We start from the raw sequence: 52,260 nt of genomic DNA, 5'->3' as shown, positions 1-52,260 counted from the left end.
GCGTTTTCCCCGTATGCGCGGGGATGAGCCCTACGCCCTCTGCACCTATCGGAAAGTGCCCTGGTTTTCCCCGTATGCGCGGGGATGAGCCGCCGGGCGCGTACCTCGTCTTCATGCTCTTTAAGTTTTCCCCGTATGCGCGGGGATGAGCCAGCGTGTCAGGTGCCTTGCCATTCGGCAGTAGGCGTTTTCCCCGTATGCGCGGGGATGAGCCCCGAAATTGGGTGCTAAGGGCAGGGAGTTCGACGTTTTCCCCGTATGCGCGGGGATGAGCCCAACTCAGAATAAAACCCTGATTGACTCGGTGCGTTTTCCCCGTATGCGCGGGGATGAGCCCAGGCGCGCGCCTTCGCTGAGCGTGAGGCTCAGGTTTTCCCCGTATGCGCGGGGATGAGCCCATTTCACGCAGCTGGTCCCAGCTCACCGGCCCGTTTTCCCCGCATGCGCGGGGATAAATAGAGAGGTACCGGGCTGTGTACTTGCAGAAGTAGCTGGCGTGCGCCTAACCATTCATCCTCCGGTAGCTTTTGGCACCTCACCAATCCCGCGCCTCCTGCCCCTCGATGTCACCCCTAGTAAAAACCCCCGTTAAAAACACAGCCGGGGCCGTCTCGCACGCAGGCTCGAAAAGTGCGAGAATGGAGCAGAAAAGAAAACTACGAAAGAAGATACTTTCATGCTTATTCTCGTTGTGAACGCCGGTTCTTCCTCCCTGAAGTACCAGGTGCGTGACACCTCCCTGCCCGAGGCAGAGCAGATGCTGACCTCCGGCCTCGTCGAAAACATCGGCACCGACGTGCCCAACCACGAAGTCGCATTCGACATCATGTCTGAGAAGCTTGAGCCCGTCCTGGCAGGCCGTGAGCTGCAGGCAGTCGGCCACCGCGTGGTGCAGGGTGCAGAGAAGTTCACCCACCCCGCCCTGCTCACCGAGGAAGTTGTCCAGCAGATCGACGACCTCTCCCCGCTGGCACCGCTGCACAACCCCGCACACGCTCAGGGCATGCGCGCAGCAATGCACAAGTGGCCCTCCCTGCCGCAGGTTGCTATCTTCGACACCGCGTTCCACTCCACCATGCCTGAAGAAGCATGGCGCTACGCGATCCCCTACGACCTGGCTAACAAGTACAGCATCCGCCGCTACGGCTTCCACGGCACCAGCCACGAGTACGTCTCCCACGTTGCAGCTGACATGCTCGGCATTGCACGCGACGAGTTCAACGGCATCGTTGCTCACCTCGGTAACGGCGCGTCCGTAACCGCTGTGAAGGGCGGCAAGTCCGTCGACACCTCCATGGGCTACACCCCGCTGGCTGGCCTGATCATGGGTACCCGCTCCGGCGACATCGACCCCTCGGCACTGACCACCATCCTGATTCGTGAGGGCATTGACGGTGCACGCCTGGACACCATCCTGAACAAGGAGTCCGGTCTGCTCGCACTGGCTGGCTCCAACGACATGCGTAAGGTCGTTGAGGCCGCACAGTCCGGCGACGAGCGTGCACAGCTCGCACTGGACATGACCTCCTACCGCCTGATGAAGTACATTGGCGGCTACAACCTGGTTGTTGGCGGCGCGCAGGCACTGATCTTCACCGCTGGTATCGGTGAGAACTCCGGCGACTTCCGCAAGCTGGTCCTGGACCGCCTCGGCGCTCTCGGTATCAAGTACAACGAGGAAGAGAACGCTAAGCGTTCCCCCGAGCCGCGCGTGATTTCCACCGAGGATTCCGCTATCAAGGTGCTGGTCATCCCCACCAACGAGGAGAAGGCTATCGCTGAGGCTACCGAGGAACTCGTCAAGAGCCTCTAAGCCCCACGCACCCCGCCGTATAGGCGGTTGAATATAGGCAGTCCGCTGCAGTTCCCGTTCCGTACGGGTGTTGCAGCGGACTTGTTTTTGAACATCCGTTAGAGTAAATGCATATGATTCAACTCACTTTACAATGCAACATTACGCCAATGTAGTACGTATTACATATGTGTCATTCATCACATTGGAAACAAGAATGAAAGTTGATTAAAAATGTGGGCTTGGGTGTTGCATAAAGTGTAAATTTTTTGCTTGCTTGGGAAAGTTATGCAGGGGGGGGGTTGAGTGCATTGATTCGCAACATTCCAACATTGATGGAAGTTGAGGTTGAAGGTGAAAAAAGATTGATAATCCTAGATTAATTCTGTTAGGAATTTTTTATCGATCCAAGTTGTTGCACAATATGAAACAATAAATACAAATTTTTGTGATTCCATATAAAGCGTGTTCATATAACGAGTGTTCATCGAAAAGAACTGAAGCGGACTTATAGCCGCAAAAGAATTCTGAGAGCACACTCTGAACTGTACGTTAAACACATACTGCGATAACTTTTATATCTGTATATTTTATGCAGAAATAAAGTGGATCAATGTGCAAAACTCATTCCAATTGAGAGAGACTTGGTAATGGATATTCACTCGACTAAGAGCCACTCCGAACAAAGTGGAAAGCTGATGGGCCGTCGTACCCTGGTCAAGGGTGCAGCATGGGCAACGCCCGTTGTGGCAGCAACCGCCGTAGTGCCCGCCTACGCCGCATCCAAGAACCCTTGCGAATACGGCACCATCGTATCCGTGCCCTGGGGTGAACGTGCCAACCGTCGCCGCTACAAGGGTACCGTGAATGAAGAATACGAATGGGCAGTAATGCCCACCTCCAACTGCAGCCCCCAGCCGCAGACCTACTTCATCGACAACACCACCCCCGAAAATAAGCTTGCTTACCCCTGGGGTCGTTACGAGGGTGTGAGCGACTTCCCGCCGATTTACCCCCCGAACGGCAAGGACACCCCTGACTACACCTCCAAGGACGGCGTTGGTGGCGTTGGTGGCGGCGTTATCATCAACGTTCGTGTTGAGAACGTTGCAGGTGACGTCTCCTATGCACCGACCCCCACCGGTGCGGACCGTTTCGCATTCGGTGAGTCTGACGCAAACCGCAAGAACAACATGTACTACGCCGAAGGCTACAAGGGCAAGGGCGCAAACCCCCCGGTTGTTCGCCTCAACGACAACTACAAGGGCAGCCGCTCTACCTACATCGCTCACGGTAAGTACAACTACCTGCACTTCCCGGATGGTCCCCGTCCTCCCAAGGAAAACAGCCCCCTGTGGACTTACGCATACGGTAAGCACTACACGACTGCTGAAGGCCGCGACGGCTGGTCCTGGGACATTCAGGTGATGGCTAACATTACCCACCCCAATGCTGGTCAAGACGTTGTGTCGTACATGACCTACCTGCGTAAGCACACCTACGGTGACCCCGCGCATCAGTCGGCAAAGGTCATTCCGGTGCAGTACCGCGTTATTGTGACTTCCCCCTGGGGTACTGTCACTTATCTTTCGGCAGCTGTTTAATATCAGCTTCCATTAGGTCTGAATGGAGTAGTGACCCATTCGACCTACTTCAATCTTGGATTGAGATTTATATATTGTGATGTTTATTTGAGTATAAAGTTGATGGATTTTTAGTGTATTAGGGAGTGGTGTCCCTAATAAGTAGACGCTATTCTTCTGTCAACTTTTGGAGGGGCCGGGCCGCACCACGTGTGCGGAACCGGCCCCTCTGCATGCATCAATAGGGAGAAAAGCTAAGCATTGTATCTCTTGGCGGGCTATTGCAGGGAAGATGAGAAGTGGTGAGCGTTCCGTGAGAAAAAGCGCATTCACATTCACTAGTAAGTGCCCAAAAACGATAGAGTGGAATCAGATAACACTCGATACGAAGCGGACGAGACATGACTCAACCTCCTGAAAACCACCAGCAGCCCGGCGGGCAGTTCAACGCCCAGCCCGGCCAGCAGGCATTCCGTGCCCCCGGTGAGCCCCTCCCGCAGGACCTCTCCGCCGGCTGGCTCCCCGAAGACGAGCGCCAGAAGCCGGTCAGCCCCCTGCCCCAGCCGAAGCTCTTCGCCTACCAGTCGATGCTGCCGCCGAAGGTGCTGCACGCGCTGCGTCACCCCTCCGAAATTCCGTGGCTGGTCGCCGCCTACGCCGTCACCGCGGTCGGCTACATTGTGCTGTTCATGGCGCTGGCTGACCTGTTCAGCTCGATGATGCGTTACGTCTTCAGCTCAACCGGTGAAGGCTCGGTTCGCGTACCTTCCGGTAGCACCTCCGCAAGCCTGGAAGACCTGATTTTCCAGACGGTTGGTCTGCTCATCCTGGGCCCGATTGCCATCTTCATTGTTCGTGCAATCTACTACGCGCAGCAGCGTGTTCGCGGTGTGCGCATCACCCCGACCCAGTTCCCTGAGGCGTACCAGATGCTCGCCGAAGCAGCGGAGGCGGCAGGCCTGCGCCGCGTGCCGGATGCCTACGTTGTTCTCGGTAACGGCACCATGAACGCTTTCGCGGCAGGTCACGGCTTCCGCCGCTACATCTGCCTGTACTCTGACCTGTTCGAGATCGGTGGTAAGTCCCGTGACCCGCAGGCGTTGCGCTTCATTATTGGCCACGAGGTTGGCCACATCGCCGCAGGTCACGTCGGTTACTTCCGTCTGATTTTCACTACGCTGTTCAACCAGATTCCGGTGCTGTCGAGTGCACTGTCCCGCTCGCAGGAGTACACCGCCGACAACTTCGGCTACCGCTTCTGCCCCGAGGGTGCTGAGGGTGCTGTCAAGGTGCTTGCGGCAGGTAAGTACCTGAACAAGCAGGTTAACTTCGATGAGCTTGCCGACCGTGCCGTCACCGACCGCGGTCTTGCCGTCTGGTACGTGAATCTGCTGGCAAGCCACCCGATTCTCACCTGGCGTGCGCACGCGCTGCGTGACCGCACCCAGCCGGGCCGCCTGTTCTGGCGCCCGACGGAGAACCCGGTCAAGGACGCCGCACCGCGCGTTCCTGTCCTGATTCCGGCGTCTGAGCCGGTGCACATGTGGCCTGACCCGATTCAGTCCACCGAGTTCATGCGTGAACACCAGGACACCTGGGCAGACCACACCCTGGAAACCGTGGACGTGTACTCCAAGCCCGAGAACGCCCCCGCGTTCGATGCGAACTCTACGCTGTTCGCTGGCTGGCTCACCGAGCAGGCTCGTGCCTTCCACGGCCAGCGTTGGGATGCGTACGCTGCCGCCGGTGGCGTGCCGGCGCCGGGTGCTCCCGGTGGTCCGCAGATGCCCGCACCGGGTCAGCCTGCAACCAATCAGCCTGCCTACGGTCAGCAGCCCGGCTTCGGTCAGCCTCCCGCAGGCCAGAACAGTGCAACCCAGAACGGTGCAGGCCAGCCCGCACCTGAGCAGCCCTCTAATGGCCAGCCTTCCAGCGGTCAGTCTTCTAATGGTCAGTCTGCTCCCGAGCAGTACGGTTACGGCCAGTACGGTAGCGGCTCCTCTGAGGGTGGCTCGTACGGTTACGGCTTCGACGGCGATAAGAAGTAGCCAGTAGCCACCCGGGTGCGCTCTGAACGCCTCATCTGAGCCGCACAGCTCAATAACCTTCACGAACCCGTCGGGGTGCCTAGGCGCTCCGGCGGGTTCGGTTGTTAACCGCCTCCTGCACACTCCTAAGCTCTCCCTGCGTGACCCCCAGGTGAGAAGGGGCGCCCGCCACTGCATCCGCCGCATGCCGCAGGCATAGAATGGACAGCATGCTTTCATCACTTCGCTCTATCAAGCTCGACCCGCTGCTGACCATGCTCATTAGCGCGGTTATCCTCGCAATTATTGTGCCGGCGCGCGGCGACTTCGCCGACTGGTTCAGCACCGGAACGAAGTTCGCGGTCGCCCTGCTGTTCTACCTGTACGGCGCTCGCCTCTCCACCGCGGAGGCTATTCGCGGCCTGACCCACTGGCGTCTGCACCTGATGATTCTGAGCTGCACGTTCGTGCTGTTCCCCCTGGTCGGTTTGGCGCTTTCACCGCTACGTCTTGTGCTCGGTGATGGGTTGTACATGGGCATTCTGTTCTTGACCTTTGTGCCCTCGACCGTGCAGGCGTCGATTGCGTTCACCTCGATTGCCGGCGGTAACGTGGCGGCGGCGATTGTGAGCGCCTCGCTCTCTTCGATTGTGGGTGTGGTGGCGACCCCGCTGCTCGCCATGATGCTGATGAACACGGGCCATATTGAGTTCTCCGGAACGGTCTTCCTGGACATTGCCATTCAGCTGTTCCTGCCGTTTGTGCTCGGTCAGCTGACGCGCCGCTGGGTGGGGGAGTTCGCCAAGAAGCCGACCACCAAGTGGTTGGATAAGTTCTCGGTCATGATGATTGTGTATTCGGCGTTCTCTGCCTCGGTGGTGCAGGGTGTGTGGACGCGCGTGGCGTGGTGGCAGATTGTGCTGCTGGTCGTGCTCATGGCGATTATTGTGGTGTTCATGCTGTGGCTGACCGACCAGCTGGCTAAGCGCCTGGGGTTCAACCGTGCCGACCGCATTACGATTCAGTTCTGCGGTTCGAAGAAGTCGCTGGCGGCTGGCCTGCCGATGGCGATCATTATTTTTGGTGCGGGCTCGCTGGGTCTGATGATGCTGCCAATCATGATTTTCCATCAGGTTCAGTTGATGATTTGTACCTGGCTTGCGGGCCGCTATGCGCGCTTGGATGTGGTGGGTGCCGCCTCCGCGAAGGAAGTTCAGTAGGGGCTTGAACCCTATCTGCCGGGGTGCTCGGCGGGTGCTATTGGGGGCCTCTGAGCCTGTGAGATAAGCCTCTGATGAGGGGTTTTAATGGGGGACTTTGGGCCGTATCAATCGGTTTATGAAGTGATATGGCGCGCACTGCCAAAAATTCCCTGACTAGTGCATTTATGTGCAAAATGTGGTATTTGTACTGGTCAGTTGGGTTTTTGTGGGGTATGTGCACTCTATTGCATAAAAGTGACCGAGGAGACAATCAACACTATCGGGCGTTGAGCGGCGAAAAAGCCCCAAATTTGCCCTAGAATGTTTTGTCGTGGGTTAGACAGATTCGCATCCTGTATGCAAGAATTTATGACTCACATGGGAACGGTTGAGATTCACTCCCTCACACCGCCCACGAGCGTTGATGCAGCGGATTCACTCCCCGCCCGCATCCCACACCGGAAGAGACTCACTCACTCAACCGGAAGGAAGCTCAAAACCATTTATTCACTCAAACACAACTGGATACACTCAGCTTAATGACGCGCTTAGATTCTATCTATGCGCTAATCGCTGTTTGTATCCGCCAAGAAAGAGGACACTCCATGGCTACCATCATGAGCGTGAACGTATGCGATTCCAAGTACAACGCTGACCCCACCGGCGTACGAGATTCCACTAGTGCTATCCAGAAGGCTATCGATGATGTTGCTGCGCAGGGCGGCGGCTCTGTGGAGATTCCCGGCGGCATGTACCGCGTCTCCTACCCCTTCATCGAAATGAAGCACCGCGTCGAGATCTTCGGCCACGGTCAGGCAACCCGAATCGTCGCTTTCACCGACAAGAGCATCCCGTCGTCTAAGAACGGTAGCTACGAATGCACCGGCGTTTTCCACACCGGTAGCTACACCACCCCCATGAGCGGTGGCACCAACCAGAACAAGCCCATGCGTATGGGCGTGCGTGACCTGTTCATCCGCACCAACAAGTACAACCTGCCGCTGGATTCTAAGAGCAACCAGATTTTCCTGGAGAAGCACACCCAGCCCGTCGACAACGTTGCAGGCGTCATCTTCCACACCCGCATTGCGGACGCTAACCCCGGCGAGCCGGACGCAGTGCCCACCCTGTCCAACATCGAAATCTGGGACACCGCTATCGGCGTTGCAATCCTGGGCCTGGACGACCAGGGCATGAAGATTGACAAGATCCGCATCCGCCAGACCCTGCGCCAGGGCCTGCTGGTCGGCAAGCCTGTCGGCCACCCGCTGCGCCGCCGTGAGGGTGACACCCCCGGCGCGGCAGATAACAAGTTCTCCATGATTGACGTCTCTGATGCAAACATGAGCTTCGGCACCTACGCGGGTATCGAGATTTACACTTCTCAGTCCAAGTTCGAGGCGTCCACCAGCTGGTTCAACAAGCGCAACCAGGGTAAGAACGCCCTGTACGAGGTGAAGACCCGCCACGTGGGTGCAGGCTGGTTCATTCAGGGCACCCGTAACATGTTCATTGGCTGCACCGCCCAGGAGAACGCCGGTCACGGCTGGCTCGTGGAGTGGGGTAACAACCAGTTCATTGGTTGCCTGGGTGAGTCTTCGAGCTTCCAGGACGCTGTTACCGGCGCTGCTCGAGGTGACGAGGCGGCGAACTGGTACATTGGCCGTAACGCACGCGGTAGCCGTTTTGTGGCTCCTCGTTCGCACAACCCTTACAGCTGGGCGAAGGCTTCCCTGTACGGTTTCTACATTGAGAACAACATTCGCGATATGCACATTACGACTGCGTCCGCGAAGGATGACCGTATTGGTGAGAACAACATGATTGGCCGCCGTGTTCACGTGACCGGTGCTATGGGCGATAACGTGCTCATCGAGGTGGACCACATCCGCCACGCGACTTTCGCGCCGAAGCAGCTGGAGAAGCGCGGCAACGGCGTGTTCATGGGCTAACCCTCGCGGGTTAGGCTCTACGAGCTGAGGCTCGTGACCACAAAATCTTAAAACGCATACGCCTGAGGGGCGGGGAGTAATCCCCGCCCCTCAAGCGTTTAAATATTTTGTAAATTAGTAGACCCAGGTACCACCAGGGAGTTCTGTAAGGCTGTCAGGAGTAAATTTTTGGTATCGTAGCTTATCAATCTGCAAGATGACTTGGCTGCCAGGGCGCCCAGTCACACAGACCCTACGATTCTTCAGGTTGCTCTCGCTCATTCGCTCGTCAATGACTGAGCCACCAATAATTTGCAGGTCGTTCGTTCCACCCTCAATATAAAACCCATACAGTGAAGCATTGCGATCGTCTTTAGGGTTATGTGAGCGTGGAGCCACAAGCCGTAAACCCGTTGCTCCGTTCATAATGTACCAATTCGCGGCCTCCATCGGTTGTGCTTGACCTCCTACCGAAGCTCCCTGAAAGCTGGAGGACTCACCTAGACAGCCGATGAACTGGCTTTTACCGAGACGCAGAACCCAGCCGTGGCCCCCATTTTCCTGGGCGGTGCAACCAATGTACATGTTTCGTTCACCACGGTTGAGCCACCCAGCACCAGCATGAGCATTCTCAGGAGAGTAGATAGTGCTTTTAGGGAGGGTGCGGTGGTTATACCAGCTGCTGGAGAGTTCAAATTTCGTTTGGGAAGCGTACACCTCAATGCCAGCGTATACACCACCGGACTGATTTGTCCCAGAGACGTCAATCATGGAGAACTTATTGTCCGCACCATCAGCGTTCTGGTCTTTAGACTTTCGCAACGGATGACCAACAGGCTTGCCGACTAGTAAACCTTGACGGAGAGCCTTTCGGATACGGAGATCGTGCACCTTCATACCTTGGTCGTCTTTTCCGAGAATAGCTACTCCAATATCAGTACCCCAGATTTCAACGTTAGAAAGTAAAGGAACAGCATCAGGTTCATTTGAGGATTTATCTGGCATCTCAGTATGAAACAGGACTCCTACGACCTTGGGCATAAGAGGAGTCGTATGAAGCTCCTTCCAAAATGATCCATTAGGGTCTGAGAGAGACAGATTAGACGGGTTTGTACGGATAAATAAGTCTCGAACGCCCATACGCATAGGTTTGTTTTCACCCTTATTTGGGTTTGTCATAGGTACGCTATATGTTCCCGTGTGGAAAACCCCAGTTGTAAATTCAACGGTTTTCTCACCCGTGGCAATAATGCGGGTTGCCTGACCGTGCCCAAACACCTCTACACGATGCTTCAACTCAATGAAGGGGTAGGTGACACGATAAATACCACCAGGAATCTCCACTGAGCCACCGCCTCGTGCCGCTACATCATTAATAGCTTTTTGAATAGCGGCGGTGGAATCTTTAGCCCCCGTAGGGTCAGCGTCATAGTTAAGAACATTGACCGCCATAGGGCTTGTTTTCTCAGAGGCCATGAATCCTCAATTCAAGAAGTAGTGAGTGAATATATCTGCTAGTCAGCAGCTTATATGGGTAGTTTACTGCAATATCCGAGAAATCAATGGAGTATTTATGCACTTAGATATAAATTCATGTCATCCTCTACATGAGGGTTATTTTTTATAAATCCTAAAGGTGAGGATTATACTTTCACCTTTTAATCTCTGACAGGCAAAGATGCAAGTGACACATTGCCTACATACAACGGGGTTCAGATTCCTTAATGTGGTGCTAGTATTTAGCTGATTCACTCAACATGTCGTTCTCACATCACCGATTTCTGGAGAGTAACATGACCCCCCTCCCTCGCCCCCTCAAAGCATTGGGGGTAGCAGGCATTGCCGCATCCTTGATGCTGGCACCCCTCCCCGCACATGCGGAAGGGAACAACCTCTACCGCAACCCCAGTAAATTTTATACTGGCGCAGTTAGTGACTGTCTCCTGGATAAGCAATACGGACGCGGCCAGATAGCAGATATCTGGGCATATTGTAATGGCTTGATTTCTACAGGCGTTTACGAAATTCCCAATAGTTCTGCCAGCAGAATGGACGTTATCGCTGCTTTATACCGTCTAGCAGGATACCCTGAAGTCAAAAACCTACCTGAAGTATCCCCATACGCAGACGTGGAGACCTATGACCCAACCTACCCTCTTGCTATTTGGGCATCACGTGAGGGAATTACAAGTGGCTGGTCTGATGGCAAGTTCCATCCCAATGATTATGCAACTACCAGCACCGTCATCGCTTTCCTCTACCGTGCTGCCGGTAGCCCACAAAAGCTGTGGTACCGCACATGGGAACATTACAACTACGCAGCTAAAGATATTACCCCCATCGGAAAACCTTTCTGGAAAGAAACTTCCTGGTACACCGTAGCTATCGCTCCGTACCCCAAGGTACCCGTTAACGAAAACGAACCGGATAATCTCAAGACCGCTAAACCCACCACCATCCTTGACAGGAGGACGGTATATTCAATGATTCGAGATTTTCATACTTCCGGGTACCAGGTTGTCGGAACCCACAAATAAAATATGATGCATACGCCTGAGGGGCGGGGAGTAATCCCCGCCCCTCGGCGTTTAACCCGCACCCAAAACAGCCGAAAAACCGTAGAAAAACAGGGTAGGGGAGCAGGCATCACAGCGCCCGGTCATCGCCTCCACACGCCCAATGCGGTACCCTTGAGCAGGAGGCAGGTCTGCCGGTGCACAGACCCGCACACGTCAAAACACCCGCAGAAATGCGCCCAACACACCGCACCACACAAACTCAACACTGCACCCACGCAGCGCCGTACTCACTCAACACCGTATTCACCGCATACAGCCGTATTCACTCAATTCACTCACCCGCGCCGCCTTCAGCACCGAACGCGGTACCCATCGAAAGAATTGAGCCCCTCATGCCCGATACGCCCATGAGCATCAACGCCATCAACTACGGCGCAGACCCCACCGGTGCCAAAGACTCCACCGCAGCCATCCAGCGAGCCGTCGACGCTGTCGCCGCACGCGGCGGCGGATCCGTAGAACTCCCCCGCGGCATCTACCGCGTCTCCTACCCCTTCATCGACATCAAGCACCGTGTCGAAATCTTCGGCTACGGCTCCTCAACCGTCGTCATCGCGCACTCCGACCGCGCCATCCCCACCACCGCCAACGGCCACACCGAATACACCGGCGTGTTCCACGTCGGCAGCTACACCACCCCCGTCTACGGCAACTACAACGCCAACAAGCCCATGCGTATGGGCGTACGCAACCTGCACATCCGCACTAACGCCGCCAACACCCCCATCAGCAGCTACCCGCTCGATGCGCACACCACCCCGCTGAATAACGTCGCCGGCGTCATCTTCCACACCCACCTGACCGGCGACATGCTCAACGAACCGGACATCGTGCCCGTTATCGCCGGCGTGGAAGTCTGGGACACCGCCATCGGCGTTGCCGTGCTCGGCCTGGATGACCAGGGCATGAAAATTGACGACGTGACCATCCGCCGCACCCTCAACCAGGGCCTGCTGCTCGGCAAACCCGCCGGCCACCCCCGCCGCCCCAACGAAGGCCAGAACTCCGGCGCGGCAGACAACAAGCTGCGCGGTATCGACGTTGCCGAGGCGAATCTCAGCGGCGGCTCCTACGCCGGTATTGAGGTGTACGCGGCGCAGGCTAAGTTCGAGAACTGCTCCAGCAACAGCAACCACCGCACCAGCAACAAGAACGCCCTCTACGAGCCCGCCACCCGCCACGCTGGCGCAGGCTGGATCGTGCAGGGTGAACGCAACATGTTCATCGGCTGCACCGCACGCTCCAACGCGGGCCACGGCTGGCTCGTTGAGTGGGCGCACAACATCTTCATCGGATGCGAAGCGGAAGGCTCCAGCTGGGCTGGCACCGTCAGCGGCGCCGCCCGCGCCGACGAGGCCGCCAACTGGTACATCAGCCGTAACGCGCGCGGTACCCGCATGGTCGCGCCTGTCTCCTACAACCCCCCGGAGAAGCCCGCCTCCCTGTACGGCTTCTACATTGAAAACAAGATTTACGACCTGCGCATCACCGAAGGCACCGCCAAGGACGACCGCATCGGTGAGGGTAATATGCTCGGCCGCCGCGTGTACATTACTGGCGCAATTGGCGCAAACGTGGTCATTGAGGTTGAGGAACTGCGCCACTCCACCTCGCCCGCCGGTCAGCTCACCAAGGAAGCTTATAACGTGATGCGCGGCTAGTAGAGGCTAGTAGACACGCCCGAACCGGTCCAGGACTTTCCTGTGAATCGTGAGGGAGGCGCGTGTGCCCTAGTGGGCGCGTTATACCGCCACATGTCGGCTAAGAATCAGGGCAGCTGCGAATGGAATACATACCATTCGCAGCTGCTTTGTCGTTTAGAACAATGTTTAATTTTTAGTTGATAAAAGTCTCAATTAAATATTGAATAAAATATTAATATGTACTTTAAACTTTCTATGGCGGTGTAAAACAGTCCATTCACTGTGCACCACCATAGCCGTGCGACAGCATGCGCAACACGCACATCATTGGTACACATCAAAACCGCGTATCGCCGCACGTCAGCTCCTATTCATTGCCGCTTCTCACTATTCCTCAACGACCACTACCCTTCCCCTTTTCTTATTCGCTCCATTGGCGACCCCGCGGTCGACCCAAAAATCGGTTCCTTCCGGCCGGTTCCCAACCACAATTACATAAGGACAGCCCATGCTTCCGGTTATCTCCCGAGTCCTCACACCCACCACTCGCGCACGCCGCATCTTTGCACTCACTCTCGCGCTCGCCCTCGGTGCCCTGCCCGTAGGCACCTCCGCCATCGCCTCCCACCAGGCTGTAGCTCACGCCGCCGAACCTGCCGCAGCCAACGGCCTCATCAAACTTCACCAGCCCAAGGACGACCCCAGCTACGTCGAATGCGTCGCCAACTTCCTTGGCACCATGAGCGCCACCCCCGGCGTGTGGGCGGTCTGCCACGGCTACCTCGACAGCGAAGAATACACCGTCACCCGCCGCCACAGCAGCGCAACCGTCACCCGCGGCCAGCTCGTACGCATGCTCTACCGCATGGCGGGATTGCCGACCGTCAAGGACCTCCCGAAAACCTCGCCCTACAAGGACGTGCCCACCACCGACCCCAACTATGCTGCGTACATTTGGGCAGCGGATGCGGGCATCACCTCCGGCTGGGATGACGGGCTCTTCCACCCGGACGATTACGCCACCCGCCACACCCTCGCCGCGTTCCTGTATCGTGCCGCAGGTAGCCCCGATGGTGCCGCACGCCTGCGCCAGATTCGCCGTCCGCTACGTGCCGAAGTCAAGAAGACTGAGCAGTTCAAGGCTGAAAACCGCTGGGCAGCCCGCACGCTCGGCGCCTACCCCGAAGTGGACCGCGACAGTGACGGCGTGGCAGACGTGGTGAACCCTGCCAGCCCCCTGTACTTCTCCGATGCCCTGTACATGCTCAAGGCGTACGGTGATAAGGGCCTGAAGGTTGTGGGCACTCCCGCCGTTGACTAGGAAGCCGTTGACTAGGAAGCCGTTGACTAGGGGTAATACCGACTAGATGCAGTGCTGACTAGATGCAGTGCTGACTAGCGCATATATTCACCGCCCGCCGGTGCGACCCGAAGGTTGCGCAGGCGGGCGGTGCTCTGTTCCGGGTGCTGTGCTGTTCTGGCAGGTTGCGAGCGCCCGTGCCGCCGCGCAATCGCTTCCGTGCAATGAAAGGTGCATGCTCTGCACCCGCTAAGCTAGAAGGCATGAAGATTGCCACCTGGAACATCAACTCAATCCGCGCCCGTGAGAACCGCGTCGAAGACTGGCTCGACGAACACGACGTTGACGTGCTCGCCCTGCAAGAAACCAAAACCAAGGACGAAACCTTCCCCTTCGACCTCTTCGAATTCATGGGCTACGAGGTTGCGCACTTCGGCCTGAATCAGTGGAATGGCGTGGCAATCGCCTCCCGAGTTGGCCTCGAAGACGTGCAGCGCGGCTTCGATAATCAGCCGCACTTCGGTAAGACCGGCGAGCCCGAGGTGCTGGAGGCGCGCGCGATCGGTGCGACCTGCGGCGGCGTGCGCGTCTGGAGCCTCTACGTGCCCAACGGCCGCGGCCTGACCGACCCGCATATGGACTATAAGCTCCACTGGATGGAGGCGCTGTGCCAGAACGTGCACAACGAACTGGCTGCTAACCCGCAGTCGCAGCTTGCCCTGGTCGGTGACTGGAACGTCGCCCCCGAGGATGCCGACGTGTGGGATATAGACTACTTCCTGCGCAACGAAATGACCCACGTTTCCGAACCCGAACGCCGCGCTTTCGCCGCCCTACTCGAAGAGGGCATGGTGGACGTAGTACGCCCGCACACTCCGGGCGAGTACACCTACTGGGACTACCAGGCGGGCCGCTTCACCAAGGATGAGGGCATGCGCATTGACTTTCAGCTGTTCTCGCCCGCGCTCGCCGCACGCGTGGAACGTGCCTGGATCGATAAGGTGGAACGCGCCGGTGAAGGCGCAAGCGACCACACGCCGGTCGTGGTTGAGATTGCCGACTAATCCGAGCGTATAGCTTGCCGTAGAACCGCGTGCAGTAAGGAGGCGGGGGAGGGGTCCCCGCCTCCTTGCTGTATATGCCGGTGCTTCTGTCCTGTGTTTCTGCGCGCCTGCTCCTGGGTTTCTGCCAATATTTCGGGGTTTTCTGTGTGGCTTAGTTGAAAAGTTCGGCTAGCCGAACTATTGTTAAATTCCGCCCGGGACGACAGGCAAAAGCGCATTATGATGCCTGCGCAGACACAACCGTGTCCCTAGCGTCCCGGCGCGGCAAACTCCACACATCAACCACATACTCAAACCCGTGACTTCCAATGAAGGATACCTCATGAACGCTTTCACCCCCGCAGGCAGCAACGCACGCCGCCTCGTCCAGGCGCTCTGCGCCGCCCTCGCACTCACCCTGCTACTCGTGCTCACCGGCTGCGGTAGCACCTCCAGCACCACCGAAGGCGCTAAGAGCAGCAGCGGTAAGAAGACCGTGCTCACCACCTTCACCGTGCTCGCAGACATCGCCCGCAACGTGGCAGGCGACGACCTGAACGTTGAATCCCTCACCAAGCCCGGTGCAGAGATCCACGAGTACGAGCCCACCCCCTCCGACCTGAAGAAGGCGCACGCCGCCGACCTGGTGCTCGACAACGGCCTGAACCTCGAATCCTGGTTCGCGAAGTTCGTTGAAGAATCCCACGCTAAGCACGTGACCGTCTCCGAGGGGGTCACGCCCATCTCCATTACCGAGGACGCCTACGCGGGCAAGCCCAACCCCCACGCCTGGATGAGCCCCAGCAACGTACAGAAGTACGTGGACGTGATGATTCGCGAATTTAGTGCTCTCGACCCGAGCCACGCCGCCGACTACAAGACCCGCGGCGAAGCCTACAAGAAGCAGCTGCAGGGCGTGCGTGACGAGCTCGTCAAGGAAATCTCCACCCTGCCCGAGAACCAGCGCGCACTGGTCACCTGCGAAGGCGCCTTCTCCTACCTGGCGGCAGACGCGGGCCTGAAGGAAAAGTACATTTGGGCGGTCAACTCCGAACAGCAGGCGACCCCCTCGCAGATTTCCTCCGCGATCGACTACGTGCGCGAGAACCAGGTGCCCGCCGTGTTCTGCGAATCCACCGTCTCTGACAACCCGATGCGCCAGGTCGCAGACGCCACCGGCGCACGATTCGGCGGCGTGCTCTACGTGGACTCGCTCTCCGAGGCGAACGGCCCCGTGCCCACCTACCTGGACATGATCCGCTACGACGCACGCACCATCGTTGCGGGCCTCAAGGGCAACTCCTAAACCCGGCATAAACCCGGGCTAAACCAGGGTCAAATCCGACCTCGAAAACCCCGGGTAAACCCCAAACCCCCGATAGGATAGGAGGGGCGGTCGCCTTCTTGGCTTCGCTCCTCCCACGCCGTTAACACTCACTCACACAGCACCCGCCCACACGGCACCCACTCAGCAACACGCAAGCAAGTACACCCGCCCCACGCATACGGTGACCACCAGAAAGAACACAAGGAATGAGCACTCTTCTCAGCTGCGAAAATGTGCACGTGAACTACGGGCCAGTCCGCGCCCTCACCGGCGCATCCTTCACCCTGGACACCGGGCGTATCTGCGGCCTGATCGGCATGAACGGCTCCGGCAAATCCACCCTCTTCAAAGCCATCATGGGGGTCGTGCCCATGCACGCCGGTAGCATCACTCTCGACGGGCAGCCCGTCGGCGGTAACCGTGGCAGCCGCGGCAAGAACGCGCACCACCACCGCGCCGGACTCGTCAGCTACGTGCCGCAGAGCGAAGAAATCGACTGGACCTTCCCCATCTCCGTGCGCGAGGTCGTCAGCATGGGACGCTACCGCAACCTCGGCATCACCCGCCGCCTGCGTGCCGCAGACCGTGCCGCCGTGGATGAGGCACTCGCCCGCGTGGAACTGACCGACCTTGCCGACCGTCAGATTGGGGCGCTCTCGGGCGGTCAGCGTAAGCGCGCCTTCGTGGCACGCGCTATCGCCCAGGGCGCCCAGCTGCTGCTGCTGGATGAGCCTTTCGCCGGCGTGGACAAGCGCAGCGAGGCGATGCTCATTCAGGTCATCGAACAGCTGCGTGACGAGGGCGCGACCGTGCTGGTTTCCACGCACGACTTGGCGAGCCTGCGCCAGTTCGCCGACGAGGCGCTACTGCTACGCGGCGATATTCTGATGCACGACACCCCCGAGAAGGTGCTCGCCCCCGAGAACCTGGTGCGTGCCTTCGGCATGGAAGTGGACGCCGGCGCGTCGGTCGCTACCGGCGCTGCTACCTCCGGCACTACTACGATCAGCTCTGTGGAAGGGAAGAACTAAATGGACATCCTCAACTTTCTGGTGGAGCCGCTGACCCTGCCCTTCATGCTCCGCGCATTCGTGGTCACCGTGCTTGCCGCCGCCGTCTGCGCTCTGCTCTCCTGCTGGCTCGTGCTGCTCGGCTGGTCACTTATGGGGGATGCCATTTCGCACGCGGTGCTACCCGGTGTGGTGCTCGCCTATATTTTTGGTGCGCCCTTCGCAGTGGGTGCGGTGGTTGCCGCCCTCGTGGCGGTAACTCTTATCGGCGGGGTGCGGCGCAGCGGCCGCGTGCGCGAGGACGCCGCGATCGGCATCGTGTTCACGACCATGTTTGCGTTCGGTCTGGTGCTGATTTCGGTTACGCCGTCGAATACCGACCTGAACCATATTCTCTTCGGTAACGTGCTGGGCGTGTCCTGGTCGGACGTCTGGCAGGTCGCCATCCTCGCGGTGATTGTTGCCGCCGTGCTGCTGGTCAAGCGCCGCGACTTCGTGCTGTACGCCTTCGACCCGGGCTTTGCGCAGGCGGTGGGGTTGCGTCCGCGTCTGCTCGGCGCGCTGCTGCTCATTATGCTGGCGCTAACCTCCGTGGTGGCACTGCAGATCGTGGGTGTGGTGCTGGTCGTGGCGATGCTCGTCATCCCCGGCTCCACCGCGCGCCTCATCACGGACCGGTTCGTGCCGATGCTCGCGGTGAGCGTGGGAGTCTCCCTGGTGGGCACGCTGACCGGCTTGTACGCCAGCTACTACGCGGACGTATCCCCCGGTGGTGCCGTGGTCGTCACGCAGGGCATACTGTTCGCCCTGGCGTACGTATTCGCCCCGCGCTACGGTCTGCTGGGCAGGATGCGTGCCCGCCGACTCAGCACTGCTGCAACGAAAACTGAGCCCTCAGCTTCCTAAAACTAACTCAATACAGCGCTAGGCGGAGGCCCTTTACGGGACCTCCGCCTAGCGCTATTTTCTGAAATTCTAGGGTGCCTCTACCGCCCTGCGCCTAGCGCACCGTGCGGGACACGAACAGGGAGGCGGTCGCCTCCGCACCCAACGGAATAATGGTGCCGCCGGGCTTCACCGCGCCAGCCGCGTCCGTCTCGTGCAGGTTGCCGGAACCGGCACCGACCACGCTCACGTTCACCGCCTCCGAGAAGGGCGCACCCTCCTCAATGTGTAGGCGCACGCCGGGCACAAAACCGTGGCCCTGCAGGTAACGCAGCAGGCGCGGGTCATCATCGTTAATGCGTTCGAGCACGACTGTTTCGCCGGGTTCGCACTGGCTCAGCGGCACGGTCTGCGGAAAACTAATATGCCCCGAAGAGTCCGGGATCGGGTCGCCGTGCGGGTCGCGGGTCGGGTGCCCCAGCAGGGTGTCGATGCGGTCCACCATGAAGTCGGATACCGCGTGCTCCAGAACCTCCGCCTCGTCGTGCACACGGTCCCAGGTGTAGCCGAGCGTCTCCACGAGGAACGTCTCAATGAGGCGGTGGCGGCGAATCATCGCCAGCGCGTAGGAGCGGCCGGTTTCAGTGAGCCCAATAGCGCCGTAGGGCTGATGCTCGATCAGGTCGGCGGCGGCGAGGCGCTTGAGGCCGTCAGATACCGAAGAAATGCGCAGGCCCATGCGTTCTGCCAGGGCGGATGCGGTGGCAGGGGTTTTGGTCCATTCTTCGAGGCTCCAGATTTCCTTGAGGTAGTTCTGGGTGCTGACGGAAAGTTCTGAAAGAGGCATAAAGATAAGTCTACCTTTTCTCTGGTTTTGCCCGTCGAGCTACAGGGTATTCAGCGCGGGCTTAAAAAGCGTCCCGCCCGGACGGTTCACCCCTGGCAGGGGGTGACTATCACGGGCGGGATCAGGTGTTCGGTTCCGCGCTGGCAGCTACGAAAGGCTGGCAGGTACCAGGTACCAGGTACGAAAAGGCTGGCAGGCGCGAAAGAATGAGGGATGCGCGGCGGCGGTTAGGTGGCGCGGCGGCGCGAACGGTCAATACGGGTCAGCAGCTCGATGAGCGCACCGCGTGCCGCCTGCTCCTCATGCCAGAGGGAGCGGACGAGGGTGCGGCTGACCGCCTGGGTGGTGATGCCGAGTGCGGTTGCGGCGGCCTTCTGCTGGCCGCGTACGCCGGGTACGAGCAGGTTTACTACGCGCCATTCGGCGTCGGTGCGGTCGGCGCATACGCGGTAGAGCAGGCGTGCGGAGCCTGCGGCGAGGTCGGCGAGGTGGCGGTTGTCGGCGCTGACGCTGATGCAGCGTACGGGTGCGCCTCCTTGTGCTTCTTCGACGGCGAGGCGTGAGAATTCGAGGGCGTCGCCGGTGCAGTCGGTGGTGCTGACGGCGCCGAGTGCGCCTGCGAATCGGGGGATGTTGAGCTCGCCGATTCCGATGCCGACCCAGAAGCCGTTATCGCGCGCGGCAATGAGCGCCGCGTGGAGTGCGTCGCTGGCGCGGTCGAAGGCGCCCTGAATTTCATCAGGGTATGTCTGGGCGAAGGCAACACGCGGGTTGAGCTTTGCGAGTTCGTCCGACAGTGCAGTGAGTGAGTGCTGTGCGGAACGTTGAATAAAGGTTAGAACGAACACCTTCCTATTATGCCGTAAAACCTTCAACAAGCGGCGTAAGGTTCGCCGTAATACCGGCAACATTTAAACCCCTAAAAATGCGCATTGATAAGGGGAATTATCGTGAGCATGCACTGTGTGCAGAAATCCTCGAAAGGACGTAGAACACCCCCGAAAGGAAAATAATTTTCATGCAAGTGCACGTTGAATTATTCGCTTTCGGGGGCGTTGAGTGGAGTTGATAGACGGGGCTACCGCGGAACTACTGTGCGTTCGTTACCTGCGAGATATGCGGTAGCTGACGCAGCGGCTTCTGGAATACCATCACCACCAGCGACAGGAAAATGAACACCGCGTAGAACAGCGCCGTGTACGTAATACCCCAATCAACAATGAGGAAGCCTGCCAGCAGAACAGCCAGTGGGGTCAGCGCCATATTCGGGATGCCCTGCACCGAGTGCACGCGACCGATCATATGCTCCGGGGTGGACGCGTTAATGTACGCAATGATGCTCGAATTGAAGGAGGGGAGCACAATACCCGCCAGCACAATCAGCAGGCACACCGCCCACAGCATCGAATGAACCACCGGCAACAACAGGTAGCAGGCCGACATGATGGCCAGGGAGGTGATACCGAGCGGGCCGAGCGCAAACTTCTCGGTCAGCGGGCCGACCAGGAACGAACCGAGCAGCACGCCCACGCCGAAGGCGCTCGCGAAGATGCCGATGAAGAGCGGGTGTGCGCCCTCCAGAGTGTAGTAGTAGATGAAGGTGAGCGGAATGCCGACCGTTCCAAAGTTAGCAAGTGTTGAAACGAACGCAATGGACACCAGCACCTTGTTTTTCAGGATGTACTCGAAACCGGCTTTTGAATCCTGCCAGAAGCTGGTTTTCTCGCCTTCCTCCTCTTCCGCGGGCTGCCGACTAGCGCCGTAGGTCTTAGGTGCGACGATGAATGCCAGCAGGTTGACGACCGCGTGAACTGCGGTCATGAGCACGGTCGAGAAGCCGATAATGATGCCGGCGACCGGGCCGCCCAGCAGGTTAGCGGTGGACTCGCGCGTCTCACCCATACCGGAGGCGTACCCCAGGTGTTCCTTGGGGACTACACGGGTGATGATGGACTGTTCACTCGGGTAGTCAAAGGTGGAAATGATAGCGGCGAGAGAAATCGTGATCACCAAAACGTAAATGTTGGTGACATTGAAAACGAGGTAGAGAAGAATCGCTATCCAGGACAGTGACTGGCCGATACAGGACAGTGCCAGGCACTTTGAGGGGCCGATTCTGTCGACCCATGTTCCAGATACTGCTCCGGCGCAGGTGGCGAGAACACCCGCGACGAAGAGGGTGATACTCGCGGCCTCGGGGGAGCCGGTCAGCGCCAAAATAATGATGGGCGTGGTGATATAACTCATCGAGTCTGAGAGCTGGTTGGCTCCAATGGCGAAGAGAGTATTTCGAAAATCTCTATTCTTGAGTAGCTCGGTGTTGACACTCATGGGGGACCTCCACGATGGGGTTGGGTGTCGCGCGGCGTGCAGTCCGTCGTGCGTAGTTCATTGTGCGCAATTCGTAGCGCGCAATCGTATGAGTGAATATCCCGACAGTCGGCTGTGCCTGCCTGTATTCGTCTGTTTTCGCCTGTGCTCGCCGATCATGACGGGCCCGCCGATCATCACGGGGTGGTTGAGGATGCACGGGGCGGCTCATCGGGAACCCCCGCACAAGAAGTGTGTCGCGCGATACTTTAGATTCTATAAGAGATGTGAATCATATACATGAACGCTAGTTGAAAAACTTTCCTCATTTTGAGTATTGACATTAGGGTTAGGGTGACTACAATTCAGTCTTGGTGCTTCCGCCCAACCGAACCCTGAAATAACCCGATTGAACCCGATTGCGGGCGCACCAAAGACGCCCCCTCCCCGCAACGCAGCGGGCGGGGGAGTGTAGAAGAGCGCAGAATAAGGGCTGCACTAGGGGTGCTACTCCACCAGGCCCGCGAAGCCCGACAGAGCCAGCACCTCCTCAACATCCTGCGGCACCGAACGCGCCACCCATGGCGAATGCACCAACACCGCCTGCCACTGACCGCGCGACACCGCCACATTCAAACGATTCGGCGACAGCACAAACCCGGCACCGCGCCCAGAATCAACCCGCGACGACGCCAACGACACCAACACCACCGCAGCCTCCTGACCCTGGAACTTATCCACCGTGCCCACACGCACACCAGCACCCGAAGAATCCGCCAAACCAGTAGCAATCAGCGCCTCACGCACACAATCAACCTGCGCGTTATACGCCGCCACCACAATGCAATCCTCCGCCGCCAGAGGGCGCGGCTCAGCACCAGCCGCCGGAACCCACTCACGACCCAACAACTCGCGCACGCAATCCACCACCGCCTGCGCCTCCTGCACAGAACGCACCGAACAACCCGCATGCTCCACCGGATACGACACCACACCCGGCGCAACACCCCGCAGGGCGCGACCAGCCGTCGCCGCCGCGCTCGCCAATGCGCCATCATACGACAGCCACGAAACCCGCTCGCACAACGCCGAATCCATACGCCACGACTCACCCAAGAAATAGCCAAAACGAGGATCCAGCGCCGCCGCCCCATCAGACAACCAGCCCAGTGCCGAAACATCCACCGGGTACGGGTGCACACCCGTCGACACCTGCGGCAACTGCTGCGGATCACCCAACAGCAGCACCGAACGCGCCGCACGAGCCGCCGCCACCGTATTCGTCAGAGAGAACTGGCCCGCCTCATCAACCACCAGAACATCCAGCGACCCGGCAGGCACACGACGCTCACTCACGTAATCCCACACCGTACCGCCAAACAGCAGGCCGCCCGCACCAGAAATCAGCTCCACCAGCTCCGAATCAGACACCTCAGACCACGGGGCGTCCGGAGTCACCGACTTACCGCGCAGACGCACCGCACGCGAAACATCAAAACCATCACGGGCACAGCACGCCAACATGAGATTCTCAATCACCGCATGCGACTGAGCCACAACGCCCACCTTCGCGCCCTCAGCCACCAGACGCGCAATCACGTGCGAGGCGAGGAAGGTCTTACCCGCACCCGGAGGGCCCTGAACCGCCACATAGGAATGGTCGAGAGCGCGAACCGCCGCGTGCACGGCATCCACCGTGGGCAGGTCAGAGGCAGAAAAATCAACCTCACGAGGTAGATTTTCTGCATTTTTGGCGTTCGAGGTGCTCCTCTTCAGGCGCGGTGCGCGGCGGAACAGCAAATCCGCGGAGGCGCTCTCCACCCCCGTCAACGAAGCCGCCGCATCGAGCACGCTCGGCAGGGTGCTGGGGGAGGAGGGGGTATTGGAGGGCTTGGAATCCTCGCCGGGCACGGGGCCATTAAGCACGGGGTCGCTCGGCATGAGGGCGCCATCGAAAAGTAGCCCGTGCACATCGGCCTGCAGAGCCGCCTCAATCGTCGCCGTAGACACCGGATCGCCAGGACCAATACCCGAAGGCAGGGCACGGTGCGGCTCATCCTTCACGCGGATGCGCTCCTGCAGAAGCACCTCCAAGAACTCGCCGGTCGACTCTGCGCCAGCCTCTGCAACAGTCTCTTCGGGGTCCGCAGAATCCTCGGAACCGGCACCGAAACCGCCCTGCGCCACCGCCAGCACACGCAAGCCAAAGAAACCCGTCGCCGCCAACTCGGCGGGCACACGCTCACCCGGATTCGACGCACGGAAATAATTCACCTGCGACTCCATACGGTCCAGCGCAATCTGCGGGCTCACCCCCGTCTCATACGCACAAAAAACCGCACGGTCAGAGGGCGCAATCACCAGGCTCGGGTCAGCCTCAAGTCGCGCACGCAACAGGCGCACCTGCGCGCCGCGCACACGATACCAGCCGGGGGTGTCTTCAACCTCGGTGGGCTCCTTCATGGCGGCGGCAAGCGCCTCCAGGTCTGCGGAGGTGTTCAGAAGAGCATGCGCATGCTCCACCGAAAGCACCTGCACCCGGTCAAGGTACGCGTAATCGCGGCTCGCCACCCACGCCGTCGGGCCGTCCTCCAGGCGGCGAATGTGCTCCCGCCAGAACGGGGCGCGCTCACGGCGGTAGTAGTTCGTCATGGACAGCAGCATCGCCGCCTCAAGCTCGCCGGCACCCCAGCCGTGCTCCGCCGCGTGCTCCTCCAGGGATGCGAGCTGGGCATCTAGCAGGCACTGCAGGCGGTACTGTTCGCTGTCGTTCTCGACCGCGGCGGGCACCCGGTACATGACCGGGTGCTCCTCAGTTGCGGGGTCTTCGGCAGTGTCTTCAACGGCGTCTTCGGTGACGAGTTCCGGGGCTTCGGTCGCGAGGGCAAGAGATGCCGCCGCGTTCAGGCACGCCGGGCACTCGTCGCAGGTCAGAAAATAGGGGATGCGCTCGGCAAGTTCCGCCGGTTCTACACCCTCGTTCAGCGCCTCGGTGAGCAGCAGGAGGCGCTGCTCCTGCAGGCGAACCAGCGGCAGAATACGCGCCGAATCAACTCGGTGAGGTTGAGGAACGGGGGAGTGGTGCTCAGAGGGTTCCGATTCGGACCCCGCGCAGTACTCATTTGCGCCGTGCTCCAGATGAAGGTCGAGGCGCCTCACATTCTCGGCATTCTCGGTGCTCGCGGTTGCACTAGCGGTCAGCAGGTGAGCCGCCAGGGCACCGCGCAATAGCGCCCGATGCGCCGCCTCACTCAGATGCGGGGTGCAGACGATTCGGGCGGTATTGCTCTCGGCGGTGCTGTTCTCAGGCGAGTACTCCAGACGGTCGAGCTCCACCGTGTAGGTCAGTCCCGCCGCGGAGGTCGCCACCAGGGGCACCGGGCGCGGTGTGCCGCCCGAGTGCTCACCGCCGACTACTTCACCGCTGACTACTCCACTGCCGACCATGCCACCTTCGGTTAGTACTTGCAGGCACTCGCGGTACGCTTCGTGGGCGCGCTCGGACTTCTCGGGGGTCGGGTGGGCAGACTGCTTCTGCGCACGCTCCCGAAGCTCGGTGTAGAGCCGCAACTCGCAGGTGGAGGTGGCGGTCAGATCAGCGAGGGTGAAGGTAAGGTCCATGGTGACTTTTCTGCTGGAGGAGAGAGAAATAGGGCGGGAGTGAAACCCCGCCGTAGGGAGCGGGCGCGAGTCCCGGTTGAGGAGTCTATCGGCACCCCGTGCCCCCTCGCCCCGAGAGGTTGATTTTCAGGTTTCACGTGAAACACTACAGAAAATCAACCTGCACGGGGTGATTCAGGGGGCTTTCGGGGCTATCCGGGCATACACGCTAGGAGGCTGCACCCGCCGCAGCCGCGGTAGAAACTGCCGCCGAAGCAGCCGCAGAAGCCGGGGCGCTTGCCCCGTCCGAAGCGGGTGCCGAAGCACTCGCTGCTACCGCAGAGGGAGCAACAGAAGCACTCGGCGCGGTCGAACGGTTCGCAATCGCCGCCGCGGCAGCGTCCACGCGTTCCTTCGCGGCGGGCAGCGCATCCGAGCCGCCCAGATCGTTCAGAATAATCGCGAAAATCAGGCGGGTGCCGTCGGGTCGGATCGCCACACCGCACAGCGAAGACACCGTGTACAGGGTGCCGGTCTTCGCCTGCACAAAAGTGCGCGCGTGCACGGCATTCGCCGCACCAAAACGATCAGACAGGGTGCCGCTCACGCCCGCGACCGGGAACGTGCTCATCAGCTGCTCCGCATGCTCATCAGCATTCAGCAGAGCCACAACCTGCACGAGGGTTCGGGCGGTCACGCGGTCCGTCAGCGACATGCCGCACACGTCTGCCTGCGCCAGGTTTTCAATGTTCACGCCGGCATCCACGAGTGCCTGGCGCACGGTCTGCTGTGCCGCTTCGCCGCTGCCTTCCTTACCTGCGGCGATGGCGGCGCAACGGCCAAGCACCTCAGCGAGGGCGTTGTCGGATTCGAGCATCATGTGTTGTGCCTGCTCCAGCAGGGTTGCAGACTCGACCGCGGCGATTTCAACCGCTTCCGCGGGGGCGGTGCGGCGCTCCGCGAGGGTGAAGCTCATGCCGGACTCCTTGCCGGCGGTGTTGAGTGCATCCACGAACGCCTTCTGGGCGGCAACCGCCGCATCGTCCGGGCGTACCGGGTTGCTTGCGGTGGACTTGCCCGGCACCGTGTGCGATTCGAGCGCAATCGGGTGAATGGGCGTGATCTGGCCGGACGCCACGTCGGCGGCATCCCAGCCGGGGTTCACGCCGGGGCCGGTGAAGAAGGTGCCGTCAAGGTAGACGGGTAGCGCCGCGGTCGGCTTCTCGCCCTCGTTCAGCGCCTTCACGGTCAGCTCGGCGAGGGTGGTTAGGCCTGCGCGTCCGACAATCTGCTTCGGGTCAGAGGCGCCCGCGCCGAGCAGGGTGTCGCCGCCTGCCATGAGGTACAGTCCGGCGGAGTCGCGGGTGACGCGTGTGCGCAGGCGCGCCTGCAGGTTCGCGTAGTGGTTGAGTGCGAACAGGGTCAGCACCTTAAAAGTGGAGGCGGGTACGCGTGCGGTGTCGGCGTTGGCGGCGTAGAGGTCGGCGGGTGCGGTGGCCGCCTTGATGCTGGGCAGGTTCCCGTCCATGCCGGTGACGAGCAGGCTGTACTGCGGGTAGGTGTCGTCAGCGAAGAGCGCGGTAAGAGCGGCACGTAGCTGTTCCTGCTCCGCTTCGGGCAGTGCGGGGGCGAGGGTCGGGGTGGCGCTCGGGGTTGCGGAGGCGGTCGCCTCGGCGGTGCCGGTGGGGCTGCCGATGGGGCTTGCGGAACCTTCGGGGCGTTTCTGTTCGGTTGCGGCGGGTCCGCAGGCGGTGAGGAGGAACATGCCGCCGAGGGTGAGGGCGGCGCGGCGGGTGAGGGTGGGGGTCTGGGTGTTGTGCTTGTTGGAAGGCATCTTTTGAGCATAGCGGGCGGATGGGGTGCCTATCGAATTTACGCGCCGGTGCCCTGATGCTCATGCCGTGTTCCTGCTGCCCCTCACGAACCCTATCTGGGCTGCCCGGCATGGCGGCGGGGTGTGCTGGCGCGCGTGCTGGCGGGCGCGGGACTAGGCGGAACGTTAACTGTGGTGTGAGCGTGGTAAATTACGCTGGTTTTGGCGCCGAATACGCGGTTTCGGTGTGCGTGAACGGGTTACAATGGGTGAGTTCAACACCTAACTTTCGCACCTTGCGCGCCGAAGTCGCCGCGAAAGTGACTCTAACTCACGAGAAAGAAGGTTCCGATGGAACTCGACGTCACTATTGAAATTCCCCGCGGCTCCCGCGTGAAGTACGAAGTGGACCACGAGACCGGCCGCCTGCGCCTGGACCGTGTGCTGTTCACCTCCATGCAGTACCCCACCGCTTACGGCTACTTCGAGAACACCCTCGGTGAGGACGGCGACCCGCTGGACGCAATGCTGATCCTGGACGTTGACGTTGTTCCCGGCGTGCTGGTTGAATCCCGCCCGGTCGCAGTGTTCAACATGACCGATGAGGCTGGCGGCGACGCTAAGGTTCTGTGCGTCCCCACCGACAAGCGTTACGACCACATCAAGTCCCTGGCTGATGTTCCCGAGCAGCTGAAGGCTGAGATTCAGCACTTCTTCGAGCGTTACAAGGACCTGGAGCCCGGCAAGTGGGTTAAGGGCGAGGGCTGGGAAGACCTGGCTGCTGCTGAGAAGATGGTCCAGGAGGCTATCGACCGTTTCGCAGCTGAGGGTCACTAAGCTGCCGCACCGTTAGGTGCACCCGGTTTTTGTAGGGGGCGTGTTCCCCGTGTCTGGTTCGTGCGAGTTTTCGTGCGTGCTGGAGGCGGTGGGCACGCCCCCTTTTGTTGTGCTCGGAGTTGTTGCCCAGGGCTTTGTTGAGGGGGATTTCAGCAAGTACTTTGCGCGGTGGGGCTTGTAATATTTCTGAAAGTTCAGATTTTTAAAGATATTTCTAAAGTTCTAGTTACATAAATATTCAAGTTTAAAGTGAGATTTTAATAAACTTCAAGTTTATATTGATATATATTTTTTCACGAGAATGAAATATTTGCTTGTGAATACTCGAAACGGTGAATTTTCAGAGTAGGGTTGAAGGAGTGTGGTGTATAGAGCGTCGACGAAGCGTAAACGCCACACACTATTGTCATCACTCAACTTAATTTAAGGACTATCATGTCTGAACTGTCACGCCGGCATGTGTGCCGGCTTTCGTCATTTGCCCTGGTAAGTTTCTTCGCAGCACCTCAGAGCACGGCATGGGGTATTCAGGGCTCTGTTGGGTCTCCCCAGCAAATAGATGGATGCACTGTTGCCCCGCTTCGTGAAGCATGGGTGCCGACTAATGGTGCAGATAATGTCATTCTGTGGTTTCAGCTTCTTCCCTTTTCGGGCCCTTTTGTAGGGGTGCATGCGCTTCCGTCGGTAGAACTGATGGGGAATCAAGAAGAGTCAGCCTTATATGAGGTAATTCGTCCCCATATTCACCGTGATACAGGGCAGTGGCTGTCTAAAATTCCTTCGGGTCAGCAGATTGTGGTTGAGCTTGAACAGCTGAGTGGATCGCAAGAATACATGGTGCAGATGAGCCGTTGGCAGCCGGGTTCTATGGGATTGACAAGCCATTCTCCTGAGGGGTACCCGGCTGCACCATCACTGACAGTGCGTGAAGACTCGGGTCTGAAGGTGGTTCGTGCGCGTGGTGCCTCAACGGAGAGCACTGAGTATTTTTGTGGTGTCTACCAAGGGGAGATGAAGGGAAACGCATCCCTTGGAGAAGATGACGGTGCGTTTATTCAAGCTCAGCGCTGGGAATGGGGTCTTGAGGTAGATAAAGATATTTCTCAGCCGGAAGAGTTGTTTCAACGAGGGTGCTTTGGCGTGTATTTCCCGGGTCGTAGCGAATACGGCGGATCTACTGTGTCGGCTTCCTATCGGATTAGTGTTAGGACGCCGGGAGGCGTGTTGACATGTACCACAATAGCTGCCCCATAAAACAATTATGGGGGTAATCGCAGGGTTGTGGATTCGGGAAATCTTGCTCTGCAAAAAGAGATGATTGATAGGGGGTTGGTACAGATTTAATAGAATTAAACATCAAATCATCTTTATGTATAGATATTCAGGGAAAATTGGTGGGTTGGCATTCAAACTATTTGAATGCGTTTGAACTACATGGCTTAAGAAAGGAATACAATATGGTTGATTATAGTAAATCAAAGCATGTGAATGTTTTGGATTTTGGTGCAGACCCAACCGGTACGAAGGATTCCGCACCAGCAATTCAAAATGCCATTAACTCGGTGGCCGCTGTTCCCGGTGGTGGTTCTGTCGAGATTCCTTCGGGAATCTATCTTGTGAGTAATGATTTTATTAATCTCAGGGATAGGGTAGAGGTGTATGGTCATGGATTCTCAACACAAATTATTGGGTTTAATAAAAACCCGAAGATTTTAAGAGATGTTGATGGTGACGATATGGAGTGTCAGGGGGTATTTCATATGGGGTCATACAATACCTTTGTGGGTGATATGGGAACAAATATACCAATGCGTTTTGGGGTACGGGATATGTTTATTCGTGCCGCCAATCTTAATCTTTTGAATCCTAATATTCGTAAAGGATTTTTTGAGTATCAAATTGCTCAGGGTAAGCACGTTGCCGGTAATTATATACCGGATAATATTGCGGGCATTATTGTTCATACAAGATATGATATTTTTAATGAACCTGAAGCTGCCCCTATTATTTCAAATATTGAAATCTGGGATACGGCAATCGGAATTGCCATCCTGGGTGAACATGATCGTGCTATGAAGGTTGATAAGGTCCGCATTCGTAAAACTCGCAGACAAGGGCTCTTGGTGGGAAAGCCGGTGGGTCATGTTCAGCGTAGAACAGAGAGTTTGAACTCTGGAGCTGCGGATAATAAGTTTGTGATGGTTGAGGTCTCTGATGCCAATCTTGGTGGCGGATATCATGGGGCAATTGAGGTGTACGGAGCTCAATGTAAATTTGTGGCATGTACCGCCTGGTTTGCTATTCGCAATAAGCCAAATTCCGACCTTTATCACGATAGAGATCAGTACCGCAGAAAGTCTGGTGCCGGGTGGGCGATTTTTGGCGAACGGAATATGTTCATCGGATGTACCGCTCAGGAGAATGGCGGGCACGGGTGGGTCGTAGGTTTCAAGGATAATCAGTTTATGAATTGTCTAGGTGAGTCCTCGAGTCTCGAGAATTCACTTATTCTTAAGGGAACTGCACGCACTGATGAAGCAGCTAATTGGTATATTGGACGAAATGCTTCTGGAGCACGCCTAGTATCGCCGCGTTCGGCTAATCCGAAAGTTGGCCAGCGTTCCTCGCGTTACGGGTTTTATCTGGAGAATAAGCTGGATGATATTAGTATTGTGGCCGGTTCATCGCGTAATGCCCGTGATGGTAATAAATTGACTTCGAATGACGGTCGGCACCTTTTCTTTAGGAGAGATCGCAGTGTCCCCTGGGGCAATTTCTATATTGATATTAATTTTGTGGTCTATAGGACCTCGCAAGATAATGAGATTAATCGGAATAGTCAAAATGACGTAAAAGTTTAATCATTCTGAAATAATTGCGCGGAGAGTGAATCCTGAGTACCTTCAAAGGGATTCACTCTTCTTCTACCCTCACACCTTTCACCGAGGATAGAAAATGAAGAAAAACCTTTCGACCCGCGGCGCGGCGGCACTGTTGGCACTGGCTATGGGGTATATGGGCCAGGGTGTAGCCCAGGCGGCATACATTCAGCCGAAATCTGCACAGCCTGTAGAAGAGCTGGAATTTGATGTTAATTGTTTTGACATGCACTTCTTTTACGGCACGAACGGTATGACCAGTTTGTACTGGGCGGAGTGTACCGGCCTAATTACGAAGAAGCAGGTTGTTGGTCTGGGCACAACCCGTGAAGATAAGTTGCCGAACGGGGTCATGACCATTTCGCGTGGTCGCTTACTGGAGTACCTATACCGTCTGGCTGGTTCACCCGAGGTGAAGAACCTGCCGGAGAAGTCCCCGTACACCGACCTGACTCCGGGCGATGCACGCTATAAGGTTGCTATCTGGGCGACCCGCGTGGGTTTGACCACCGGTTGGTCTGACGGCTCCTTCCACTACGACACTCCGGCGAGCCGTGGCGCCTACTTCACCTTCCTTTATCGTGCTGCGGGTAGCCCCAAGGTGACTCTGGAGCCCCTGGACGCGGCGAATGCTGTGCGTGCTGAGAAGGGTGCTGCTCCCATTAAGGAGGGGAGTGAGTTGCATCGAGCAATGAGCTGGGTGTACCAGCATGCGCTGGCGAAGGGGGAAGATATCCGGGCGTATAACACTAACTTCTTCACTAACGGGTACACGCCGTGGGATTTCAACAAAACACCGGATTTCTATTACGCTTCGTACCCCACTATTTTCACCCCTCTCATGGTTCTTGATTACCACGAGGAGTTGGCGCCCATTGTGGCTCGTCTGCAGTCGCTGTCCTAGCGGTAGATGAGCGGAGGGCTTGTTGGGGGGCGTGTTCCCCGCGTCTGGTTCGTGCGATTTTTCGTACGTGCTGGAGGCGGTGGGCGCGCCCCTTTTTTTGTTGTACTCCTTGGCTGTGTTTAGGGGTACCGGAAGGGGCATGTGTAGCCGAACTATTCTTCGGAAAATAGCCTCAGGGTACCCCTAGGAGTGCTAATATATGCATATTACGAAGAATAGTTCGTATAACCTGAGGTTCTGCAGCGGTGAGGAGGAAACCCCTATGGCATTCGACGCAATGGGGTTCGCACAGGAATTTGGCGCCCAGGTTCGCGCCGTCCGCAAGTACGAAAAAATCACCCAAATGGAGTTGGCGTGGATGGTCGGGCTCAGCGATAAAACAATCCGCGATATTGAGCGTGGGCTACCCGGCCCGTCAATTGGTGCGGTCCTCAAGGTCGCCCAAGAGCTCGGCATCGAGCTGGCTATCACCAACCCCCTCACCTAACCCCTCCCGCACGCCTATATAAAGGAACCACCATGCAGAATGGACGCGCAGGACGCCTGCACCCCGCCGTCGGCACTGCTCGCCGCCACCTCGCCGCCGCCCTTGAAAAGCTCCTCGGCGCTGGAAGCATCAAAGCTACCGGGCGCTCCCGCACCGCCTCCACCGCGGATGCCGCCGACCTGCCCCTGCTCCTGGTCGCCTGCAGCGGCGGCCCCGACTCCCTCGCGCTGGCAGCCATTGCCGCGCACTTCACACGCCGCAGCGACGTACGCGTAGGCGCCATCATCGTCGACCACGGCCTACAAGAAGACTCCGCCGCGGTCGCCGCGCAGACCGCGCAGACCCTCACCGACCTGGGGCTTCACCCCGTCATCACCGAAAAAGTGCAGGTTCCCGTCGGGAACATGGGCCCCGAAATGGCGGCGCGCACCGCCCGCTACACCGCCTTCACGAAAGCTGTTGAAGCCACCGGCGCCCGCGCCGTACTGCTCGGCCACACCCTCGACGACCAGGCAGAAACCGTGCTGCTCGGCCTAAGCCGCGGCTCCGGCACACGCTCCCTTGCCGGTATGCCTCCCGTGCGCGTCGAAGGGGGCGTCACCTACCTGCGTCCCTTCCTTGGCCTGCGCCGCACCGACATACTCGACATCTGCGATGCCGAAACCCTCACCCCCTGGACCGACCCGACCAACACCGACGAAACCCTCATGCGTGCCCGCATCCGCCACAGCGTGCTGCCCTACCTGGAGGAGCACCTCGGCGGGGACGTCGCCCGCTCCCTGGCGCGCACCGCCTCCGTAGCTGGCCCCGACGCCGAATACCTCGACGAGCAGGCGCAGGCTGCCTACGAGCAGGCGCTCCTGCCCGCCGGAACCGCCGTGCGCGGCATCGAACGTGAGGACGCCGTGCTACTGGACCGTGCGCAGGTGGCGGCGCTGCACCCGGCGCTTCGATTGCGTGTGCTTGCGACCGCCTGTAAGACCGCCGGGGGAGAGAACCCCGGCTTCGAGCGACTGCAGGCGCTGGACTCTTTCACCGCCGGATACGCGGTAGCTGGGCCCGTTCAGATGCCCGGTCACGTGAGCGCGTACCGTCGCCGCAAAATTGTGCATCCGGCAACCGGTGAACGCCTGGACGTGCTCGTATTAGTGCCAACTCGACCCTAACTAGGTGCCCAGCTAGATGCCCGCGGAGCATCCTCAGCACACACTATCTGCATGGTGAGGTGCGCCGCGGCGCCGTTTTAAGCCATACTTAAGGCGAACACCATCCACATTGTCCGCTGTGGGAAGGCATGAAACCCCCGCACCCGGGGCCCCCCGGCGGAGGCGCAGAGCGTCTAAAAGAATACGAAGGAATACATCGTGCAGGCTATCGACGTGCAGGACGATATCAAGAACGTTCTCTTCAGCAAGGAAGAGATTAATGCGAAGGTCGCCGAACTGGCGGCGCGCATCGACGAGGACTACGCCGGTAAGGACGTGCTGTTGGTGGGTGTTCTCAAGGGCGCCATCATGATTATGGCTGACCTTTCCCGCGCTCTCAAGGGCCACTACACCATGGACTGGATGGCTGTTTCCTCGTACGGTTCCGGCACCAAGTCCTCCGGCGTTGTGCGTATCCTCAAGGACCTGGACACCGACCTGGTGGGCCGCAACGTCCTAATCGTTGAAGACATCATTGACTCCGGCCTGACCCTCGCATGGCTGCAGCAGAACCTGATTTCTCGCGGCGCAGCTTCCGTTGAGATTTGCACCCTGCTGCGCAAGCCCAAGGTCGTCAAGGCTGACGTTGAGGTCAAGTACGTCGGCTGGGACATCGAGCCTGAGTTCGTCGTTGGTTACGGCCTGGACTTCGCTGAGAAGTACCGCAACCTGGACTGCGTCGCAACCCTGCACCCGCACGTTTACTCCTAAGCCTTCACCTCAGCAACCATACTGTAGGTAGTTACGCCCCGCCTCCTCACTCTTGTGGGGGAGCGGGGCGTTGCTGTACCCGCCGGTGGATGTACGTGGAGGCGGGAGGCGCATCCGCCAAGACGGGCCGCCGCCGGTGTACCAGCCGCCGCAGATACCCGGCGAAGAAGATGCACTTTCACCCCCGCCGAGTGCTACAACCCTTTAGCCCGCAGGTGAAATAGAGAAGCCCGGTACCTAGCCGCCCGCCGGGGTAGGGTACATTTAAGGTTGCACCGTTGGGTGTTCCGGCAGGCATGCCGCACCCCAACGGGTTACAGCCGCAACGTAAGGACAAAGCATTGGCGCAAAACCCCAATACTCCGCAGAAAGGCTCGGAGGGCTTCCTGAAGAAGCTGATTAACGGCCCCTGGTTCTGGCCGGGTGCAGCTCTCGTAATCATGCTGGCTTTCCTCATGGCCTCCTTCTTCACTCAGCCCTCGCGTCAGGTGGACACCAACGTGGGTCTTCAGCTGCTCAACGACCACCAGGTCAAGAGCGCAAAGATCTACGACGGCGACCAGCGCGTCGAGCTGCAGCTAAAGGACGACTACAAGAAGGGCAACGACAACTACGGTAAGTCGGTGCGCTTCTACTACGTGCAGCCCCGCGGCGACGAAGTTGCTAAGGCAATGGAATCCGCCGAGCTGGAAAGCTACACGGACCAGCCCGTTGAGCACAGCTTCCTGGGCTCCCTGATGTCCCTGCTTCTGCCGATTCTGCTCTTTGGTGTGCTCTTCTGGTTCCTGATGGGACGAGTCGGAGGCGGCTCCTCCGTCATGAGCTTCTCCAAGTCCCGCGCGAAGAAATTCACCAAGGACAAGCCGGAAGTCCGCTTCAGCGACGTCGCCGGCGTGGACGAGGCGCTCGCCGAGCTGGAAGAAGTCCGCGAGTTCCTGGCTGAACCCGAAAAGTTCACCCGCCTGGGTGCAAAGATTCCCAAGGGCGTGCTGCTGTACGGCCCTCCCGGCACCGGTAAGACCCTGCTCGCCAAGGCTGTGGCGGGCGAGGCTGGCGTGCCGTTCTACTCGATTTCTGGCTCTGACTTCGTTGAAATGTTTGTGGGTGTGGGTGCGTCCCGCGTGCGCGACTTGTTCAAGGAAGCGAAGAGCGACCCCGCCGCCATCGTCTTCGTCGACGAGATTGACGCTGTTGGCCGCCGCCGCGGCGTCGGCATGGGCGGCGGTAATGACGAGCGTGAGCAGACCCTGAACCAGCTGCTGGTTGAGATGGACGGCTTCGACGGCAACTCGAACGTCATCGTCATTGCGGCAACGAACCGACCCGACGTTCTGGACCCGGCGCTGCTGCGTCCCGGCCGTTTTGACCGTCAGATTGGTGTGGACGCCCCCGACATGCAGGGCCGCGAACACATCCTGCGCGTTCACGCCGCAGGCAAGCCGATCGCTAACACCGTTGACCTGGCACAGGTTGCTAAGCGCACCCCCGGCTTCACCGGTGCTGACCTGGCGAACGTCATGAATGAGGCGGCTCTGCTGACCGCCCGCGATAACGGCAACGTGATTGACGACCGCGCTATCGACGAGGCAATCGACCGCGTCATGGCTGGTCCGCAGCGTTCCTCGCGCATCATGAACGAGCACGAGCGTAAGGTCACCGCATACCACGAGGGCGGTCACGCCCTGGTCGCGGCGGCACTGCGTAACTCCGCGCCGGTCACCAAGATTACGATTCTTCCGCGCGGTCGCGCCCTGGGTTACACCATGGTCATGCCGCAGGACGACAAGTACTCCACGACCCGCCACGAACTGCTCGACCAGATGGCGTACGCGATGGGTGGCCGTGCGGCTGAGGAGATCGTCTTCCACGACCCGTCCACCGGTGCATCTAACGACATTCAGAAGGCAACCGACACCGCCCGCAAGATGGTCACCGACTACGGCATGAGCGCCGTGATTGGTTCCGTGAAGCTCGGCGGCGAAGACACCGAACCGTTCCTCGGTGGCGGCGGCGCTTCGGCACGCAACTACTCCGACGAGACCGCGGCAAAGGTCGACGCTGAGATTCGCGCCCTGCTGGAGCAGGCACACGATGAGGCATTCCAGATTCTGCTGGAAAACCGCGATATTCTGGACCGCCTGGCGTTCGCCCTGCTCGAGAAGGAAACCCTGCTCGAGAACGAGATTGCCGAAATCTTCAAGGATGTTCGCAAGCGCCCCGAGCGTGAGCACTGGTACTCCAAGCCGACCCGCGAGCGTACCGACATCCCGCCGGTGAAGGCACCGAGCGAGCTGGCTCAGGAGGCGCAGAAGGCTGAGGAAGCACCTGCCGCTGCACCGGCAGCTCCTGCTACGGCACCTACTGTTCCGGTAGCACCGGCTGCACCCGTGCAGCAGGTTCCGATAGCACCTACGCAGCCGTTGCCGCCTCAGGCGCCCCTCACCGACCCGGACGCCGACCCGACCGTCGCAATGCCCACCCAGCAGTACCCGAACTACCCCGCCCCTCCGGCGCAGCGCCCGGAGAGCGGCACCCCGAATCAGAATGGAGCAGAGAATGAGCGAGGTTAAGAACGCCGTTGACCAGCCGCGTATTGAGGCTGCCGTCCGCGAGATTCTGCTCGCGATTGGTGAGGACCCGGACCGTGACGGTCTGCAGCAGACTCCGGCTCGTGTGGCGCGTGCCTACGCGGAATTCTTCTCGGGTCTGCACCAGGATGCCGGCGAGATTCTGGGTACGACCTTCGACATTGCCCACTCTGAGATGGTGCTGGTGAAGGACATCCCGTTCTACTCGACCTGTGAGCACCACCTGGTGCCGTTCCACGGTGTGGCGCATGTGGGTTACATTCCGGGCCCGGACGGTAAGGTGACCGGTCTGAGCAAGCTCGCCCGCGTGGTGGATTTGTACGCTCGCCGCCCGCAGGTGCAGGAGCGTCTGACTACGCAGGTGGTGGAGGCTCTGGAGGAGCATCTGAACCCGCGCGGCGCGATTGTGGTGATTGAGGCTGAGCACATGTGCATGTCGATGCGCGGTGTGCGTAAGCCGGGCGCGAAGACCGTGACCAGCGCGGTGCGCGGTGCGCTGATGAACGGCGCAACCCGTGCGGAGGCGATGAGCCTGATCTTCTCGCAGCGCTAAGCGCATGCAATGAGCATATAGCTATACGCCAGGGGGCAGGATTCTAAGGAATCCTGCCCCCTTGCGCTATACCCCTGCGCTGTGCGGTCGCATGTGTTGGGCCGCATGACGAGTGCCCTTGCGTAGAGGGCGTCATCAGCTGTAGAGTAGTACCACTAGTACCGGCACCACTCCTTCGGGAGTACAGGACCGGTCTTCTTTTTGTTAACGCTACGTACAGTGCTCTTCACGTACCGTTGTTGATGAATATATGACTGTTCCTCTCCTCATCAGGAGCGAAAATAACCGTGGCCGGTTCCGCCCATCAGGGGTCTGGAGCCGGTCATCGTTTTTAAACGATGACCTTAGTAAGACAGAGATGACTTACATGCCGTGTAGTTATACCCTTAATATCCTTATATTGATATTATTAAAGAGTTCCGATGATGAAATGATATCAAGCGATGGATAGTGCATGTCTTCAATCGTAAAGCCATTTAAAACATATGAACAGCAGGTTGGAATCTTGCGGCAGCGAGGTATGCTCGTAGGTTCTCAGGAACATGCCGTTCACGTCCTTGAGCGTGTTAGTTACTACCGTCTGAGTGGTTACTACTATTCGTTCCGGCGACCGGCAGGAAGTGGGCGGCGCTCGGATACTTTCATGCCCGGAACTGTCTTTGAAGATATCGTGGCCCTGTATGAATATGACCGTAATCTTCGGTCTATTGCGTTTTCGTACTTCTCGCAGTTTGAGGTGTATTTGCGGTCCCGCCTAGGGAATTTACTGGGGGAAGTAGACCCTCTCATATACGAGGATGAAGCCCGGTGTGATCTTCAAGGTAGTAAAAGGCGCACTGCTTGGAATAGATTCACGAGAAAAAGCGAACAACTTATTCGTACTTCTGAGGAAGAATTCGTGAAGCATCACCGTGAGCAATACGGCGGGAAGTTGCCTGTGTGGGTAGTGGTGGAAGTTCTAGATTTAGGGGCTCTGCAGAATCTGTATTTGGTCTCCCCGCCAAATATTCGGCGAGATATCGCGAAAGCCCTGGGGTGTACTGACCCCCAACTGGAAACCTGGATTAACTCGCTGCGGGTAATGCGCAATATTTGTGCGCATCAAAGTAGGTTCTACAATAAGCTGCACCCAGAGCCTCGCTTACCGCGTGTGTTGAGAGGTGGAAGAGTTGAGAGCCCTGAAATCCGTGAGGTTGTTGACCTATTTGGTGTGCCACAGGCTGAAGAGAACCATAAGATGTGTAAAACCTTCGGCATGCTCACCCTCCTCAAATATCTGATGGACCAGGGTGGAATCGGGGATACGGAATCTCTAACGCAGATTCTGAAGGAACGTCCTAATATTTCCGTTCCTGGAGTTGATATCTCGCGTGCTATGGGTATACCGCGAGGTTGGGAAGAAACCCGTTTGTGGAGCTAAAATCTTCACTGCTTATAGACACGCTGAAAGGGGCGGAGGTGAAAACCTCCGCCCCTTTTTCGCATCGCCAAAGTGCTCTGAGAATGTATTCTGAGCCGGTACCTTCCGCGGCTGTGGCAGCGCCGGTAGTGCCGCACCGCAGAAGCTAGAAGAGCCCCGCCGCTAACGCTGCAGGCTACCCTTCGCCTCGCTCGGATTATCCCAGCCCAGGGCAAGAGTCGCGATCAAGCCCACGGCAATGAAACCGCAACCGGTCGCGGTGCCGAAAGCAATCCAGCGCACGGCGGGAGCACCTTCAGCAAGCACAATAGTCACCAGCGCGGCAAGAGCCACCAGGGAAAGGATCCAAGCTCCAGTCTTCATATTCACAACGAGTCACTTCCTAGAGTATGTATGTGTGGGTGCGCGCCACCGACCGGGAACGCGCCAGGCACGGTATGCGTGCCCTCCCAGCATACCCTTAAATAAGTATCTGTAATGCAAATATTGCATGTTGTGTCCCCAAAATCGTCCCGTCGCTGTCCCAACCCCCGCCTCAATCCCCCTTCCAATCACAGCGGCAAACATGGGAGCACCACAGATTCGGTACGATAAATTTATGACTGAATCCACACACACCACCCGTGTAGCCCCTCTGCCCTGCGACGCGCTCGCCGCCGAACGCACCCTCGTGATGGGCATCCTCAACGTCACCCCCGACTCCTTCAGCGACGGCGGCCAGCACTACGCCGCCACCGACGCCATCGCCCGCGCCGCCCGCATGATTGCCGAGGGCGCCTCCATTATCGACATTGGCGGTGAGTCCACCCGCCCCGGTGCCGTGCGCATCAGCGTGGAGGAGGAGCAGCGCCGCATCCTGCCCGTCATCGAGGCAGTCGCGCAGATGGGCACCACCATCAGCGTTGACACCATGAACCCGCAGACCGCTCGCGCCGCCATTGCCGCCGGTGCGCACATCATCAACGATGTGTCCGGTCTGAACGTGAGCAATGAAATGATTGAAACCGCCGCTGAACTGCAGGTGCCGTACATCCTCATGCACGCCCGCGGCACCTCCCAGACCATGGACAGCCTGGCGGAGTACCCGCGCGGCGTGGTCACCGAGGTTGTGGAGGAGCTGACCGATCTGCGTGAGCGTTTCCTTGCCGCCGGTGTGCTGCCGCAGAACCTGATTCTTGACCTGGGTCTGGGCTTTGCGAAGGGCGGCATGCAGGACTGGGAGCTGCTCGCCGCCCTTGACGAGCTACAGGGCTTGGGCCACCGCCTGCTCATTGCTGGTTCCCGCAAGCGTTTTATCGCGAACGCCCTCACGGCGGCGGATATGGCGCTGGCTGAGCGCCTGAACGCGAGCGGCTTCACCGCAACCGATGCGGGCGAGGCGGAACGCGAACTGTGGCAGTCGCTGTCGGAGCCGCGCCCGGCTGAGCACCGTGCGGCAGCCTCCGCGGCGGTGACCGCCCTGGTGGCGGCGCGCGGCGTGTGGGCGGTGCGCGTGCACGACGTGCCCGCCAGCGTGGATGCGGTGACGGTCGCCTCCGCGCTGCGCTCCGTAAGCTAAGGCTCTGCCAGCTAGAACCACTACCCACAACCTCCGACTACCCGAATACCCTCTAGGAGACCCCCCCAATGACCCAGGCAGATTACGCCCACCGCGACCGCATCACCCTCACCGGCATTACGGCCAAGGGCTACCACGGCGTGCTCGACTTTGAGAAGCGCGACGGCCAGCCCTTCGTCGTGGACGCGACCCTGTACAGTGATTTTTCCGCCGCAGCCGCCACGGATGACCTGACGAAGACCACGAACTACGCGCTCGTGGTTGACCTGATTCACCGCCACGTGACGAACGGTTCGCTGGACCTGATTGAGACCCTTGCGGTGAACATTGCCGAGGGTATCCTTGCGATGTTTGAGCTTGTGGAGGCGGCGGAGATTACCGTATCGAAGCCGCAGGCGCCGATTGAGTTGCCGTTCGGTAACGTTGCGGTGAGCGTGTTCCGTGAGCGTGCCGCGGAGCGTGTCGTGGAGGGCGGCCGCTAGTGGCTGGCACCCAGACAACCGATACGCAGAAGCCCAACACCCTGAAACACCGCGCGGTGCTGGCGTTGGGCTCGAATCTGGGCGAAAGCGAAGACACCCTGGAGCGTGCCGTCGCCGACCTGGTGGCGGGCGGCGTGCAGCTGGTGCGCGCCTCCGGGCTGTACCGTACCGCCCCGGTGGGTGGCCCGGTGGGTCAGCCGGATTTCGTGAACGCGGTCATTGAGGTGGCCACTGACCTGGGCGCCTACGAGCTGCTGAAGCTGTGTAATGCGGTGGAGGCGGCGCATCACCGTGAGCGCCTGGTGCGTTGGGGCCCGCGCACCCTCGATATTGACGTGATTGACTATGACGGCGTGATCTCTGAGGATCCGGTGCTGACTTTGCCGCATCCGCGGGCGCAGGAGCGTGCTTTCGTGCTGGTGCCGTGGGCGCAGATGGACCCGCAGGCACACTTGACGGTGACCCGGCGTGCGGAGCCTTCGGGGGAGCGGCCGGATGAGGTTCCTGCGCCGCTGAGCCGCGAGGTCGTGAACGTTGCGGAGCTGTCCCGCACGCTGCTTGGGGCGGATGAAGACGCTATCAGCTATATGCGTGAGATGCAGGTACCTGATCAGCCTTAAATGTGGCACTCTGGAAGGTAGAGGAACCTACCGAAAGGAAACACCATGAAGCCCCTGAGTTATCGGGCGATTATTGTGGCGGCTGTGTGCGGTGCCGCTGCCGCTCTTATGGTGAATTCCGTGATGATTGGCGCCGGTTTTGGTGAGATGAATTTTTCGTGGATGCTCGGCGCGGTGTGCCTGCTGGTTGCGGCGGGTGCCGTGTGGCTGGGTGTGCAGGTGGCTCGTTATCGTCGTATTCAGACGCGTGAGAAGGTGCCGCATATGGGCCCGATTCTTGCGGCGCGTGCGGTGGCGTATGCGCAGGGTTCCATCATGACCGGTGCCCTCTTGACGGGCTGGTGCGCTGCGATTCTTGGTTACCATGTGGCGATGGTGTCTGTGCGCGGTTTTTCGGTGGTCTTTTGGGAGGTCCTTGTTAATTGTGTGGGCAGTGTTGCCCTGCTGATTGCTGGCCTGTGGGCGCAGCATTGTTGTCGTATTCCGCCGGAGGATGATGAGGATGCGGCCTCCTCTTCCGGTGCTGTAAAGCCGCGAGAGGGAGGAACCTATGTCGGCTCCTAACCAGAATAGTTATTCGCCAAATGGTCGGTACGGGCAGGATGTCCAGCAGGGTCAGTATGGTCAGCCTGTTCAGCAGAACCAGTACGGGCAGTACCAGCAGGCGGCTTACGGTCAGCCTGGTGCCCCGTATGGACAGCAGACCCAGAATAACCAGCAGACGCAGTATGGACAGCAGGTTCCGCCCGCTGCCGCGTACCCGAACGCGCCTCAGCAGGTTCCCGCGCAGCCGGCACCTTCTCAGCCGGTAAGCTCCCAGCCGGTAGCCTCTCAGCCCGTGCCGGAGCCGCAGTGGGTGCCCGCCGCCTCCGGCTACCTGACGGTTCGTTTTGTTCACACTATTTCTGCCTTGGCGCTCCCGATCCTTGCGGGTGTTGCCATGTATTGTGCGGGCACGTTCTTCGGCGGCCCGGAGGCGCTACGCATCGTCGGCCTGGTGGTGGTCGCGGTGTTTGGTCTGTGGGGTCTGTGGTGGATTCTGACCACTCCGCGCCGTACTCGCGCGCTCGGCTACGCGCTGGAGTCGAATCACCTGATGGCTCGCCGCGGTATCGTGTTCCGTTCGATGAGCTCCATGCCGTACGGCCGCATCCAGTATGTTGATGTGGATTCGGGCCCTCTGGAGCGCATGTGCGGTGTTGCCCGCCTGACGGTGCGCACCGCGGGCACGACCACCGGCACGATGGTGCTGTTCGGTATTCCGCTGAACGTGGCGGAGGAGCTGCGTGCAGATCTGGTGCGCCGCGCCGATGAGCGAATGGCGGCACTCTAATGAGTACCCCGGTTCCGCCCAACCCCGCGCCGCAGGCACCGCAGCCTCCTGCCCCTCAGGCGCCGCAGGAGCAGAAGTGGTGGCGCGCCGATATCCGCACGTTCATCATGAACCTCTGGTTCATTATTCTGCTGGCGTTCGGCTTCTTTCAGAGCATTATCCTGAATATTCTGACCACCCCGCCGAATGAGTGGGGTGCGCGCCTGACGCAGGCATTCGACGAGAACAGTAGTTACCTCAGCGCGACGTACTCGCAGCTCATCGGCTTCGCCGTGCTCGTACTGATTCTGGTCGGTGGCTCGATTGACTGGTGGTTTACCCGCTACAGCCTGGATGATTTAGCGATTCACCGCCGCAGCGGTTTTCTGTTCAAGAAGAACCGCACGATCCGTCTGGAGAGCGTGCAGAGCGTGGACATTTCGCGTCCTCTGGTGGCGCGCCTGCTGGGTCTGTCGGAGCTTCGTTTTGAGGTGGCTGACGGCTCTTCGGAGGCGCTGCACATCAAGTACGTTTCTGCCCGCAAGGCGGAGGTTCTGCGCCGCACCGCGATGGCGAGTATTAACCTGCTGCGTTCGGAGGCGGCTGGCCGCCCGGTCGACGTGCTGCCCGAGAGCATGCAGATTTCGGCTGAGCGCATGCCGGATGCGGATCAGCTGCACCAGCCGTTTGAGGCATCTTACGAGGCGTCCTATGGTGCGCCTCTGCAGGACGGTACCGTACAGGACGGCACTCAGCTGGTAGCGCCTCAGCAGGGCGCCCAGCAGCTCGCACCCGAGCAGTCTGCACCCCAGCGCCCCGGTACTCAGCAGCCCGGCGCATCCCGCCGCGGCGCTCGTATGCCGATGCCGGTCGCGGCTGACCCCTCGCAGCCGCCGATTTTCCGCATCTCGAATGTGCGTCTGATTGCCTCCATCATGCTGGAGCACCTGGTGTGGCTGGTGCCCGCCGTGGCCCTCATGGTTGGTGCCGCGGTCATTGCCGCGATCATGGATGGCGAGAGTCCGTTCCTGATTTTCATGGCGTTGCTACCCGGCACCTTCGTACCGCTGCTCGGTTACTTGGGTACGTTGTGGGCGCGTTTTGACGGTGCCGCGAACTTCAAAATCACCCCCAGCGGTCAGGGCGGCGTGACCCTGCGCTACGGTTTCACCGGCACGCACACGCAGAACGTGATGGTTGAGCGTATTCAGGCGCTCGCCGTGGAGCAGTCCATTCTGTGGCGTGCGTTCGGCTGGTACCGCATCAAGATGACCATTGCCGGTATTGGTATTGAGCAGAACGACAACCAGAAGCTGGTGACCCGCAATGTTGCCCTGCCGGTCGGCAATAAGCAGGAGACGCTGATGGCGCTGCGTCTGCTCCTACCCGCGCTGGATGAGGCGCAGGCGCAGGTGCTGCTGGATACCGCCGATGGTTCGCTGAAGAGTCAGAAGCCGCAGGTTCCGGCAATGATTGTGACGCCCTCTTCGGCGCGCTGGATGGACCTGCTCACCTGGAAGCGTAACGGCGTGACCACGGTCGGTTACACTGCCGGTTCGGTGCAGGCGACCACTCGCATTGATTCTGATGCGGCGCGTTCGAGCGTTGGTGAGCATACGCGCGGTGACCTGTTGCTGATTCGTGGCGGCTACTTTATCCGTACGCTGTCGATTGTTCCGGTCAGCCGTGTGCTGAGCGTGAGCCGAGGTCAGGGTCCGCTGCAGCGTGCCTTCGGATGCGCGAGTGTGCATTTCGGTACGGTGCCCGGCCCGGTGCGCACGCTCATGATGCACTTGCCGCCGCGTGTCTGCGAGGACCTGGTGTGGTTGATGACGGTTCGGCTGGAGGGTATTGAGCCTTACTACCGCGTACCGGTGATGAGTGGGCGTCCCTAAGCCAGTCCGTCAGTTGAGCTTCCCCGCCGGGTTAGCGGGCAGCAAAACTGCAGATCGCGCCCTGCCGTCAGTGTTCTTCGTGACACCGACGGCAGGGGCTGCGTAAAAGGGAGAATATACTTAAAGCCGTGATACAGCATTCAAAACCTGCGCGTTTAGGCATTGGAATTATTTCCGCCGGGAGGGTCGGATCCGTCCTCGGTGCGGCTTTGCGCGCCTGCGAGCACACTATTGTGGGTGTTCATGCGGTGTCTGAGGCTTCTCAGGAGCGCGCCGCGATGCTGCTTCCCGATGTGCCGCTGCTGCCGGTGGAGCAGATTGCTGAGCGTAGCGAATTGCTGATTCTTGCGGTTCCCGATGATGAGCTGCCGGGCCTTATCACTTACCTGGCGTCCTCGGGAAGTATTACCGCCGGTCAGATTCTGGTGCACACCTCCGGCCGTCACGGCACCGAGGTTCTCGCACCGGCGACCGCACTGGGCGCTATCGGTTTGGCGATTCACCCCGCCATGACGTTTACCGGCATGTCCGTGGACCTGCAGCGCCTGAACGGCACCTGCTTCGCAGTGACCGGGCCTGCACCGTTCATCCCGATTGCTCAGGCACTCGTGGTGGAGATGGGCGGCGAACCCGTGCACGTTGCCGAGGCCGACCGAGCGCTCTACCACGCAGCCCTAGCGCACGCCGCGAACCACCTCGTGACCATCCTGGGTCAGTCCCAGCAGATGCTCGCCTCCATCGGTATTGAGGACCCGGCACGCTACATGGGGCCGCTCGTTCGAGCCGCCGTGGATAATGCGCTCGCCAGCGGTGAGGGTGCTCTCACCGGGCCCGTGGCACGCGGAGACGCCGGCACCGTGAAGGCTCACCTTCAGGCTCTGAATGAGTACTCAGAGCATGAGAAAACAGGTGATATTACAGACTCTTATGCCGCTCTGGCACACGCAACCGCAAAAAGAGCGCATAATAGAGGTTTGTTAAACGATGAACAACTGGGACGAATTGAGAATCTGCTGGGTGAGTCTTCGGACCGCAACCACCCCGGCGATATTGATGATTCAGCCCCCGAAAACAAGGAGTTCTCGTCATGACTGAGACTTCGATGCCCCGAGTCGTGACCACCATTGCGGATTTCCGCACGGCAATCACCGAATCCCTTGCCGCAGCGCAGGAAGAACTGGACCGGGCAGCCCGCCAGGAGGCGGAGCAGAACGGCACCGCAGTTCAGTACACGAACGCATCCCTGGGCTACGTGCCCACCATGGGCGCCCTGCACGACGGCCACGCAACCCTGTTGCGTCGCGCCACTGAACAGAATGATGTAGTGGTCGCCTCCATTTTTGTGAACCCGCTGCAGTTTGGCCCCGGCGAGGATTACGAAGCATACCCGCGCACCCTGGAGGCAGACGCTGCCCTGGCTGGTGCCGCCGGCGTGAGCATCATCTTCGCACCTTCTGTGGAGGAAATGTATCCCGATGGTGACCCGCTCATCCGCATTTCGAGCGGCGAGCTGGGCACCAAGTTTGAGGGTGCGACCCGTCCGGGCCACTTTGATGGCGTGCTGGCCGTGGTCAATAAGTTCTTCAACATTATTCGCCCCGCAGCCGGTAACCACCCGGTGAACGCGTACTTCGGCCAGAAGGACGCTCAGCAGTACATCCTGATTCAGCGTATGGTGCACGATTTCAACCACGACGTGACCATGCGCCCGGTGGCGATTGTTCGCGAAGATAACGGCCTGGCGCTGTCTTCGCGTAATAGCTACCTGTCGGATGAGGAGCGCGAGTCTGCCCTGGTGCTGTCCCGCACCCTGGCGATGCTGCGTGAGAATTCGCTGAACCGTGGCTTCCACGAGATTGATTTGGACGGTGCGCGTGAGCGTATCAACTCCACTCCGGGTGTGCGCCTTGACTACCTGGAACTGGTCGACCCGATGACTTTCGGTGAGCCGACTGAGGAGTCGGAGCGAGTGCTGGCACTGGTTGCTGCGTTCGTTGGACCGACCCGCCTGATTGACAACATGGACCTGCGCTAAGCGTTCGTTCGTTTAGAAGAGTCCCCAACACACTACACAGATAGGTATCACTGTGAGCACTGAGCACACTGCCGCACCGGCGATTGCTGATATGTCCGAGCAGATGCAGATTCGCCTGGAAAAGCGTGCGAAGCTGATCGAGTCGGGTCGCGAGGCATACCCGGTGGGTCTGCTGGATTCTGAGGGTAACCGCGTGGAGCCCAACCACATTGAGGATCTGCGCGCCGAGTACGATCCGAAGCTGGCTGCTGAGGAGCTGAAGGCTGGCGACGAGACTGACCGTGTGGTGCATGTTGGTGGCCGCGTGGTGTTCGTCCGTAACACCGGTAAGCTGTGCTTTGCGACCCTGCAGGGTGGTACCGAGGGTAAGCGTATCCAGGCGATGCTGTCGCTGGCTGAGGTTGGCGAGGAGTCCCTGTCTGAGTGGAAGTCCCTGGTTGACCTGGGTGACCACGTGTTCGTGACCGGTCGCGTGATTGTTTCTCGCCGCGGTGAGCTGTCCATTATGGTGACCGACTGGAAGATGGCGTCGAAGGCGCTGCGCCCCATGCCGGTTCTGCACAAGGACCTGAACGAGGAAACCCGCGTTCGCCAGCGTTACCTGGACCTGATGGTTCGCGAGGAGGCTCGCGAGCTGGTGAAGAAGCGCGCCCTGATTACCCGCACCGTCCGCCGCGTGCTGGAGGATCACGGCTACATTGAGGTTGAGACCCCCGTTCTGCAGCTGGTGCACGGTGGCGCGACGGCTCGCCCGTTCCGCACCCACCTGAACGCTTTTGACCAGCCGATGACCATGCGTATTGCGACCGAGCTGCCGCTCAAGCGTGCAGTGGTTGGTGGCATTGACCGCGTGTACGAGATTGGTCGCGTGTTCCGTAACGAGGGTGTGGACTCGACCCACAGCCCCGAGTTCACCACCCTGGAGTGCTACGAGACGTATGCTGACCAGTTTGTGATGGCTGAGCGCATGAAGGAGATTATCCAAAGCTGCGCGAAGGCTGTCGGTACCGAGCGTATTGAGACTGAGAACGGCACCATTGACCTGTTCGGTGAGTGGAAGTGGGTTGGCGTGTACCCGGGCCTGTCTGAGGCTGTGGGCGTTGAGATCACCCCCGAGACTGACGCTTCGGTTCTGCGTGAGATCGCTGAGAAGCATGAGGTGGACATCGACCCGAAGTGGGACGCTGAGAAGCTGGTGACCGAGCTCTTCGGTGAGATTGTTGAGCCGACCCTGGTGAACCCGACTTTCGTGTACGATTACCCGCCGAGCGCTCAGCCGCTGGCGCGTCCGCACCGTTCCGGTGAGCCGCTGATTGAGGCGTGGGACCTGATTATTGGCGGTATGGAGCGCGGTACTGCGTTCTCCGAGCTGATTGACCCGGTTATTCAGCGTGAGCGCCTGACCGCTCAGTCGCTGCTGGCTGCTGCCGGTGATGACGAGGCGATGGAGCTGGATGAGGACTTCCTGCGCGCCCTGGAGCACGGTGCACCCCCGATGGGTGGCCTGGGTCTGGGTATTGACCGTCTGATTATGCTGCTGGCGGGCGATCAGGATCCGGAGCGTCCGGGTACTGTGGTGCGTCAGCCCGGTATTCGTGAGACTATTCTCTTCCCCTTGATGAAGCCGGAAGCCTAAGCTTCTGACTTCTGCATGAGGTGATAATGCGGCGGGTGCCGCGGATACGCTTGTATCTGCGGCACCCGCCGTTTTCTGTGCACTCTTTTGCACGGTGTATAGCTTCTGAGGTGGAGTTTTCTGTTTGTTTGCACAGGTCAGGGACGTTTTAAGGTGCTTTTTTGCTCTATTCTGGTGCTGATTTATGCTGCTCTATTCACTCTGGCGGGGGTTTCTGCTCTTATGCATGAACGCGTTACATAGAAAATAATGAGGGGTTGGGAGATAGCAGAATTTCGCTTTTGAATAGAGCTGAAATGTATGGTGCGAATGGTCTAATGTGCAGGCTCGTGCGGGCGCTATATTTCACTCAGATTGTCGGGGACGCCGGGGTACATTATTAGGTGTCTTTGTCTCTGGGGGCTGTGTCTGCTGCCTGGAAGAATCCAAAGTATTTGCACTCTAAACTTCACTTTAATGTTCTTGTAGCGAGTGCAGATTTAACGGGGATGCACAGAAGCGATATATCGCTGCGGATGATTGGCGTATTGTTTCAAAGCTCAGAATATTTTCGGAATCTTTAATATATTTCTGATACTATATGAAAGAAAATTAGTACATAAATATATCCGGCACACTATTTTCTCAATCCCGATAGAGGCTTTTGAGTTTACTCCACAGGATATATGCAACAGATGAGGAGGTGCCTCAATGGCACAGAAGGTTCGCATCATCCTTGAAGACGATCTCGATGGCGGCCCCGCAGACGAAACTATCCGTTTTGGTCTGGACGGCGCTCACTACGAAATCGATTTGTCCTCCGCAAACGCAGCTCGCCTGCGTGACGCTATCCGCCCCTTCGTAGCGAAGTCCCGCCGCGTGCAGGGCACCGCTACCCAGCGCACCCGTGCCCCCCGTGGTACCGCTGCTCCGGTTAAGCGCAACCCCGAGACCGCAGCAATTCGCGAGTGGGCTAAGGCTAACGGCCACAAGGTTTCTGACCGCGGTCGTATCCACCAGGATGTTCAGGACGCATACTACGAAGCAATGAAGGCTCAGGGTTAAAGGCTCTTAGTATTCATGCTGTCGGAGGGTTTGGTGCTTTAGGGCTCTAATTCTTCGGACGCTAAAGGCGGATGGTGTTATCACCGTCCGCCTTTAGTTTTGCCCCGGTATTTCTTGATATGCGTTACATATCTGCTGGGGGTGGTGGGGTGTTTTTATATCACCCACCCCAATTAACTATTTACATGTAAAATATATTGATCCTTTGCTGATGCCCGCTTCTGAATTATTAGGAGGAAGAGTGGGGAATCGGATGCGCAATCTGGTGTCGAGTGCGGGTTCCCCATTTAGGTTTCATGCATTGGCAGGAACACTAAAGGTAATGTTGCATTAATCTCTTCAAAGCGGGGGATATGCACTGTGATATTCATGCGATCGTTGCGTTGGGTATTCCATCGAAGGGGCTGGAATGTACTGACTGAAATTTTCGAATAATTGGGAGCCCTGCATCTTCGGTGGGGCTTTCAGAACTTACGGATTATCTCTTGATGGGGCGCCGAAATGATGCGGGAATTATCCGGAAAATAAGCGCCGCGTTATCCGGCAAATATTTTTTGCGAATTATTGAAATTTCTCACTTAAACATATAAATTTTTAAAAATTTCTGCAATATATTCATGCACGTGCAGGAAACAAGCGGTTTAGGTGTTGGTCTATGTGGGTTCTTGTGTGTTCGCCCCTCCCGCAAACCCTCGTATCGGCACCGTAGACCCTCGGAACCCACTTGTAGCACCTGTCCGCGGTACATCCGACGGCAATATGCGCACACTCTGCACAGACTGCCTCCGCAAAAACAGCCAGCCCCGGCAAAAACAGCTGGCCTCGGGAGAAGCAGTCAGCACCGACAAAAACAGATAGCACCGACCTGGCGGCACCCATCCACCTTCAGGTAGGCTCACCTGCGTGAGCTAGACCCCTCAAAACCGCCCCCGAGCCCCGCCAGAAGCCCCGAAACCGCGCCTAAACCGCCCCTAGAACGCCCGGAACAGCTCATCTGTTCTCTTGATGGCGAACAGACGCCCATCAGCCCGCCCTTTCAGCCGCGCTCAACGTACTCTTGTATCAATAGGAAAATGCAAGGAGTGCGTAAATGTTTGAACGCTTTACCGATCGAGCTCGGCGCGTTGTGGTGCTTGCCCAGGAAGAGGCACGCATGCTCAACCACAACTATATCGGTACCGAACACCTTCTGCTCGGTCTGATTCACGAGGGCGAAGGCATCGGTGCCCGCGCCCTGGAATCATTGGGCGTTACCCTGAACGCAGTACGTGAACAGGTTCAGGACATCGTCGGCCCCGGCCCCCAGGCGCCTAACGGCCACATCCCCTTCACCCCGCGTGCGAAGAAGGTTCTCGAACTGTCCATGCGCGAGGCTATTCAGCTGAACCACGGCTACATCGGCACCGAACACATCCTGCTGGGCATGGTTCGTGCAAACGAGGGCGTGGCAAACCAGGTGCTGGTCAAGCTGGGCGCTGAGCCCGCTGCCGTGCGCCAGGCTGTTATGGACCTGATTTCCGGCTACCCCGGTAACAACTCTGGCGATAAGGAAACCGCCGGCGTGGGTGCAGGTAACTCTCGCGAAGGCACTCCCGCGGGTTCGACCATCCTGGATCAGTTCGGCCGCAACCTCACCGCAGCAGCGCGTGAGGGCGAGCTGGACCCGGTCATCGGCCGCCACAAGGAGATGGAACGCGTCATGCAGGTCCTCTCCCGCCGTACTAAGAACAACCCCGTGCTGATTGGTGAGCCCGGCGTCGGTAAGACCGCCGTCGTGGAGGGCCTGGCACAGGCTATCGTGCACGGTGACGTTCCCGAAACCCTCAAGGACAAGCACCTGTACACCCTGGACCTCGGCTCCCTGGTCGCAGGTTCGCGCTACCGCGGTGACTTCGAAGAGCGCCTGAAGAAGGTCCTGAAGGAAATCCGCTCCCGCGGCGACATCATCCTGTTCATTGACGAGATTCACACCCTCGTTGGTGCAGGTGCCGCAGAGGGCGCGATTGACGCTGCCTCCATCCTCAAGCCCATGCTGGCTCGAGGCGAACTGCAGACCATCGGTGCAACCACCCTGGACGAGTACCGCAAGCACATTGAGAAGGACGCCGCCCTGGAGCGCCGCTTCCAGCCGATTCAGGTTGATGAGCCCTCTCAGGAGCTCGCCGTGCAGATCCTCAAGGGCGTGCGCGATAAGTACGAGGCACACCACCGCGTCACCATTACCGACGAGGCCATCGAGACTGCCGTGAACCTTGCGGCACGCTACATCTCTGACCGCTTCCTGCCGGATAAGGCTGTCGACCTGATTGACGAGGCGGGCGCACGCCTGCGCATCAAGCGCATGACCGCACCCCCGGAAATCAAGCTGCTCGACGAGAAGGCCGCCAAGCTGCGCCAGCAGAAGGAAGACGCCATCAACTCCCAGGATTACGAGAAGGCCGCTGGCCTGCGTGATCAGGAGCAGAAGGTCCTGGCTGAGAAGGAAGAAGCCGAGAAGGTATGGCGCGAAGGCGGCGACGCATTCGGCACCGTGACCCCCGAGGTTATTTCTGAGGTTCTGGCCGCTTCCACCGGTGTTCCGGTCTACAAGATTACCGAGGAAGAGTCCAGCCGCCTGCTGACCATGGAGCAGGAGCTCCACAAGCGCGTTATCGGTCAGGAGCACGCTATCGCGGCGCTGTCCCGCGCTATCCGCCGTACCCGCGCAGGTCTGAAGGACCCGCGCCGCCCGGGTGGTTCGTTCATCTTCGCCGGCCCGACCGGTGTGGGTAAGACCGAGCTTGCCAAGGCTCTGGCGGAGTTCCTGTTTGGCGATGAGGATTCGCTCATCACCCTGGATATGTCCGAGTACCAGGAGAAGCACACCGTCTCCCGTCTGTTCGGTGCGCCTCCCGGCTACGTTGGCTACGATGAGGGCGGCCAGCTGACCGAGAAGGTCCGCCGCAAGCCCTTCTCCGTGGTCCTGTTCGACGAGGTTGAGAAGGCTCATGCCGACCTGTTCAACTCGCTGCTGCAGATCCTGGAAGACGGTCGACTGACCGACTCGCAGGGTCGCGTGGTGGACTTCAAGAACACCGTCATCATCATGACCACCAACCTGGGTTCGCGTGACGTGAACCGCCGCATCCCGGTTGGTTTCCAGGCGATGGACGACACCGCAGCCGACTACGAGCGCATGCAGGCACGCGTGATGGAGAACCTC

At 59.1% G+C, this 52,260-nt stretch carries 40 protein-coding genes and 1 CRISPR repeat array (1 of these 41 cut by a window edge); of the genes, 33 read left to right on the top strand and 7 right to left on the bottom strand.

The window, feature by feature from the left end:
- Positions 1-2: 2 nt before the first annotated feature.
- Positions 3-458: direct repeats of the CRISPR family, unit length 28 nt; unit sequence GTTTTCCCCGTATGCGCGGGGATGAGCC.
- 218 nt (positions 459-676) lie between these two features.
- The 5 genes from HMPREF2836_RS08385 to HMPREF2836_RS08365 all read left to right on the top strand — a co-directional run bounded on the left by HMPREF2836_RS08385 (position 677) and on the right by HMPREF2836_RS08365 (position 8,556).
- Positions 677-1,813 carry an acetate/propionate family kinase gene (locus HMPREF2836_RS08385; RefSeq protein ID WP_070630072.1) on the top strand — a complete coding sequence of 379 codons (1,137 nt, stop codon included), beginning with the start codon at positions 677-679 and terminating at the stop codon, positions 1,811-1,813.
- 629 nt (positions 1,814-2,442) lie between these two features.
- Complete coding sequence (locus tag HMPREF2836_RS08380) at positions 2,443-3,396, top strand: hypothetical protein (RefSeq protein WP_005507657.1); 954 nt, start codon at positions 2,443-2,445, stop codon at positions 3,394-3,396.
- A gap of 380 nt (positions 3,397-3,776) precedes the next feature.
- A complete protein-coding gene (locus HMPREF2836_RS08375; RefSeq protein WP_070630071.1) occupies positions 3,777-5,423 on the top strand; it encodes a M48 family metallopeptidase in 1,647 nt (548 codons plus the stop codon).
- A 200-nt stretch (positions 5,424-5,623) separates the two neighbouring features.
- The gene (locus tag HMPREF2836_RS08370; RefSeq protein WP_012902746.1) at positions 5,624-6,622 is read left to right on the top strand and encodes a bile acid:sodium symporter family protein; all 999 of its coding nucleotides are present in this window, start codon (positions 5,624-5,626) and stop codon (positions 6,620-6,622) included.
- Between the two features lie 587 nt (positions 6,623-7,209).
- Positions 7,210-8,556: a glycosyl hydrolase family 28-related protein gene (locus tag HMPREF2836_RS08365; protein ID WP_070616277.1), complete on the top strand. Its 1,347-nt coding sequence runs from the start codon at positions 7,210-7,212 to the stop codon at positions 8,554-8,556.
- A 114-nt stretch (positions 8,557-8,670) separates the two neighbouring features.
- Here HMPREF2836_RS08365 and HMPREF2836_RS08360 read toward each other — a convergent pair whose 3' ends face one another.
- Positions 8,671-10,011 carry a glycosyl hydrolase family 28-related protein gene (locus HMPREF2836_RS08360; RefSeq protein WP_070630070.1) on the bottom strand — a complete coding sequence of 447 codons (1,341 nt, stop codon included), beginning with the start codon at positions 10,009-10,011 and terminating at the stop codon, positions 8,671-8,673.
- A 317-nt stretch (positions 10,012-10,328) separates the two neighbouring features.
- On the opposite strand from HMPREF2836_RS08360, the gene HMPREF2836_RS08355 reads away from it, so the two are divergent.
- From HMPREF2836_RS08355 to HMPREF2836_RS08325, 7 genes are all read left to right on the top strand, one after another.
- A complete protein-coding gene (locus HMPREF2836_RS08355; RefSeq protein ID WP_060824202.1) occupies positions 10,329-11,072 on the top strand; it encodes an S-layer homology domain-containing protein in 744 nt (247 codons plus the stop codon).
- 374 nt (positions 11,073-11,446) lie between these two features.
- Positions 11,447-12,775 (top strand): glycosyl hydrolase family 28-related protein, encoded by a 1,329-nt coding sequence (locus tag HMPREF2836_RS08350; RefSeq protein ID WP_070616279.1) that lies wholly within the window; start codon positions 11,447-11,449, stop codon positions 12,773-12,775.
- Positions 12,776-13,265: 490 nt separating this feature from the next.
- Positions 13,266-14,078 carry an S-layer homology domain-containing protein gene (locus tag HMPREF2836_RS08345; RefSeq protein WP_070630069.1) on the top strand — a complete coding sequence of 271 codons (813 nt, stop codon included), beginning with the start codon at positions 13,266-13,268 and terminating at the stop codon, positions 14,076-14,078.
- 242 nt (positions 14,079-14,320) lie between these two features.
- Positions 14,321-15,121 carry an exodeoxyribonuclease III gene (locus HMPREF2836_RS08340; RefSeq protein WP_049337791.1) on the top strand — a complete coding sequence of 267 codons (801 nt, stop codon included), beginning with the start codon at positions 14,321-14,323 and terminating at the stop codon, positions 15,119-15,121.
- 322 nt (positions 15,122-15,443) lie between these two features.
- Complete coding sequence (locus HMPREF2836_RS08335; protein WP_070630068.1) at positions 15,444-16,406, top strand: metal ABC transporter substrate-binding protein; 963 nt, start codon at positions 15,444-15,446, stop codon at positions 16,404-16,406.
- A gap of 227 nt (positions 16,407-16,633) precedes the next feature.
- Positions 16,634-17,458, top strand: a complete 825-nt coding sequence (locus HMPREF2836_RS08330; protein WP_049346251.1) for a metal ABC transporter ATP-binding protein — start codon at positions 16,634-16,636, stop codon at positions 17,456-17,458.
- A complete protein-coding gene (locus HMPREF2836_RS08325) occupies positions 17,459-18,343 on the top strand; it encodes a metal ABC transporter permease (RefSeq protein WP_049346253.1) in 885 nt (294 codons plus the stop codon).
- Between the two features lie 94 nt (positions 18,344-18,437).
- Here HMPREF2836_RS08325 and HMPREF2836_RS08320 read toward each other — a convergent pair whose 3' ends face one another.
- The 5 genes from HMPREF2836_RS08320 to dacB form a co-directional block, all read right to left on the bottom strand.
- Positions 18,438-19,169: a metal-dependent transcriptional regulator gene (locus tag HMPREF2836_RS08320; protein ID WP_070630067.1), complete on the bottom strand. Its 732-nt coding sequence runs from the start codon at positions 19,167-19,169 to the stop codon at positions 18,438-18,440.
- Between the two features lie 227 nt (positions 19,170-19,396).
- Complete coding sequence (locus HMPREF2836_RS08315) at positions 19,397-20,017, bottom strand: hypothetical protein (protein WP_005507641.1); 621 nt, start codon at positions 20,015-20,017, stop codon at positions 19,397-19,399.
- A gap of 241 nt (positions 20,018-20,258) precedes the next feature.
- Positions 20,259-21,500 (bottom strand): MFS transporter, encoded by a 1,242-nt coding sequence (locus HMPREF2836_RS08310; RefSeq protein WP_070630066.1) that lies wholly within the window; start codon positions 21,498-21,500, stop codon positions 20,259-20,261.
- Positions 21,501-21,986: 486 nt separating this feature from the next.
- On the bottom strand, positions 21,987-25,100 hold the full coding sequence (locus HMPREF2836_RS08305) for a DEAD/DEAH box helicase (RefSeq protein ID WP_070630065.1): 3,114 nt from the start codon (positions 25,098-25,100) through the stop codon (positions 21,987-21,989).
- A 208-nt stretch (positions 25,101-25,308) separates the two neighbouring features.
- A complete protein-coding gene (dacB, locus tag HMPREF2836_RS08300; protein WP_070630064.1) occupies positions 25,309-26,913 on the bottom strand; it encodes a D-alanyl-D-alanine carboxypeptidase/D-alanyl-D-alanine endopeptidase in 1,605 nt (534 codons plus the stop codon).
- A gap of 330 nt (positions 26,914-27,243) precedes the next feature.
- Between dacB and ppa the strand changes: the two genes are divergently transcribed.
- From ppa to HMPREF2836_RS08255, 10 genes are all read left to right on the top strand, one after another.
- Positions 27,244-27,729: an inorganic diphosphatase gene (gene ppa, locus HMPREF2836_RS08295; protein ID WP_005504328.1), complete on the top strand. Its 486-nt coding sequence runs from the start codon at positions 27,244-27,246 to the stop codon at positions 27,727-27,729.
- Positions 27,730-28,164: 435 nt separating this feature from the next.
- Positions 28,165-28,983 carry a hypothetical protein gene (locus tag HMPREF2836_RS09260; RefSeq protein ID WP_141752125.1) on the top strand — a complete coding sequence of 273 codons (819 nt, stop codon included), beginning with the start codon at positions 28,165-28,167 and terminating at the stop codon, positions 28,981-28,983.
- Positions 28,984-29,186: 203 nt separating this feature from the next.
- Positions 29,187-30,590 carry a glycosyl hydrolase family 28-related protein gene (locus HMPREF2836_RS08290; protein WP_070630063.1) on the top strand — a complete coding sequence of 468 codons (1,404 nt, stop codon included), beginning with the start codon at positions 29,187-29,189 and terminating at the stop codon, positions 30,588-30,590.
- 94 nt (positions 30,591-30,684) lie between these two features.
- Positions 30,685-31,512, top strand: a complete 828-nt coding sequence (locus HMPREF2836_RS08285; protein WP_070630062.1) for an S-layer homology domain-containing protein — start codon at positions 30,685-30,687, stop codon at positions 31,510-31,512.
- 262 nt (positions 31,513-31,774) lie between these two features.
- A complete protein-coding gene (locus tag HMPREF2836_RS08280; protein ID WP_049326751.1) occupies positions 31,775-31,999 on the top strand; it encodes a helix-turn-helix domain-containing protein in 225 nt (74 codons plus the stop codon).
- A 32-nt stretch (positions 32,000-32,031) separates the two neighbouring features.
- Entirely contained in the window at positions 32,032-33,165 is a 1,134-nt protein-coding gene (gene tilS, locus HMPREF2836_RS08275) for a tRNA lysidine(34) synthetase TilS (RefSeq protein ID WP_070630061.1), read from the top strand.
- A gap of 198 nt (positions 33,166-33,363) precedes the next feature.
- A complete protein-coding gene (gene hpt, locus HMPREF2836_RS08270) occupies positions 33,364-33,915 on the top strand; it encodes a hypoxanthine phosphoribosyltransferase (protein ID WP_005504342.1) in 552 nt (183 codons plus the stop codon).
- Between the two features lie 341 nt (positions 33,916-34,256).
- Positions 34,257-36,485: an ATP-dependent zinc metalloprotease FtsH gene (gene ftsH / locus HMPREF2836_RS08265; RefSeq protein ID WP_070630060.1), complete on the top strand. Its 2,229-nt coding sequence runs from the start codon at positions 34,257-34,259 to the stop codon at positions 36,483-36,485.
- Complete coding sequence (folE, locus tag HMPREF2836_RS08260) at positions 36,472-37,056, top strand: GTP cyclohydrolase I FolE (RefSeq protein WP_049340467.1); 585 nt, start codon at positions 36,472-36,474, stop codon at positions 37,054-37,056. The genes ftsH and folE overlap by 14 nt, the downstream gene beginning before the upstream one ends.
- Before the next feature lie 454 nt (positions 37,057-37,510).
- Positions 37,511-38,476 (top strand): Abi family protein, encoded by a 966-nt coding sequence (locus HMPREF2836_RS08255; protein WP_049340464.1) that lies wholly within the window; start codon positions 37,511-37,513, stop codon positions 38,474-38,476.
- A gap of 162 nt (positions 38,477-38,638) precedes the next feature.
- On the opposite strand, the gene HMPREF2836_RS08250 is transcribed toward HMPREF2836_RS08255, so the two are convergent.
- A complete protein-coding gene (locus HMPREF2836_RS08250) occupies positions 38,639-38,839 on the bottom strand; it encodes a hypothetical protein (RefSeq protein WP_371325813.1) in 201 nt (66 codons plus the stop codon).
- 235 nt (positions 38,840-39,074) lie between these two features.
- On the opposite strand from HMPREF2836_RS08250, the gene folP reads away from it, so the two are divergent.
- The 11 genes from folP to HMPREF2836_RS08195 all read left to right on the top strand — a co-directional run.
- Positions 39,075-40,034 (top strand): dihydropteroate synthase, encoded by a 960-nt coding sequence (gene folP, locus HMPREF2836_RS08245; RefSeq protein ID WP_049349891.1) that lies wholly within the window; start codon positions 39,075-39,077, stop codon positions 40,032-40,034.
- A 68-nt stretch (positions 40,035-40,102) separates the two neighbouring features.
- Positions 40,103-40,516: a dihydroneopterin aldolase gene (folB, locus tag HMPREF2836_RS08240; protein WP_012902770.1), complete on the top strand. Its 414-nt coding sequence runs from the start codon at positions 40,103-40,105 to the stop codon at positions 40,514-40,516.
- Positions 40,516-41,136: a 2-amino-4-hydroxy-6-hydroxymethyldihydropteridine diphosphokinase gene (folK, locus tag HMPREF2836_RS08235; RefSeq protein WP_049349892.1), complete on the top strand. Its 621-nt coding sequence runs from the start codon at positions 40,516-40,518 to the stop codon at positions 41,134-41,136. Before folB ends, folK begins: the two co-directional genes overlap by 1 nt.
- 45 nt (positions 41,137-41,181) lie before the next feature.
- Positions 41,182-41,700 (top strand): DUF3180 domain-containing protein, encoded by a 519-nt coding sequence (locus HMPREF2836_RS08230; protein WP_012902773.1) that lies wholly within the window; start codon positions 41,182-41,184, stop codon positions 41,698-41,700.
- Positions 41,687-42,469, top strand: a complete 783-nt coding sequence (locus HMPREF2836_RS08225) for a PH domain-containing protein (RefSeq protein WP_049347528.1) — start codon at positions 41,687-41,689, stop codon at positions 42,467-42,469. Before HMPREF2836_RS08230 ends, HMPREF2836_RS08225 begins: the two co-directional genes overlap by 14 nt.
- The gene (locus HMPREF2836_RS08220) at positions 42,469-44,343 is read left to right on the top strand and encodes a PH domain-containing protein (RefSeq protein WP_070630059.1); all 1,875 of its coding nucleotides are present in this window, start codon (positions 42,469-42,471) and stop codon (positions 44,341-44,343) included. The genes HMPREF2836_RS08225 and HMPREF2836_RS08220 overlap by 1 nt, the downstream gene beginning before the upstream one ends.
- Positions 44,344-44,471: 128 nt before the next feature.
- A complete protein-coding gene (locus HMPREF2836_RS08215) occupies positions 44,472-45,434 on the top strand; it encodes a Rossmann-like and DUF2520 domain-containing protein (RefSeq protein WP_070630058.1) in 963 nt (320 codons plus the stop codon).
- Positions 45,431-46,378, top strand: coding sequence for a pantoate--beta-alanine ligase (gene panC, locus HMPREF2836_RS08210; protein WP_070616036.1), 948 nt, complete (start codon positions 45,431-45,433; stop codon positions 46,376-46,378). The genes HMPREF2836_RS08215 and panC overlap by 4 nt, the downstream gene beginning before the upstream one ends.
- A 52-nt stretch (positions 46,379-46,430) precedes the next feature.
- Positions 46,431-48,014 carry a lysine--tRNA ligase gene (lysS, locus tag HMPREF2836_RS08205; RefSeq protein ID WP_080974502.1) on the top strand — a complete coding sequence of 528 codons (1,584 nt, stop codon included), beginning with the start codon at positions 46,431-46,433 and terminating at the stop codon, positions 48,012-48,014.
- A gap of 690 nt (positions 48,015-48,704) precedes the next feature.
- Positions 48,705-49,058 carry a histone-like nucleoid-structuring protein Lsr2 gene (locus tag HMPREF2836_RS08200; RefSeq protein ID WP_012902780.1) on the top strand — a complete coding sequence of 118 codons (354 nt, stop codon included), beginning with the start codon at positions 48,705-48,707 and terminating at the stop codon, positions 49,056-49,058.
- 1,090 nt (positions 49,059-50,148) lie between these two features.
- Positions 50,149-52,260: the 5' portion of an ATP-dependent Clp protease ATP-binding subunit gene (locus tag HMPREF2836_RS08195; RefSeq protein ID WP_070630057.1), read on the top strand. It continues 456 nt past the right edge of the window; only the first 2,112 of its 2,568 coding nucleotides appear in the window; its start codon is at positions 50,149-50,151; its stop codon lies off the right edge, out of view.

Source organism: Rothia sp. HMSC065C12, assembly GCF_001812085.1.
GTDB lineage: Bacteria > Actinomycetota > Actinomycetes > Actinomycetales > Micrococcaceae > Rothia > Rothia mucilaginosa.
This window is presented reverse-complemented; position numbering and strand designations above follow the sequence as displayed.

Coding starts and splice junctions, on each gene's coding strand:
- HMPREF2836_RS08320 (WP_070630067.1), bottom strand. CDS start 19,169: ATGCCTCTTTCAGAACTTTCCGTCAGCACCCAGAACTACCTCAAGGAA.
- HMPREF2836_RS09260 (WP_141752125.1), top strand. CDS start 28,165: ATGTCTGAACTGTCACGCCGGCATGTGTGCCGGCTTTCGTCATTTGCC.
- HMPREF2836_RS08310 (WP_070630066.1), bottom strand. CDS start 21,500: ATGAGTGTCAACACCGAGCTACTCAAGAATAGAGATTTTCGAAATACT.
- HMPREF2836_RS08305 (WP_070630065.1), bottom strand. CDS start 25,100: ATGGACCTTACCTTCACCCTCGCTGATCTGACCGCCACCTCCACCTGC.
- HMPREF2836_RS08340 (WP_049337791.1), top strand. CDS start 14,321: ATGAAGATTGCCACCTGGAACATCAACTCAATCCGCGCCCGTGAGAAC.
- HMPREF2836_RS08375 (WP_070630071.1), top strand. CDS start 3,777: ATGACTCAACCTCCTGAAAACCACCAGCAGCCCGGCGGGCAGTTCAAC.
- HMPREF2836_RS08370 (WP_012902746.1), top strand. CDS start 5,624: ATGGACAGCATGCTTTCATCACTTCGCTCTATCAAGCTCGACCCGCTG.
- HMPREF2836_RS08220 (WP_070630059.1), top strand. CDS start 42,469: ATGAGTACCCCGGTTCCGCCCAACCCCGCGCCGCAGGCACCGCAGCCT.
- HMPREF2836_RS08360 (WP_070630070.1), bottom strand. CDS start 10,011: ATGGCCTCTGAGAAAACAAGCCCTATGGCGGTCAATGTTCTTAACTAT.
- HMPREF2836_RS08325 (WP_049346253.1), top strand. CDS start 17,459: ATGGACATCCTCAACTTTCTGGTGGAGCCGCTGACCCTGCCCTTCATG.
- HMPREF2836_RS08255 (WP_049340464.1), top strand. CDS start 37,511: ATGTCTTCAATCGTAAAGCCATTTAAAACATATGAACAGCAGGTTGGA.
- HMPREF2836_RS08280 (WP_049326751.1), top strand. CDS start 31,775: ATGGCATTCGACGCAATGGGGTTCGCACAGGAATTTGGCGCCCAGGTT.
- HMPREF2836_RS08345 (WP_070630069.1), top strand. CDS start 13,266: ATGCTTCCGGTTATCTCCCGAGTCCTCACACCCACCACTCGCGCACGC.
- folE (WP_049340467.1), top strand. CDS start 36,472: ATGAGCGAGGTTAAGAACGCCGTTGACCAGCCGCGTATTGAGGCTGCC.
- HMPREF2836_RS08335 (WP_070630068.1), top strand. CDS start 15,444: ATGAACGCTTTCACCCCCGCAGGCAGCAACGCACGCCGCCTCGTCCAG.
- HMPREF2836_RS08355 (WP_060824202.1), top strand. CDS start 10,329: ATGACCCCCCTCCCTCGCCCCCTCAAAGCATTGGGGGTAGCAGGCATT.
- HMPREF2836_RS08225 (WP_049347528.1), top strand. CDS start 41,687: ATGTCGGCTCCTAACCAGAATAGTTATTCGCCAAATGGTCGGTACGGG.
- HMPREF2836_RS08330 (WP_049346251.1), top strand. CDS start 16,634: ATGAGCACTCTTCTCAGCTGCGAAAATGTGCACGTGAACTACGGGCCA.
- HMPREF2836_RS08250 (WP_371325813.1), bottom strand. CDS start 38,839: ATGAAGACTGGAGCTTGGATCCTTTCCCTGGTGGCTCTTGCCGCGCTG.
- ppa (WP_005504328.1), top strand. CDS start 27,244: ATGGAACTCGACGTCACTATTGAAATTCCCCGCGGCTCCCGCGTGAAG.
- HMPREF2836_RS08230 (WP_012902773.1), top strand. CDS start 41,182: ATGAAGCCCCTGAGTTATCGGGCGATTATTGTGGCGGCTGTGTGCGGT.
- tilS (WP_070630061.1), top strand. CDS start 32,032: ATGCAGAATGGACGCGCAGGACGCCTGCACCCCGCCGTCGGCACTGCT.
- HMPREF2836_RS08380 (WP_005507657.1), top strand. CDS start 2,443: ATGGATATTCACTCGACTAAGAGCCACTCCGAACAAAGTGGAAAGCTG.
- HMPREF2836_RS08350 (WP_070616279.1), top strand. CDS start 11,447: ATGCCCGATACGCCCATGAGCATCAACGCCATCAACTACGGCGCAGAC.
- HMPREF2836_RS08200 (WP_012902780.1), top strand. CDS start 48,705: ATGGCACAGAAGGTTCGCATCATCCTTGAAGACGATCTCGATGGCGGC.
- HMPREF2836_RS08285 (WP_070630062.1), top strand. CDS start 30,685: ATGAAGAAAAACCTTTCGACCCGCGGCGCGGCGGCACTGTTGGCACTG.
- HMPREF2836_RS08385 (WP_070630072.1), top strand. CDS start 677: ATGCTTATTCTCGTTGTGAACGCCGGTTCTTCCTCCCTGAAGTACCAG.
- HMPREF2836_RS08365 (WP_070616277.1), top strand. CDS start 7,210: ATGGCTACCATCATGAGCGTGAACGTATGCGATTCCAAGTACAACGCT.
- panC (WP_070616036.1), top strand. CDS start 45,431: ATGACTGAGACTTCGATGCCCCGAGTCGTGACCACCATTGCGGATTTC.
- HMPREF2836_RS08290 (WP_070630063.1), top strand. CDS start 29,187: ATGGTTGATTATAGTAAATCAAAGCATGTGAATGTTTTGGATTTTGGT.
- folB (WP_012902770.1), top strand. CDS start 40,103: ATGACCCAGGCAGATTACGCCCACCGCGACCGCATCACCCTCACCGGC.
- dacB (WP_070630064.1), bottom strand. CDS start 26,913: ATGCCTTCCAACAAGCACAACACCCAGACCCCCACCCTCACCCGCCGC.
- folP (WP_049349891.1), top strand. CDS start 39,075: ATGACTGAATCCACACACACCACCCGTGTAGCCCCTCTGCCCTGCGAC.